At 65.0% G+C, this 56,203-nt stretch carries 54 protein-coding genes and 1 pseudogene (1 of these 55 cut by a window edge); 25 read left to right on the top strand and 30 right to left on the bottom strand.

The window, feature by feature from the left end; all coding sequences use genetic code 11:
* From cmk to ACP97_RS07160, 3 genes are all read right to left on the bottom strand, one after another.
* Window positions 1-261, bottom strand: partial view of a (d)CMP kinase gene (cmk, locus tag ACP97_RS07170; RefSeq protein ID WP_049997152.1) — the beginning only. Its footprint begins 315 nt before the window's first position; only the first 261 of its 576 coding nucleotides appear in the window; it begins with the start codon at window positions 259-261; its stop codon lies beyond the left edge, outside the window.
* Between the two features lie 117 nt (window positions 262-378).
* Window positions 379-1,305, bottom strand: a complete 927-nt coding sequence (locus ACP97_RS07165) for a DUF106 domain-containing protein (RefSeq protein WP_049997151.1) — start codon at window positions 1,303-1,305, stop codon at window positions 379-381.
* Between the two features lie 72 nt (window positions 1,306-1,377).
* A complete protein-coding gene (locus ACP97_RS07160; protein ID WP_049997150.1) occupies window positions 1,378-2,016 on the bottom strand; it encodes an adenylate kinase in 639 nt (212 codons plus the stop codon).
* 122 nt (window positions 2,017-2,138) lie between these two features.
* Here ACP97_RS07160 and ACP97_RS07155 point away from each other — a divergent pair, with 122 nt between their 5' ends.
* On the top strand, window positions 2,139-2,525 hold the full coding sequence (locus ACP97_RS07155) for a hypothetical protein (protein ID WP_049997149.1): 387 nt from the start codon (window positions 2,139-2,141) through the stop codon (window positions 2,523-2,525).
* Here ACP97_RS07155 and ACP97_RS07150 read toward each other — a convergent pair.
* Window positions 2,522-3,109: a DUF6149 family protein gene (locus ACP97_RS07150; protein WP_049997148.1), complete on the bottom strand. Its 588-nt coding sequence runs from the start codon at window positions 3,107-3,109 to the stop codon at window positions 2,522-2,524. The genes ACP97_RS07155 and ACP97_RS07150 overlap by 4 nt on opposite strands.
* Window positions 3,110-3,231: 122 nt before the next feature.
* Here ACP97_RS07150 and ACP97_RS07145 point away from each other — a divergent pair, with 122 nt between their 5' ends.
* The 6 genes from ACP97_RS07145 to ACP97_RS07120 all read left to right on the top strand — a co-directional run bounded on the left by ACP97_RS07145 (window position 3,232) and on the right by ACP97_RS07120 (window position 7,620).
* Window positions 3,232-3,984: an SDR family NAD(P)-dependent oxidoreductase gene (locus ACP97_RS07145; RefSeq protein ID WP_049997147.1), complete on the top strand. Its 753-nt coding sequence runs from the start codon at window positions 3,232-3,234 to the stop codon at window positions 3,982-3,984.
* 104 nt (window positions 3,985-4,088) lie between these two features.
* Window positions 4,089-5,330 carry an NAD(P)/FAD-dependent oxidoreductase gene (locus tag ACP97_RS07140; RefSeq protein WP_049997146.1) on the top strand — a complete coding sequence of 414 codons (1,242 nt, stop codon included), beginning with the start codon at window positions 4,089-4,091 and terminating at the stop codon, window positions 5,328-5,330.
* A 51-nt stretch (window positions 5,331-5,381) separates the two neighbouring features.
* The gene (locus ACP97_RS07135) at window positions 5,382-5,795 is read left to right on the top strand and encodes a DUF7124 domain-containing protein (RefSeq protein ID WP_049997145.1); all 414 of its coding nucleotides are present in this window, start codon (window positions 5,382-5,384) and stop codon (window positions 5,793-5,795) included.
* Window positions 5,796-5,841: 46 nt separating this feature from the next.
* Window positions 5,842-6,735 carry a hypothetical protein gene (locus ACP97_RS07130; protein ID WP_049997144.1) on the top strand — a complete coding sequence of 298 codons (894 nt, stop codon included), beginning with the start codon at window positions 5,842-5,844 and terminating at the stop codon, window positions 6,733-6,735.
* A 24-nt stretch (window positions 6,736-6,759) separates the two neighbouring features.
* Window positions 6,760-7,290 (top strand): DUF5815 family protein, encoded by a 531-nt coding sequence (locus ACP97_RS07125; RefSeq protein WP_049997143.1) that lies wholly within the window; start codon window positions 6,760-6,762, stop codon window positions 7,288-7,290.
* 102 nt (window positions 7,291-7,392) lie between these two features.
* Window positions 7,393-7,620, top strand: a complete 228-nt coding sequence (locus tag ACP97_RS07120) for a hypothetical protein (RefSeq protein ID WP_049997142.1) — start codon at window positions 7,393-7,395, stop codon at window positions 7,618-7,620.
* Window positions 7,621-7,705: 85 nt separating this feature from the next.
* On the opposite strand, the gene ACP97_RS07115 is transcribed toward ACP97_RS07120, so the two are convergent.
* From ACP97_RS07115 to ACP97_RS07100, 4 genes are all read right to left on the bottom strand, one after another.
* Entirely contained in the window at window positions 7,706-8,953 is a 1,248-nt protein-coding gene (locus tag ACP97_RS07115; RefSeq protein WP_049997141.1) for an Nramp family divalent metal transporter, read from the bottom strand.
* Window positions 8,954-9,007: 54 nt separating this feature from the next.
* On the bottom strand, window positions 9,008-9,490 hold the full coding sequence (locus ACP97_RS07110; protein WP_049997140.1) for an acyltransferase: 483 nt from the start codon (window positions 9,488-9,490) through the stop codon (window positions 9,008-9,010).
* Window positions 9,490-10,785 (bottom strand): phosphoribosylamine--glycine ligase, encoded by a 1,296-nt coding sequence (gene purD, locus ACP97_RS07105; protein WP_049997139.1) that lies wholly within the window; start codon window positions 10,783-10,785, stop codon window positions 9,490-9,492. Before purD ends, ACP97_RS07110 begins: the two co-directional genes overlap by 1 nt.
* A gap of 94 nt (window positions 10,786-10,879) precedes the next feature.
* The gene (locus tag ACP97_RS07100; RefSeq protein WP_049997138.1) at window positions 10,880-11,695 is read right to left on the bottom strand and encodes an aldo/keto reductase; all 816 of its coding nucleotides are present in this window, start codon (window positions 11,693-11,695) and stop codon (window positions 10,880-10,882) included.
* Between the two features lie 169 nt (window positions 11,696-11,864).
* Between ACP97_RS07100 and ACP97_RS07095 the strand changes: the two genes are divergently transcribed.
* Window positions 11,865-12,674 carry a manganese catalase family protein gene (locus ACP97_RS07095; protein WP_049997174.1) on the top strand — a complete coding sequence of 270 codons (810 nt, stop codon included), beginning with the start codon at window positions 11,865-11,867 and terminating at the stop codon, window positions 12,672-12,674.
* Window positions 12,675-12,718: 44 nt separating this feature from the next.
* The gene (locus tag ACP97_RS07090; protein ID WP_049997137.1) at window positions 12,719-13,006 is read left to right on the top strand and encodes a hypothetical protein; all 288 of its coding nucleotides are present in this window, start codon (window positions 12,719-12,721) and stop codon (window positions 13,004-13,006) included.
* 27 nt (window positions 13,007-13,033) lie between these two features.
* Here ACP97_RS07090 and ACP97_RS07085 read toward each other — a convergent pair whose 3' ends face one another.
* Complete coding sequence (locus ACP97_RS07085) at window positions 13,034-13,528, bottom strand: hypothetical protein (protein WP_049997136.1); 495 nt, start codon at window positions 13,526-13,528, stop codon at window positions 13,034-13,036.
* 91 nt (window positions 13,529-13,619) lie between these two features.
* Between ACP97_RS07085 and ACP97_RS07080 the strand changes: the two genes are divergently transcribed.
* Together ACP97_RS07080 and ACP97_RS07075 are read left to right on the top strand one after the other, a co-directional pair.
* Entirely contained in the window at window positions 13,620-15,749 is a 2,130-nt protein-coding gene (locus ACP97_RS07080) for a thioredoxin domain-containing protein (protein ID WP_049997135.1), read from the top strand.
* A 38-nt stretch (window positions 15,750-15,787) separates the two neighbouring features.
* Window positions 15,788-16,546 carry a Nif3-like dinuclear metal center hexameric protein gene (locus ACP97_RS07075; RefSeq protein ID WP_049997134.1) on the top strand — a complete coding sequence of 253 codons (759 nt, stop codon included), beginning with the start codon at window positions 15,788-15,790 and terminating at the stop codon, window positions 16,544-16,546.
* A 68-nt stretch (window positions 16,547-16,614) separates the two neighbouring features.
* On the opposite strand, the gene ACP97_RS07070 is transcribed toward ACP97_RS07075, so the two are convergent.
* Together ACP97_RS07070 and ACP97_RS07065 are read right to left on the bottom strand one after the other, a co-directional pair.
* Entirely contained in the window at window positions 16,615-18,201 is a 1,587-nt protein-coding gene (locus ACP97_RS07070; RefSeq protein ID WP_272913436.1) for a catalase, read from the bottom strand.
* A gap of 119 nt (window positions 18,202-18,320) precedes the next feature.
* Window positions 18,321-19,760: an MATE family efflux transporter gene (locus tag ACP97_RS07065; protein WP_079977584.1), complete on the bottom strand. Its 1,440-nt coding sequence runs from the start codon at window positions 19,758-19,760 to the stop codon at window positions 18,321-18,323.
* Window positions 19,761-19,946: 186 nt separating this feature from the next.
* Between ACP97_RS07065 and thiE the strand changes: the two genes are divergently transcribed.
* From thiE to tbsP, 3 genes are all read left to right on the top strand, one after another.
* A complete protein-coding gene (gene thiE / locus ACP97_RS07060) occupies window positions 19,947-20,582 on the top strand; it encodes a thiamine phosphate synthase (RefSeq protein ID WP_049997132.1) in 636 nt (211 codons plus the stop codon).
* Entirely contained in the window at window positions 20,579-21,415 is an 837-nt protein-coding gene (thiM, locus tag ACP97_RS07055; RefSeq protein WP_049997131.1) for a hydroxyethylthiazole kinase, read from the top strand. The genes thiE and thiM overlap by 4 nt, the downstream gene beginning before the upstream one ends.
* 97 nt (window positions 21,416-21,512) lie before the next feature.
* Window positions 21,513-22,343, top strand: coding sequence for a transcriptional regulator TbsP (gene tbsP / locus ACP97_RS07050; RefSeq protein WP_049997130.1), 831 nt, complete (start codon window positions 21,513-21,515; stop codon window positions 22,341-22,343).
* Window positions 22,344-22,682: 339 nt separating this feature from the next.
* On the opposite strand, the gene ACP97_RS07045 is transcribed toward tbsP, so the two are convergent.
* From ACP97_RS07045 to ACP97_RS07025, 6 genes are all read right to left on the bottom strand, one after another.
* Complete coding sequence (locus tag ACP97_RS07045; RefSeq protein WP_049997129.1) at window positions 22,683-23,459, bottom strand: TrmB family transcriptional regulator; 777 nt, start codon at window positions 23,457-23,459, stop codon at window positions 22,683-22,685.
* A gap of 42 nt (window positions 23,460-23,501) precedes the next feature.
* Window positions 23,502-23,717 carry a hypothetical protein gene (locus tag ACP97_RS07040; protein ID WP_049997128.1) on the bottom strand — a complete coding sequence of 72 codons (216 nt, stop codon included), beginning with the start codon at window positions 23,715-23,717 and terminating at the stop codon, window positions 23,502-23,504.
* 237 nt (window positions 23,718-23,954) lie between these two features.
* Window positions 23,955-24,128, bottom strand: a complete 174-nt coding sequence (locus tag ACP97_RS20380; protein ID WP_202593578.1) for a hypothetical protein — start codon at window positions 24,126-24,128, stop codon at window positions 23,955-23,957.
* A gap of 12 nt (window positions 24,129-24,140) precedes the next feature.
* On the bottom strand, window positions 24,141-25,214 hold the full coding sequence (locus ACP97_RS07035) for a hypothetical protein (protein WP_049997127.1): 1,074 nt from the start codon (window positions 25,212-25,214) through the stop codon (window positions 24,141-24,143).
* Window positions 25,215-26,747, bottom strand: a complete 1,533-nt coding sequence (gene glpK / locus ACP97_RS07030; protein WP_049997126.1) for a glycerol kinase GlpK — start codon at window positions 26,745-26,747, stop codon at window positions 25,215-25,217. It lies immediately after the preceding gene.
* A gap of 155 nt (window positions 26,748-26,902) precedes the next feature.
* Window positions 26,903-28,078: a Cdc6/Cdc18 family protein gene (locus tag ACP97_RS07025; protein ID WP_049997172.1), complete on the bottom strand. Its 1,176-nt coding sequence runs from the start codon at window positions 28,076-28,078 to the stop codon at window positions 26,903-26,905.
* Between the two features lie 318 nt (window positions 28,079-28,396).
* Between ACP97_RS07025 and glpA the strand changes: the two genes are divergently transcribed.
* From glpA to ACP97_RS07010, 3 genes are read left to right on the top strand one after another with little or no spacing between them, the layout of a single operon-like run.
* On the top strand, window positions 28,397-30,151 hold the full coding sequence (glpA, locus tag ACP97_RS07020) for an anaerobic glycerol-3-phosphate dehydrogenase subunit GlpA (protein ID WP_049997125.1): 1,755 nt from the start codon (window positions 28,397-28,399) through the stop codon (window positions 30,149-30,151).
* Entirely contained in the window at window positions 30,141-31,421 is a 1,281-nt protein-coding gene (gene glpB / locus ACP97_RS07015) for a glycerol-3-phosphate dehydrogenase subunit GlpB (RefSeq protein ID WP_049997171.1), read from the top strand. The genes glpA and glpB overlap by 11 nt, the downstream gene beginning before the upstream one ends.
* A gap of 9 nt (window positions 31,422-31,430) precedes the next feature.
* The gene (locus tag ACP97_RS07010; protein WP_049997124.1) at window positions 31,431-32,795 is read left to right on the top strand and encodes an anaerobic glycerol-3-phosphate dehydrogenase subunit C; all 1,365 of its coding nucleotides are present in this window, start codon (window positions 31,431-31,433) and stop codon (window positions 32,793-32,795) included.
* Between the two features lie 9 nt (window positions 32,796-32,804).
* On the opposite strand, the gene ACP97_RS07005 is transcribed toward ACP97_RS07010, so the two are convergent.
* The 10 genes from ACP97_RS07005 to ACP97_RS06960 form a co-directional block, all read right to left on the bottom strand.
* Window positions 32,805-33,662 carry an alpha/beta hydrolase gene (locus ACP97_RS07005; protein ID WP_049997123.1) on the bottom strand — a complete coding sequence of 286 codons (858 nt, stop codon included), beginning with the start codon at window positions 33,660-33,662 and terminating at the stop codon, window positions 32,805-32,807.
* Window positions 33,663-33,710: 48 nt separating this feature from the next.
* Complete coding sequence (gene kynU, locus ACP97_RS07000; RefSeq protein ID WP_049997122.1) at window positions 33,711-34,979, bottom strand: kynureninase; 1,269 nt, start codon at window positions 34,977-34,979, stop codon at window positions 33,711-33,713.
* Window positions 34,980-35,016: 37 nt separating this feature from the next.
* On the bottom strand, window positions 35,017-36,447 hold the full coding sequence (locus ACP97_RS06995) for an APC family permease (protein ID WP_049997170.1): 1,431 nt from the start codon (window positions 36,445-36,447) through the stop codon (window positions 35,017-35,019).
* A 459-nt stretch (window positions 36,448-36,906) separates the two neighbouring features.
* A complete protein-coding gene (locus ACP97_RS06990; RefSeq protein ID WP_237561121.1) occupies window positions 36,907-37,623 on the bottom strand; it encodes an ABC transporter ATP-binding protein in 717 nt (238 codons plus the stop codon).
* On the bottom strand, window positions 37,620-38,384 hold the full coding sequence (locus ACP97_RS06985; protein ID WP_049997121.1) for an ABC transporter ATP-binding protein: 765 nt from the start codon (window positions 38,382-38,384) through the stop codon (window positions 37,620-37,622). The genes ACP97_RS06990 and ACP97_RS06985 overlap by 4 nt, the downstream gene beginning before the upstream one ends.
* The gene (locus ACP97_RS06980) at window positions 38,377-40,359 is read right to left on the bottom strand and encodes an ABC transporter permease (protein WP_049997120.1); all 1,983 of its coding nucleotides are present in this window, start codon (window positions 40,357-40,359) and stop codon (window positions 38,377-38,379) included. The genes ACP97_RS06985 and ACP97_RS06980 overlap by 8 nt, the downstream gene beginning before the upstream one ends.
* A 7-nt stretch (window positions 40,360-40,366) precedes the next feature.
* Window positions 40,367-41,728, bottom strand: coding sequence for an ABC transporter substrate-binding protein (locus ACP97_RS06975; RefSeq protein WP_049997119.1), 1,362 nt, complete (start codon window positions 41,726-41,728; stop codon window positions 40,367-40,369).
* A 113-nt stretch (window positions 41,729-41,841) separates the two neighbouring features.
* Complete coding sequence (paaK, locus tag ACP97_RS06970; RefSeq protein WP_049997118.1) at window positions 41,842-43,122, bottom strand: phenylacetate--CoA ligase PaaK; 1,281 nt, start codon at window positions 43,120-43,122, stop codon at window positions 41,842-41,844.
* Between the two features lie 127 nt (window positions 43,123-43,249).
* Window positions 43,250-44,254, bottom strand: coding sequence for an LLM class flavin-dependent oxidoreductase (locus tag ACP97_RS06965; RefSeq protein ID WP_049997117.1), 1,005 nt, complete (start codon window positions 44,252-44,254; stop codon window positions 43,250-43,252).
* Window positions 44,255-44,345: 91 nt separating this feature from the next.
* Complete coding sequence (locus tag ACP97_RS06960) at window positions 44,346-45,614, bottom strand: M24 family metallopeptidase (RefSeq protein ID WP_049997116.1); 1,269 nt, start codon at window positions 45,612-45,614, stop codon at window positions 44,346-44,348.
* A 111-nt stretch (window positions 45,615-45,725) separates the two neighbouring features.
* Between ACP97_RS06960 and ACP97_RS06955 the strand changes: the two genes are divergently transcribed.
* Together ACP97_RS06955 and ACP97_RS06950 are read left to right on the top strand one after the other, a co-directional pair.
* Complete coding sequence (locus tag ACP97_RS06955) at window positions 45,726-46,457, top strand: EthD domain-containing protein (protein WP_049997115.1); 732 nt, start codon at window positions 45,726-45,728, stop codon at window positions 46,455-46,457.
* A gap of 2 nt (window positions 46,458-46,459) precedes the next feature.
* Entirely contained in the window at window positions 46,460-47,059 is a 600-nt protein-coding gene (locus ACP97_RS06950) for an HD domain-containing protein (RefSeq protein ID WP_049997114.1), read from the top strand.
* Between the two features lie 16 nt (window positions 47,060-47,075).
* Here the strand turns inward: ACP97_RS06950 and ACP97_RS06945 are convergent, their stop codons facing one another.
* The gene (locus tag ACP97_RS06945; RefSeq protein WP_049997113.1) at window positions 47,076-48,047 is read right to left on the bottom strand and encodes an NAD-dependent epimerase/dehydratase family protein; all 972 of its coding nucleotides are present in this window, start codon (window positions 48,045-48,047) and stop codon (window positions 47,076-47,078) included.
* A 45-nt stretch (window positions 48,048-48,092) separates the two neighbouring features.
* Window positions 48,093-49,793, bottom strand: coding sequence for a thiamine pyrophosphate-binding protein (locus ACP97_RS06940; RefSeq protein WP_049997112.1), 1,701 nt, complete (start codon window positions 49,791-49,793; stop codon window positions 48,093-48,095).
* Window positions 49,794-50,083: 290 nt separating this feature from the next.
* Between ACP97_RS06940 and ACP97_RS06930 the strand changes: the two genes are divergently transcribed.
* The 6 genes from ACP97_RS06930 to ACP97_RS06905 all read left to right on the top strand — a co-directional run bounded on the left by ACP97_RS06930 (window position 50,084) and on the right by ACP97_RS06905 (window position 55,549).
* The gene (locus ACP97_RS06930) at window positions 50,084-50,845 is read left to right on the top strand and encodes an IclR family transcriptional regulator (protein ID WP_049997110.1); all 762 of its coding nucleotides are present in this window, start codon (window positions 50,084-50,086) and stop codon (window positions 50,843-50,845) included.
* 631 nt (window positions 50,846-51,476) lie between these two features.
* Window positions 51,477-51,980, top strand: a complete 504-nt coding sequence (uraD, locus tag ACP97_RS06925) for a 2-oxo-4-hydroxy-4-carboxy-5-ureidoimidazoline decarboxylase (protein ID WP_049997109.1) — start codon at window positions 51,477-51,479, stop codon at window positions 51,978-51,980.
* Between the two features lie 114 nt (window positions 51,981-52,094).
* Window positions 52,095-53,075, top strand: a complete 981-nt coding sequence (gene pucL / locus ACP97_RS06920) for a factor-independent urate hydroxylase (protein ID WP_049997108.1) — start codon at window positions 52,095-52,097, stop codon at window positions 53,073-53,075.
* 4 nt (window positions 53,076-53,079) lie between these two features.
* The gene (gene uraH / locus ACP97_RS06915; protein ID WP_049997107.1) at window positions 53,080-53,430 is read left to right on the top strand and encodes a hydroxyisourate hydrolase; all 351 of its coding nucleotides are present in this window, start codon (window positions 53,080-53,082) and stop codon (window positions 53,428-53,430) included.
* Between the two features lie 227 nt (window positions 53,431-53,657).
* Window positions 53,658-55,028, top strand: coding sequence for a uracil-xanthine permease family protein (locus ACP97_RS06910; protein WP_049997106.1), 1,371 nt, complete (start codon window positions 53,658-53,660; stop codon window positions 55,026-55,028).
* Window positions 55,029-55,102: 74 nt separating this feature from the next.
* Complete coding sequence (locus tag ACP97_RS06905; RefSeq protein ID WP_049997105.1) at window positions 55,103-55,549, top strand: universal stress protein; 447 nt, start codon at window positions 55,103-55,105, stop codon at window positions 55,547-55,549.
* 84 nt (window positions 55,550-55,633) lie between these two features.
* Here ACP97_RS06905 and ACP97_RS06900 read toward each other — a convergent pair.
* A pseudogene (locus ACP97_RS06900) lies at window positions 55,634-56,203 on the bottom strand (malate synthase); the annotation flags it as partial.

The following is a 56,203-nucleotide window of genomic DNA, read 5'->3' as shown; positions in this document are numbered from 1 at the left end:
CATCCAGCCAGCCAAGCGTGATTCGAGCACCACGTCGTCGCGCTCGTCGGCGATCGTCCGCTGGCGGCGGTCGAGCGCCCGATCGATACTTTCCTCTTCCTCGGCGAGCCGATTGAGTTCGAGCGCCGTCAGCCCGCGCTCGTCGGCGACCGTCCGGAAGATGTCCCCGCCGCTGATGTGTTCGTAGGAGAGTTCGTCGGCGAGCGCCGACGCCGTCGTACTCTTGCCGACGCCGGCCGGCCCGGATACGGTGACAAACATGCCGTGTCTCGGTTCGGGGCGGTACAAAGGGGTTGTGACTGCGCTCAACGGAGCGAGCAGTTCGTGAGAGCCGGAGCCATCAGCAGTCCGGTCGAAAAGCGCTCACGACGGTCCCTCTCAGGTCGGCGTCGTCGTGAGGTTGAGCGATTTCTGGATGATCTGGCGGAAGGCGATGGAGATGAGGAAGTACCAGAGCAGCCAGACCCAGATGAACCCGCCGATCTGGTCGGTCCACTCCATGCGCCCGAGCATCGGCAACACGATGGAGGATTCGGCACTGCCGATGTGGCCCGCTCCGCCACGGATGCCGATCTTCCAGTACATCCAGACGAACACCGGGATGGTGAGCAGCATGATCCAGACCATCGGGCGGAACTGCTCTTTGAACATCCCCAACTGGTCGCCCATCGCGTCCATCTGCTCGTCCTGAATCCGATCGAGAGCCGCGTCGTCGCCGCGCTCTTTGGCCTCCTTGCGGCGCTCCTGAATCTCGTTCATCTGCTCCTGTATCGCACCCATCTTCTCGGTGTCCATCAGGTTCGACTGAAGCAGGGTCGAATACAGTCCTGTGAGCACCGAGAGAACGATGACCACCGCATAGAAGGGCAGTATGGCGTCGAACGGACCGATGAGAACGTTCGCCGCGCTGCCGACGACGTTGCGGATCTCGGGAAACCAGTACGCCGGGAAGAACGCGAGCGCTCCGAGTCCGGCGAGTTTGTCGTAGGTCGACCAGCCCGAGCCCTCGTCCTCGGTCGTGGTCTCGACGGAGTCGTCGCCGAGCGCCGCGCGGATTTCGTCCGGATCGGAGACCGCAAAGCCGTCGCCGTCGGCGTCGTAGAGGATGCCGGTCTCGATGAGTCGGCCCCACTGCCCGCTCGTGAGGTCGTCGCTGACGTCCGCCCACCGGATGGTGTGCGTGCCGCCGTCGGCCGTGGGTTCGTCGGCGGCGTGGCCAGCCCGGTCGAGCACCACCGTGAGCGCCTCGGCGAAGGCGGGGTCCTCGGCGACCAGCGAGCGCGCTTTCTCGCCTGTTCGTCCCATTTCCACCCTCTACAGCGTGCGTGCTAATCAACCTTTTACTTCGCTGGCCGATTCGGGCCGATCCCGACGGCCTCAGATCGCCGCGTCGATGGTCTCGCGCAACTCCCCCCAGACCTCTTCGGGGGTTCCCTCGCCGTCGATTTCCTCAAGGACGCCTGCCTCGCGGTAGTATTCGACTACTGGCTCGGTGCTCTCGTGATAGACCCTGATTCGCTCCCGTACTGTGTCCTCGGTGTCGTCCTCGCGCTGGATCAGTTCGCCGCCGCACTCGTCACAGACGCCCTCCTCTTCCGGCGGATTGAACTCGACGTGATAGTTCGCGCCGCACTCGTCACAGACGCGCCGCCCCGTGAGTCGCTCGACGAGTTCGGATTCACTCACCGAGAGCAGGCAGACGACGTCGAGGGCGGTGATGTCCGCGAGGTACTCGGCCTGTTCGGTGTTTCGGGGATAGCCGTCGAGCACGTAGCCGTCGCCCGCCGAGAGCGCTTCGGCGACGATCTCGTTCACGACGGGGTCGGGGACGAGTTCGCCCGCTTCCATGAACTCGCGCGGTGTGCCGTACTCGGTTTCCATGTCCTTGTTCGCCCGGAGCGCGTCGCCCGTCGTGACGTGGGGGACGTCGTATTCGTCGGCGACGTTCGCGCTCTGAGTGCCCTTGCCCGCGCCCGGTGGACCGAGCAGCAGGACGTTGGGTTGGCTTTCGCTCATACCCCCGCTTCGGAAGGGAGGATAAAAGGTTTGTAGATACCGTCTTCGTTTGCACGGGATGGACGAACGGAGCCACGGATCGACAGCGTCCCGTTTTTCACTACGAGCAGCGAGTCTGGTTCATGACCCGCTTCGACGCCACCACCGAAGAGGATAGAAGGAGCCTGTTCGCCGACGCCATCCGTGCCCACGAGAAGCGCCAAAGCCCGTTTCTCACCATCGAGACAGATTCGGAGGCCGACGACGAGCAACCGCCGTGGGTGCAGTTCGCCGACGGTCTCGTGAACCTCGACTGCACGGACGCGGAACTCGATCGGCTGAAAACACTACTGGGCGACTATCCCGAATTTCGTATCGAGGGACTCGAACGCCCAGACGAGGCCGAGGGGACCAACGTGCGTATCGCGGTGCGAGCCGATCCCGAGCGCGTCGCCGGATTTATCGATAGGATATTCACTGAAATCTACGAGCGCCCCGCCGACTACCGGGCGTGGGTCGCGGCCGTCTAAACGTCGTCGTCGCTGACGCCGGGGGCGTCAGTCACGGCCACGTCGTCGGGTTCGTCCTGCCCGCCGACGAGGAGTTCGCCGTCCGGTCCCTCCACGTACACGTCGTCGGCGAAACCACCCTTGGCGTAGCGGTGGGTCTCGTCGTCCAGCTTTGCGGGCGTCGACGGCGCTTCGGGGATTCCACCAGGAGGCGCGAACGTGCCGAGTGGGTCGGCGATGGTGACGTCGAACGTTTCGAAGAACTCCCGGTAGCGGTCGTAGTGGGTGTCGAGTTCGTCGGGTGGAATCTCCATCATCTCGACCCAGCCGTGATTGTAGAAGTCGAAGTTCGCCTGGACGTGGGTGATCTCGCGTGCACCGGCCTCGGTGTAGCCCGCTTCGAGGGCCGCCACATACGAATCCATCGTCGCCTCGAAGAAGCCATCGAGGTGCTCGCGGCGCTCGTCGGCGTGGTCCGGGTCGGCCTTGTCGGTGAAGATTCGGGTGTGGAGATCGACGAGCTTGCCGGCCGCGAGGTCGCCGACGACCGGCATCGTGAGCGCCTGTTTGGCCGCGAAGTGACGGACCGACTGCTTGAGTTTCATGGAGACGAATCGGGGCGCGAGCCTCATCAACGCACCGCCTCGCACAACCGAACCCGCCCCACACCTCCGCCGGCCACGAACCGAAACGGATTTGAATGAATAGTCAGTATATTGTAGTACCAATGAACGGAATCGACGACGGCGTGGCGCTGGTGACCGGAGCGGGAGCAGGAATCGGCAGGGCGACGGCCGAGCGGTTCGCCCGCGAGGGAGCGTCGGTGGTCGTCTCGGACATCGACGTCGACGCGGGCGCGGAGACGGTCGAACGCATCGAGAACGATGGTGGAACTGCGGCGTTCGTCGAGGCGGACGTCAGCGATGCGGACGCGGTCGCGGCGATGGTCGAATTCACCGTCGAGGAGTTCGGCGGGCTGGATTTCGCGGTGAACAACGTCGCCGCCGGGGTACCGGCGGCGCGCACCGCCGACATCGACGAGGACGACTGGGATCGCGTCATCGAAATCGCCCAGAAAGGGACGTGGCTCGGGATGAAACACGAGATTCCGGCGATCCTCGACGGCAAGGACGACGGGGCGGTCGTCAACGTCGCCTCGGTGGCCGGTATCGAGGCCAGCCCCGGGCGGACGCCCTACGCGGCGAGCAAGCACGGCGTCGTCGGACTGACCCGTTCGGCCGGCGTCGAGTACGCGACCGAGGGGGTGCGGGTCAACGCCGTCTGCCCGGCCGTCGTCGAGACGGCGGCGATCGCGTCGCTCTCGCCCGAAGAGCGCGACGCGGTCACCGCCGACGTGCCGATGGACCGGCCGGCACAGCCCGACGAGATCGCGAGCGCCATCGTCTGGCTCTGCTCTGCCGACGCCTCGTTCGTGACCGCCCACGCGCTGCCCGTCGACGGCGGCGAGACACAGGGATAGCGCCGACCCCGGAGGACGAGCGACCGGCGGGCGTCGGCCGTGCCGACCGCCGAACCGACTGCGGAGATAGCAATTCACATTACCCCGGGCGTCGAAGCCTCCCCATGACCGATTCGTACGTGATCATCGGCGACGGCATCGCGGGCAGTTCTGCGGCCGAGACCATCCGCGAGGACGCACCCGACGCCGACGTCGTCGTCATCACCGACGAGGGCGAGGCGCTCTACAACCGCATCCTCATCAAGGAGTTCGCCAAGGGCAAACTGCCCGAAGCACCGATGTCAATCCACCAGCCCGACTGGTACGACGAGCGCGACATCGACCTCCGACTCGACACGCTCGTCACAAACATCGACACCGACGCCCACACCGTCGACACCCACGAGGGCGACCAGTTGGAATACGACAAACTCCTGCTCGCCACCGGCGGCACGCCCGTCCAACTCCCGGTCCCGAACTCCGACGCCGAGGGCATCCACCACTTCTGGACGTTCGAGGACGCCCGCGGTATCGCCGAGCGCGCCGAGGCGGCCGACACGGGCGTCGTCGTCGGTGCCGGCTTGTTGGGTATCGACTTCGCGGCCATCTGCGGTGCTCAGGACGTCGAGGCCCACTACCTGATGCGCGGCGAGAACTGGTGGCGGTACGCCCTCTCCGAGGACGGTGCGGACATCATCCACGGCGCGCTGGAGGACAACAACGTTACTCCCGTCTTCAACAGCGGCGTCGACAAGTTCGAAGTCGACGATTCGGGTCACGTCAGCGCGGCCGTGACGCCCGACGGCGACACCTACGACTGTGAGTTCGCCGGCGTCGCCATCGGCCTCGATTTCAACCTCGAAATCCTCCAGCACACCGACATCGAACTCGACGACGGCGTCGTCGTCGACGAGTACATGCAGACCTCAGTCGACGACGTCTACGCCGCGGGCGACCTCACGCGGTTTTACGACACGATCCTCGACGACTACGCCCAAAACGGCTCGTGGGGCAGCGCCAGAGAGCAGGGGTCGATTGCCGGTACGAACATGGTCGCCGATGGCGAGGAGGCCGAGTTCCGCTGGGTATCCTCCTATTCGATCACACACTTCGATTTCCCCTTTCTCTCCTTCGGCCATCCGACGATCGGCGACGACCACGCGGAGGCGAAGTTTTCCGACACCGAGTGGCGCAGACTCGCGTTCAAAGATGGAAAAATCGTCGGCGGCGTGCTCATCGGCGACCTCGCGCCCCAGTCGAAGTACAAGAAACTCATCCGCGACGAGCGCGTCGTCGCCGACCAGAAGGACGTGTTGATGCGAGAGGAAGTCGACCTCGACGACCTCGCACCGGCCGCCGAGCAGTAGTTTTCGACCAGCCATCGAAGGCGTTTTCCTCGCCGCTGTCGGAGTCGTGCCATGGAAGGCGGGAGCGGCGACATGACGCTGGCGTTCGAACTCAGCGCGCTCGAAGCGCTTGCCGAACCCACCGAGGTGTTCTCCGGCGCGCGCCGGTGGACCGAGTACGTGGGAGTGATCTCCGAAAAACCGACCTACGTCGTGACGAACTTCACCCGGAAGAACCGTATCCGACAGGACTTCTTCTCGGGACCACGCGGGCGACGCGAGAGTTTGGAGAACGTCAAAAAGCAGTTCGACACCGAACGCCACGTCTTCGTCGGCACGGACGACGAGGACGAGAAACTCGCCGAGGAGCTGGAGTGGGAGTATCTCCCGGTCGACGAGGCGGCCGCGGCCGCCGGCTGGACGCTCGGCGAGTCCGAAACCGATGAGCAGGCGACGGACCCCGAGTCGCGCGACGACTGGCCGTAACCCACCGAAGGGAACCACTTAATATCCGGTCGTCCGGGGTCGAAACATGACGCTCGATATCGACGTTGCGATCAGGAACGGCTTCTCGCGGACGTTCAAGCGCAACGGCCTGCTGTTGGTGGGCGCGTTCGCCGTCTTCGGTCTCGTGAGTGCGGTGCTCACCCAGACGGCGGCGGTACAACTGCTCGAACGGCTCGGCAACCTTCCGACGCAGACACCACCGCCCGGTCCGGGCGGTCCTGGCGGAGCGGGCACGCCCCCGACGGAGATGGACGATTTTACCGGCTCACAGCCGCTCGCGCTCCCGATTCCGCTGCTACTCGCCGTCCCACTGGCGGCGCTCACCCCCTTCGTCGCCGAAGCGCTCCGTATCGTCGCCGTCCGCACGCTCGTGAGCGAGCACACAGAGTCGATTCCCGGCGCGTTCGTGCGTGAGAACATCGTCTGGGCCACGCTGAACGGATTCGTTGGCGGGATCGTCGTCTGGTTCATCGTGGTCATCGGCGGCGTCATCGGGCTGATCGGGCTGCTCATCGGCGGGCCGCTCGTCGCGGCGTTTTTCGCCACCTCGTTTTTCTTCGTGCGCCAGGAGATCGCCGTCGAGAACAAGAATTTCGTCGACGCGCTGACCGATAGCTGGCAGTTGACGAGCGGCCACCGCATCGGACTGTTCGCCCTCGCCGTGGCCATCTGGCTCATCGGTCTCCTCGTCTCGATTCCCGGAACCATCATCGGCTTCGCGGCCGCGGCGGGGTCGCCGGGGCTGGCGACGATCGCCGTCACGGTCGTGAGTGTCGTACTGAGCGCGCTCACCACCGTCTTCGGCATCGCCGTCGCCGCCCGCGCCTACGACCAGTTGCGCGCCGAGCGCGGAGGCGAGACGGGTGACGACGGATCGACAGCGACGGGCGGGGACACGACCGCCCACCACGGCCTTTAACCGCACGCCACGCCAACCACGACCATGTCCGAGCCACGTGTCCCCGGCGCTCGCGGGGGCGACATCTCGTTGCCGTGTGGCGAGTCGGTCGCCGTCTCGGACCTCGACATGGGGGTGCGCGAGTTCGACTGCCCGTGTGGCGCACGCCACGCCGTCGTGATGGACGTCCACCCGCCGAGTCGGTTCGTCCCCGAGTCGCTCGTCGGCGTTCTCCGTGAGACCATCGAACCCAGCGATGGCGACGAGTTCGATACGATACATCTGATGGGCGTCGTCCTCGAAGAGTTCCCCGAGAAGATCGTCGCCGAGGACGTTTCCGAGGACAGCAGCGTCGGCTACGCGCTCGTCTGGATCGCCGACTTCGATGCGCGACGCCTCCACGAAGTCGTCGTCGAACTCGTCGTCGAGCTGATGGAGCACGCGGTGAGCCACGCCGACAGCGCCGAGGCGACCGGCGAGTTCGAGGAGCAGATGCACGCCTTCGACGTCACGGAGTTCGTCGAGCGCTACCGCCGCGAGCGCGATTTCGAAGACGAGATGGACGGACCCGTCTGACGGCGCGTTCGTCGTCGCCCACCCGCCGTCCGGTGATACACCGAAACCCCGTCAGACGGTCGTCTGACGGGACGTTATGTGTCTCCGTCACATGGTGTGGGTATGCAGCTCCGCCGTGACGGATTCGAGCGGATTCGGACGGTGCTCGCGGAGGCGGGAGTCGAGAGACCGCTGACTGCCCGCGAGATTCACGACCTTCTCGACGCACGCGGCGCGGCGCTCGACAGTCCCCACCGCGTGGCCACCGTGTTGGGGCGGCGAGCGGAGACGGGAGCCGTCGAGGTCATCGAACGCCAGCCGTACCGCTATCGACTCGTCGAGTCGCCGTAGAACTCCCTGCGGGCCGTTTCCGTCGACGACGTCTCGCGTCGCGGAGAACGATCGTCGGTCGCCGACTCGTCGAGTCGGCAGTTCCTCACGTGACGAGCGTGCTGAGTTCGTTCGCCAGCAGGACGACGAACAGGATCGCGCTGATGGTCAACAGCGCGTTGAACACCACGCCGTTCCTGTACGCGGCGGCCACGCGGTCCGAGTTGAGCAACAACAGAAGTGTGATGGCCAGAAACGGCATGAAGACCGCACCGAGCACGCCGTAGATGATGATTATGAACACCGGCTCGCCGAGGAAGTGCAGCAGTAGCGGCGGGAACGTCAGCCACAGTACGTAGAACGTGTACGCGTTGGTGTCACGAAGCTGATCAGCTTCGACCGGGTTCGAGGAGAACTCGCCCACGAAGTCGGCGAACAGGTACGAGACGCCGTGCCACGTGCCGAGCAGCGACGTGAACGAGGCCGACCAGAAACCGATCAGGAACGCATACCGGAGCGCGGGGTGGAGTTGGTTACCGAGGTTGTCGGCCAGTGCGACCAGTCCGTCCTCGCCGGAGACGCTCGCGCCGGTGCCGTAGAGCAGCGCCGCGCTCATGACGATCAGCGCGATGACGAACAGCCCGGTGATGAGGTATGCCGAGGAGGCGTCGCGGCGCATGACCGGGATGTACTTTGGACTGTCCCAGTCCTTCTCGGCGAGCCAGTAGCCGTAGGATGCCATCGTGATCGTTCCACCGGTGCCGCCGATGAGTCCCAGCGCATAGATGATCGATCCCTCCGGCAGCGAGGGGACGCCGGTCCCGATGATTTCCGGGAGTTGGGGCAACACGGCGATCGCGGAGCCGACGACGGTGACGACCATCAACGTGATGAAGACGGTGATGACGCTCTCGAAGGTCTCGTAGCGGTTGGCCAGCACCAGCACGGCTCCGAGGATGGGATGCGCTACCAGATAGACCCAGAAGGGGATGGCCGGAAAGAGCGCGTTCGCCGCCAGTGACGCCGACGAACTGACCGCAGCGCCGTAGACGAATCCCCACAGGAGCGAGTAGCCGCCGAAGAAGCCGCTCGCCCACCGCCCCAGCGAGTGGATCCCTTCGAGGATGGTCTCGTCGGTCGCCAGATGGTAGCGCCCGACGCCCTCGTTCAGCGCGAACTTGATGACGATGCCGACGAGCACGGCCCAGACGAAGTTCAGTCCATACCTGTTGCCCGCGACGAGGCCGGCGGCGAGGTCACCGGCACCGACGCCGGTCGCGGCGACCAGCAGACCGGGACCGACCAGCGACCATTCCGGGTCGTCGGACGAATCACCCGTGTGGCTACTACTCATTGAGACGTTCGCAGCGAACGATGGCTGTCGTATAAAACTGCCTGTACTCGACTCCTACTGTTCGGTTGCCGGCACGCCCGCGACCGTCGCGCCGGGCGAAACGTCGTCTGCGACCAGCGAGTTCGCGGCCACGCGCGCATCAGTCCCGATCTCCACCCCCGGGAGCACGATGGTCCCCGCGCCGATCATCGCGCGCTCGCCGACGACCACCTCTCCCGTGCGATATTCCTCTTGGAGAAATTCGTGACAGAGAATGGTTGCGTCGTAGCCCACGATGGCATCCTCTCGAAGGGTGATCAGTTCCGGCCAGAAAACATCAGGGGTGGCTTCGAGCCCCCACGAGACACCCTGTTCGACCGTGACGCCGATGCGCCCGAGTGCCCAGTTCTTGACGCGCAGCGAGGGTGCGATGCGCGCGACGAGCACGAAGACGTAGTTATAGATGATGCGCCACACGGTCTTCGCCTCGGGCCAGTGCCACAGCGAGTTTCGTCGGCCGGGCGTCGGATGGACAGTGAGGCGGTCGTGGCGACCCATCAGCCTTCGTCTTCGCGGAGGTCGGCCATGTGCTCGATTCGCGACTCGACGAGGTCGGCCGTGCCGATGTCGTGGCGCATCCGCAGGCCCGCCGTGTCCGCCGAAGCGAGCGCGTCGGCAGCGATTTCCTCGGCCTCTTCGATGGTTTCGGCGACCCCGACGACCGCGAACGCCCGCGAGGTGGTCGTGTAGATGCCGTCGTCGCGCTCATCGACGCTCGCGTAGAACAGCAGCGCGTCGCCCGCGCTCTCGGGATCGATGTCGACCTTCGCACCGGCACCGGGGTTCTCTGGATAGCCAGCCGGGACGGCGTACTTGCAGACCGTGGCTCGGTCGGCGAAGGCGAGTTCGAGGAGGTCGCCGTCACGGGCCGCCGTGAGGACGTCGAGGAAATCCGTTTCGAGCACCGGAAGGGTGTTCATCGCCTCGGGATCGCCGAAGCGCGCGTTGAACTCGACGACTTTCGGTCCGTCGGCCGTGAGCATGAACTGGCCGTAGAGCACGCCCGTGTAGTCGTCGAGCGCGTCGACGGTCTCTTCGATGATCGACACGGCCGCGTCGTAGTCCGCCTCGGTCATAAACGGGAGTTCGCGCGTGGCAGCGCTGTAACTTCCCATTCCACCAGTATTGGGTCCCTCGTCACCCTCGTAGGCACGCTTGTGATCCTGCACGGCCGGCGTCGCGCGCACCTCGCCATCGGCCACCAGAGCTTGAACGGTGAACTCCTCGCCGACGAGGCGCTCTTCGAGCACCACGCGGTCGTACTCCGATTCTCGGAGGTACTCCTTCGCCCCTTCGGAGGTGAGTTGCTCGCCGATGACGCGCACGCCCTTCCCGCCGGTGAGGCCGGCGGGCTTCACCACCAGATCACCGTCGTTCTCGTCGATGTGCTCACAGGCACGCTCCATATCGTCGAACGTCGCGAACTCGGGACAGCCGAGGATGTCGTGTTCGCGCATGAACCGCCGCTGGTAGGCCTTGTCGGTCTCGATGCGCGCCGCGTCGGCCCGCGGGCCGAACGGAAAGACTCCACTTTCGGCGAGCGCGTCGGCGACACCCGCCTGAAGGGGAGCTTCGGGACCGACGACCGCGAGCGTCGCGTCGACTTCTTCGGCGTAGGCGACGACGGCCTGCGGGGTCGTCGTGTCCAAAGTCTCGAACCCCGCCGCGAGGTCGGCGATGCCCGGATTGCGAGTTTCCGCACAGCCGTACAGCTCCGCGTCGCTCCCGGCGAGGCTGCGCGCGATGGCGTGTTCGCGCCCGCCGCCGCCGACGAGGAGCACGGTCTCGTGCATGGGAAGTGGGCCGGCGCGGGCGACCTAAGCGTTGTCTTTCGTGGACCGTGCCGGACCGCGGTACGGCCGAGAGCCGTTCGAACAGTACAGAGACTCAGAGACCGATTTTCGTGGCGAGGTCGTCGTTGATGCCGCCGCCGATTTCGAAGAGGCGTCTCATCTCCTCGTCGGAGAGCTCGAAGTCGAAGACAGCACTGTTCTGCTCGATGTGGTCGGGGTTCGACGACCGCGGGATCGTCGCAACCATCGGCTGCTGGAGCAGCCACTGGATCGCGACCTGTCGGACCGTCTTCCCGTGCGCCTCGGCGATGGCTGCGAGTTCCTCGTCTTCGAGGTCTGCGCCGAGTTTGAGCGGGCTGTAGGCGGTGAGCAGCACGTCTTCGTCGATGCAAAACGAGAGGAGGTCGGGCTGATGGGTGGTGAGACTGTACTCGACCTGATTGGTGAAAATCGGTGCCGTCGAGTGGTCGATGGCGTTTCGTGTCTCTTCGACCGAGAAGTTCGAGACGCCGATGTGCTCGACGAGCCCCTCGTCGACGAGTTCGTTCATCGCGTCGAGCGTCTCCTCGTGGGGGACGTTCTGGTCGGGCGAGTGGATGAGCAACAGATCGACGTACTCCATGCCGAGGCGGTCGAGACTGTCGTGCGTCGAATCGATGACTGCCTCGTATGCGCGGTTGTCTCGTGTTAACTTCGTCGTCACGAATAACTCCTCGCGCGCGACGTCGGACTCGTCGACCGCCGCTCCGACCGCGGACTCGCTGTCGTACATCTGTGCGGTGTCGATGTGTCGATAGCCGGCCCCGAGCGCCGCCTCGACGGCCCGTTGGCGCTCCTCGTCGGTGTCCATGCCGGCGGTGCCGAAGCCGAGCGCGGGGACGTCCACACCGTCGACCGTGACGTGTCTCATACATCAATATGACGGGCGACGCTCAAACGATTGTCGGGGCTGAATCGCTCGTGGCCGCACGAAATCGGTAGGTGTGACCGGCAAATCGACCCGCTCGTCGCGATCGGTTGCACTCGCAGGCACGGCCGCTATTCGGTTCTCGATCGTGTTCTCGGTGAGGTCAACACCGATGTTCTACCACGACGACGAACTCCAGTACGAGGTAGAGGTCGAGGAGCCGAACCCGCGCTTTGCGAAGATGCTCCAGCAGGCGATCGGCGGGGCCGAGGGCGAGATGCGCGTCGCGCTCCAGTACATGTTCCAGGCCTTCGCGGTGCCGGCCGAGAAACAGGAGTACCGCCAACTCCTGATGGAGACGGCGACCGAGGAACTCGGCCACATCGAGATGCTCTCGACCGCCGTGGCGAAGAACCTCCAGGGAGCCTCGAACGCACAGCGTGAGGAGGCCCGCGAGGACCCGGTCATCGCTGAGATGATGGACAGCGGCCAGCCCCGACAGGCACTTTCGGCGGGACTCCACGCGATGCCGGTCGATTCGAACGGCACACCCTTCTCGGGTGGGTACGTCGTCGCCAGCGGCAACCTCGCCGCTGACATGTACGCGAACGTGATGGCCGAGTCCACAGGTCGATTGCTCGCCACACGCCTCTACGAGATGACCGACGACGAGGGGATGCAGGACATGCTCTCGTATCTCGTCGCGCGCGATACGATGCACCAGAACCAGTGGCACGCCGCGCTCGAAACGATGGACGACCACGTCCCTATTCCAAATAGCTTCCCCCAGGAGAAGGAAAACCAGGAGCACAACTACGAGTTCATGTCCACGCACGTCGAGGACCGACCGGATCCCGGCAAGCGCTGGACACAGGGCGAATCCGTGGACGGGAACGGTGAGTTCTCCTACGGCGAACAGCCCGGCGGCGGCGAACCCGATCTGGACGAGGTCATCGACGCGATGCACAACGAGGTCAACTGAGGGCGTTCCCCGCCGTTTATCCCGTTCGGCCGAGTCGACCTTGTATGGCAGACGTGACCATCGACATGGACGACCGCTCGCTCGAAGACGCCGCCGACAGACTCGACGAGGTGAGCACCGACGACACCGGCCAGTCGCTATCGGTCGTGCTCGAAAACCTCGACCCCAGAGAGGCCATCGGATTCGTCGAGGGCGCGCTCGATGCGGGCTACGACGTTTCGGTCACCGCCATCGAGACCGACGTTTCGCAGCACGGCTCGGTCATCGAGATGGTCCAAAACGACGCCGAAGTCGTCCACATCGAGCGGCTCACCGTCGACCTCGGTGTCTGAGGCCGCGGTGGATGGGGATAAAAGGTACTACTCCGTCGCGTCGTCGCGTGTGCGCTGGCGTGACTGGTTTTGCAGCGCGGCGGCCGTGTTCTGAATCGAGCGCATCGTGCTCGCCGTCGCCATCACCGACGCCATCAGCGCTTGCTGGCTCGCGCCGTCGGGATAGAGGCGGTCTTCGAGCAGAATCGAGTGCACGTGCGGGAAGTCACACGGGTCGCCCTCGTCGTCGAGAAACGTATAGAACCCGGGTGCACCCACGAGCACCGGGTTCAGGCGCAGCAGTAGCTCTTGGCGACGTCCGGCGTCCTCGACGAGCGCCGCGACGCGGTCGGTGTCGAACGCACACTCGCCGACGACGCGCAGCGGTCCCCACGTCTCCTCCTTGATGACGTGCAGCGGGAGCCGTGACAGCTGGAGTTGGAGGTTGTACTCGGTCCCGTCGCCCGACTGGTGCTCGATGCCCTGCACCACGTTTTCGTCGAGCCACGCCTCGGTCTGCTCGCGGCTGAGATGCTCTCCCATCCTCGGTGCTCCACTCGCGCCGGCCAAGAACCTGCTGCCGGCAAACGGGGCGACGGACGAGATTTACCCGTCTGGGACGTCTATCGGACCCATGAGCACCAGCCGCAATCGGCTCGACGAGGAGGCGAGTCCCTATCTCCGCCAGCACGCCGACAACCCCGTCAACTGGCAGCCGTGGGACGACGACGCGCTCAACGCGGCCCGCGAACGCGACGCCCCCATCTTTCTCTCGATCGGCTATTCGGCGTGTCACTGGTGTCACGTTATGGCCGACGAGAGTTTCGAGAGTGGGGAAGTGGCCGAACGGCTTAACGACGACTTCGTTCCGATCAAAGTCGATCGCGAGGAGCGGCCCGATCTCGACAGACTCTATCAAACCGTGTGCGGGATGGTCACCGGGCGGGGTGGCTGGCCGCTGTCGGTCTGGCTCACGCCCGACGGCCGCCCCTTCTACGTGGGCACGTACTTCCCCCGTGAATCGAAACGCGGCCAGCCGGGCTTTCTCGACCTCATCGAGAACATCGCCGACTCGTGGGAGAACGAGCGCGAGGACATCGAGAGCCGGGCCGACCAGTGGGCCGACGCGATGGCCGGCGAGTTGGAGGACACACCCGAAACGCCGGGCGAGATAGAGGACGGAATACTCGAAACCGCTGCTCAGCGCGCGGTCAGCAACGCCGACCGCGAGTATGGGGGATTCGGCCGCGGTCAGAAGTTCCCTCAGACCGGGCGGCTTCATCTCCTCATGCAGGCCCACGAGCGCACCGGCAGGGAGGTCTTCGGTGAGGTCGCCCGCGAGGCGCTCGACGCGATGGGTGAGGGAGGGCTGCGCGACCACGCCGGCGGCGGCTTCCATCGGTATGTGACCGACCGCGAGTGGACGGTGCCCCACTTCGAGAAGATGCTCTACGACAACGCCGAACTCACTCGTGCCTACCTTGCGGGCTATCGTCTCACCGGCGAGCAGCGCTACGCGGAAATCGCCCGCGAGACGCTCGGCTTCGTCGAGCGCGAACTGCGCCATCCCGATGGCGGATTCTTCAGCACGCTCGACGCCCAAAGCGAGGACGCATCCGGCGAGCGCGAGGAGGGTGCCTTCTACGTCTGGACACCCGAGGGAATCCACGACACCGTGGACGACGAGTTCGCCGCCGAACTGTTCTGCGAACGGTACGGCGTGACCGAGACGGGCAACTTCGAGGGCGGAAAGACGGTGTTGACGCTCAGCGGCGACGTCGAGGAACTGGCCGACGAGCACGAAACGACCACGGAGGAAATCGAGGCCGAACTCGAACGCGCCCGCGAGGCGGTCTTCGCGGCGCGGGCCGAGCGCCCGCGTCCGCTCCGCGACGAGAAGATTCTGGCGGGCTGGAACGGATTGATGATTTCGGCGTTCGCCGAGGCCGGTCTCGCACTCGATACGACCTACGGCGAGACGGCCGTCGCGGCGCTCGGGTTCATCCGCGAGCAGCTCTGGAACGACGACGAAAAACGACTTGCACGACGATACAAGGATGGAGAGGTCAAAATCGACGGCTATCTCGAAGACTACGCCTTCCTCGCGCGCGGTGCGCTGAACTGCTACGAGACCACCGGCGAGGTCGCACATCTGGAATTCGCGCTCGACCTCGGGCGTGCTATCGTGACTGAATTTTTCGACAGCGAGGAGGGAACGCTGTATTTCACGCCACAGAGCGGGGAGTCGCTTGTCGCGCGCCCGCAGGAGCTCGACGACCAGTCGACGCCTTCCAGTACTGGCGTGGCCGTCGACACGCTGCTGGCGCTCTCACACTTCGCACCCGGCGAGGAGTTCGAAGCGGTCGCCGAGACGGTGCTCGAAACTCACGCCGAGTCGATCGAGGCGAGCCCGCTCCGGCGTGCGTCGCTCGCGCTCGCGGCCGACCGCCACACCGCTGGCTCGCTCGAATTCACGGTCGTCGCCGACGACCTCCCCACGGAATGGCGTGAGCGCATCGGACGTGCATACCTCCCCCACCGGCTGCTCGCCCATCGGCCACCTACCGAGGGGGACCTCAACGAGTGGCTCGACCGGCTCTCGCTCGACGAAACGCCGCCGATATGGGCCGACCGTACATGGCAGGACGACGAGCCGACGGCGTACGTCTGTCGGTCGTTCACCTGCTCGCCGCCCCAGACCGACGTCGAGGAGGCGCTGTCGTGGGTCGGGCGGCTCGCACCCGGAGATACCGAATCAGAATAGACACCAGCGTTCTTGGCCCCGGCGGGTGAACACCCGTTATGGACACCGAAACGTTCGTCAAGCGCCTCGACGACCGCCTCCGCACCGACGCCTACGCCGACCTCGACGCGAGCGCCAACGGCCTCCAGGTCGCCGGCCCGGACGAGATCGACCACGCCGCCTTCGCGGTCGATGCTGCGATCGAAACCGCCGAGCGCGCCGCCGAGGCGGGCGCGGACGCGCTCGTGGCCCACCACGGACTGTTCTGGGGCGAGTTCGAGCGTGCGACCGGCACCATCCACGATCGACTCGCGACCTTCTTCGAGCACGACATGGCGCTGTATGTCTCCCACATTCCGCTCGATGGCCACCAGGAACTCGGCAACGCCGCCGGCGTCGCCGACGCGCTCGCGCTCGACGATCGCGAGCCGTTCGGTACGCTCGGCGACGAACACATCGGTCAGTCGGGGCGAGCAGCGGGCTTTTCGCCCGACGAACTCCGCGAGCGCCTCGCGGATGAATGTACTCCTCAGAACGGCGTGACGGCGCTCGAATTCGGCCCCGACGAAATCGAGGACGTCGCCATCGCCACCGGGGCCGCCGCCGACTGGTTCGGTGAGGCCGTCGAGGAAGGTGCGGATGCGTTCGTCACCGGCGAGGGCAAACAGAAGCTCTACCACGAGGCGCGCGAGGCCGGCGTCCACGTCTTTCTGGCGGGGCACTACGCGACCGAGACCTACGGCGTGCGCTCGCTCCAGTCGCTCGTCGAGGAGTGGGGGGTCGAAACGACGTTCGTTGACTGTCCGACCGGGCTGTAGTCGCGGGAGCCGTCCGCTCGGATGTCGGTATTGAAAGCAGAGAAAACGAGAAGAACCGGGTCGCGGGACTAGTCGAGCAGTTCGGCGACGACCGGCGCGTGGGCGACCTCCTCGTCGTCGAGCGCGAGCAGTTCACCGTCGATGGCTTCCTCGATGTCGATGCCGAGGCGGTCGGCGACGCCGCGTCCCCAGCGCGGGTCGGCCTTGTAGAAGTGTTCGAGCTGGCGCTGCTGGATTTCCTCGTCGACGGGCTCCATGTCGTCGGCGAAGTTGTCCATCAGATGCTCTTTCTGTTCGTCGTCCATCACGTCGCGGAACATATCACCGGGCTGTTTGAAGTTGTCGATGCGCTCGGCGGCCTCGTACCGGTCGGCGTCGCCCTCGATGCGGAGCGGCGGCTGCTCGACTTCGGGCTTTTCGACGGGACCGCCGAAGCTGTTCGGTTCGTAGTTCGGCCCACCGTCGTTGTTGCCGTCCGAACGCAGCGTGCCGTTCTGGTGGTAGTTGTTCACCTCGGCGTTCTTCGGCCGGTTCACGGGAATGTTTTCGAAGTTCGTGCCGATGCGGTAACGGTGGGCGTCGTCGTAGGAGGGGATGCGTCCCTGGAGCATCTTGTCCGGGCTGTGAGCGATTCCCGGCACCGTGTGGGCCGGCGAGAACGCCGACTCCTCGATGTCCTGGAAGAAGTTGTCGGGGTTCTCGTTGAGTTCCATCTTGCCGACCTCGACCAACGGGTAGTCGTCGTGAGGCCAGACACGAGTGATGTCGAAGGGGTTGTAGTCGACCTCTTCGGCTTCCTCTTCGGGCATGATCTGGACCTTGAGCGTCCACGTCGGGTAGTTCCCCTCCTCGATGGCCTCCCAGAGGTCCTCGCGGTGGTAGTGGGGGTTCTCGCCGGCGAGTCGCGTCGCCTCGTCGGGATCGAGGTTCTCGATCCCCTGATCGGTCTTGAACTGGAAGTGCACCCAGTAGCGTTCGCCCTCGTCATTATAGAGCGAGAGCGTGTGGCTCGAATAGCCGTTCATCGTGCGCCACGAGGCGGGAATACCGCGCTCGCTGTACAGGGTGGTGATCTGGTGGAGTGACTCCGGCGAGAGCGACCAAAAGTCCCACTGTGGCGTCGGGTCGTTCAGCCCGTTCTTGGGGACTTCTTTCTGTGTGTGGATGAAATCGGAGAACTTCGAGGCGTCGCGGATGAAGAACACGGGAGTATTGTTGCCAACCATGTCCCAGTTGCCCTCCTCGGTGTAGAACTTCAGCGCGAACCCGCGCGGGTCGCGCACCGTGTCGGGCGCGCCGCGCGACCCGGCGACCGTCGAGAAGCGCGCGACCATGTCGGTCTCTTTGCCCTCCTCGGTGAGGAAGTCGGCCATCGTGTAGTCGCTGAGCACGTCGTTCGTAACGGTGAACGTCCCGAACGCGCCGCCGCCCTTCGCGTGGACGATCCGTTCGGGGATCTCCTCGCGGTTGAACTGGGCCATCTTCTCGAAGTAGTGATAATCCTCCATCAGGAGGGGTCCCTCTGGCCCGGCGCTGCGGCTGTTCTGGTTGTCGGGGACCGGTTCGCCCGAGTTCGTCGTCAGCGTCTCGCGGTCGGGGTCATCTTTCTCGTAGTCCGGTTCGCCCATGCCGTGTTTCGGGTCGTCTTCTGCCATCGCTATCTACGATTTGCTACAGGCTGGATGGATATAAAGCCATCCGAATCGGAGTTTGCGTCGGGTGAATATTTCTTTGGGTTGCAATAGTTTCCGTGGCCGAGGGGCCGCTGGACGGTTCAGGCGGGGGCGTCGGAGCGATAGCGCCGACTCACCTGCTTCCACTTCTCGCTGCTGAAGCGGTAGTAGTTGAGTACGGCCGGGATGGTCGTCTCGGCGAGGAAGGCCAGATAGAGGCCGTAGAGACCGAGCGAGGTCGTCGCCCCGACGTAGGCGATCGGGATGGCGACGCCGAACAGTCCCAGCAGCTGGCTGTAGAACGTCCAGTTGGTGTCGCCGCTCGCGTCGAGCGGACCGGCGGCCGCGCCGGAGACCCCACGGAGGACGATGGCGACACAGGCCGCCGAAACCAGCGAGACTGCTACTGGGACCACCGACGAGGTGGGGTCGCCGACGAACGCGGCGACGATCTCGTCGACGAAGACGAAGACCAGCCCCGCCGAGACCAGATAGACCGCGACCGCGAACCGGACGATCTCGCGGCCGTAGGCTTCGGCGGTCTCCTCGTGACCACTACCGAGTTCCTGACCGACGAGGCTGGAGGCTGCGAGCCCGAAGCCCCAGCCGGGCGTGTTCATCAGCCCCCAGACCCGCCGCGCGATGACGTAGGCGGCGACGACGTCGCTGCCGAACAGCGCGACGATGACGAGCATTGGGAACTCCGCCACGGTGAAGACGAGTTCGCGGCCGATGACGGGCGTGCCGATGGAGACGACGTGGCGGACGTCGCTGCCGAGGTAGTCCCCCCACGGGTTGATCTGGATGGGGAGCGTGCGCAGACCGGGCAGACGACCCCTGACGAGGCCGACGGTGAACGCGCCGGTCACGGCTGCACTCGATATCACGGTTCCAAGCGCCGCGCCGACGACGCCGAGGTCGAGACCGAATATCAAGACTGCGTTGAGAGCGGCGTTCGCGACCGCGCCGGCGGTGCGCAGGACCATTGGCGTGCGGGCGTCGTCGACGCCGATGAACACGCGGCTCCCGATGAGGTTCAGCGCCGCGAAGGGGATGCCGAGCGAGACGACCTTGAGGTAGTCCGCGCCGAAGGCGATGGCTGCGGGGTCGTCACCGAGCAGTGAGACCAGCGGAGTGGCGAAGAGCCAGCAGACCGCGACGACCGGCAGCGTGAGCGCGATCACGACGGCGACGCTCGACCGCACGGCCCGGTTAATCTCGCCGAAGCGCTCGGCCCCGTGGCGCTGTGAGACCAGCGCGATGGTGCCGGCGGCGATGCCGCCGCCGATGGCGAAGGCAAAGCCCCAGTAGGGACTGGCGAAGCCGACGCCGGCGATGGCGATCGGGCCGAGCGCGACGCCGATCATGGCGATGTCGACGGCGTTTTTCGACATCCGGGCGATACCGGTGATGATGCGTGGCCACGCGAGGTCGGTGGTGCGGCGCGCTCGCTCGGGTTCGAGCAGACCGGCACGGACGAGCACGCGGCCAATGTACAGGACGACTAATCGAACGGGGTTTGACGCACGAAACTTCAACATCGAGACGTTCGCGCTGGTCGATTATATACGTTGCTATTGTCGATGAATGAAATACGATCATTGACCGTTGACAATTCCTGTGATCGCTCGTTCGTCCGTCTTCGATGACGCCCGAGAGGAGAGTGTGAGGAACTATCGACGACCGACATCCCTATCACTCCCCTGCACCACCCACACATACAACTCATGAATGTCTCCGGCGCGTATCTCGTGACGCAGGCGGACCGTTCGCGCGGCCGTTCGACCGAGGAGACGGTCGCGGCGGCCATCGAGGGCGGGGTGACGGCCGTCCAACTGCGCGAGAAACACGCGACCGTCCGCGAACGCTACGACCTCGCCAGGGCCCTCCGCGAGCGGACGCGGGCCGCCGGCGTCACCTTCATCGTCAACGACCGAGCCGACCTCGCGGTCGCCGTCGACGCCGATGGCGTCCATCTGGGCGACGACGATCTCCCGATCCCCGCCGCCCGCGACGTGCTCGGGCCGGAGCGCTGTATCGGCCGCTCGGTCTCGACGGTCGAAGCCGCAAAGGCCGCCGAGCGCGCGGGTGCGGACTATCTGGGCGTCGGCGCGGTCTACGCGACGACCTCGAAGGACGTCTCGGAGTCGGAGACGGAGATCGGCACCGAGACCGTCGCCGAAATCGCCGACGCCGTCGACATCCCCATCGTCGGTATCGGTGGCGTCACGGCCGACAACGCCAGCGAGGTCGTCGCCGCCGGCGCGGACGGCGTGGCGGTCATCTCCGCGATCACCGCCGCCGACGATCCGACAGCCGCGACGCGACGGCTCGCCGACACAGTCGAGGGGGTGACTCGATGAGCGCGCTCGACGGACTTGACCTCGCCGATACTATGGATGCGGTCGCCGAGACCCAACCCCTCGTGAACGCGCTCACCAACGAGGTGACGGTCAATGACGTGGCGAACGTCGCCCTCCACTGGGGCGGCTTGCCCGTGATGTCCGACGACGAGCGCGAGGTCGGCGAGATGGTCGCGGGTGCGGACGCTTGCTTGCTCAACATGGGGACGGTGAGCGAGCGCGGCGAGCGCGCGATGATGACCGCCGGCGAGGCCGCGAACGAGGCCGGCACGCCGGTCGTGATCGACCCGGTCGGCGTCGGGTCGACTGCGGTCCGAGACCGCGTGGCCGAACGCCTGACGACCGATCTCGACGTGAGCATCGTCAGCGGCAACTACGGCGAGGTGTCGGCGCTGGCGGGCGAAGACGCGACCGTCCGCGGCGTCGAATCAGTCGGTGAATATGGGGAGATCGCCGAGACGGCCATCACCTGCGCACGCGAGACCGACAGCGTCGTGGTCGCCTCCGGCGCGGTCGACGTCGTCGCGACCGCCGATGCGGCGTTCGAGGTCCATAGCGGCGACGAACTACTGGGAGCGGTCGTCGGCACCGGCTGCATGCTCGGGATGACGCTCGCGGTGTTCGCGGCCGCGCTCGACGACGAACGGGCGGCGCTCGCCGGCACGCTCGCGTTCGGGTTGGCCGGCGAGGCGGCCGCCGACGGCGCGTTCGGCGAACACGCCGGTCCCGCGAGCTACCGGACCTGTTTTCTCGATGCCGTCGCCGGCCTTCGGGACATCCCGCTCGCCACGCCGGCCGACCGTATCGAACTGGCCGTGCGGAACGACCAGTAAGGACGGTCGGATGTGGTTCTCGAATACCTCGTATCCGAGACGAATTGATAAGATAATCACTCAATAGGCATATAGATTCACTGTCTCCTCTTGATACATGACCACAGCATCACTCCGTGTGGGAACGTCCGTCACCGAGAGCCTGCGGGTGATCGTCGACGAGACGAGTGGGGAGCTACTCGCGGTCAACCTCGACGAACGAGCGACGAGCCGACTCGTCGAGGTACTCGCCGAGAGCGAGGAGCCACCGACGGTACGCTTGCTCGTTCGTGAGGACGTCCTGAAGTGGCTCCGGGAGGATTTCGTGCTGGCGAGCGCGACGGCGGAGTTGGTCGATGCGGATGTACTGAAACTGCGGGCGGCGAGCGAGCGCTTGGCGAACACGCTGTTGGTGACCGACGAGACGGTACTGTCGCTTCTCACACCGGACGGTCTCGTCGGGACGCTCGGAACCGACGACGGGGAGTTCGTCGGAGCGGCACGCGAGCGCTGGAGCCGCGCGTGGGAGAGCAGCGAGGAGTTCGGTCTGCGGACGCCGGCGCGCTCGCGTGTGCTGGAATCGCTCGGCGAGGAGTTCGGTTCGGCCGTCGAATCGGACTACCGGACAGTGCTGGACACGCTCGGGAGCACGCGCGATGCGACCGTTCTGAACGAAGTGGGGGTGAGCCTGCTGGTGGCGGCCAGACACGAGAAACTGCTGTACGACATTTCGCACTGGGGCGAGGACACGGGCGTGGCGAGCAAGGCGACGTTCTCGCGGACGAAGACCCGCCTCGAAGAGCAGGGGCTGATCGAGACCGAGAAGGTGCCGATCGACGTCGGACGTCCGCGATTGCGCTTGCTGGTGGGTGACGAGCGCCTACGGGAGACGGACATCGAGAAACTACCGAGCGTGGTCGGCGAGTTGCTCTCGGCGGTTCCGGCGTGACCGCCGGGCAGTTCTGCGGCGATCGTCGGCTCGCAACTGGGTCGGCGGTCGGCGAATCCCGGGAACGGTACCGATTATCGACTGATTGTTTATGAATACCCCTCGACCGGGCGAGTCGGCCCACGGCCCGTCGTCCCGACTCACGGACACGCGATGTCGCCCGCCCTGTGCGAGCGCCGTTCCGACCGATTGAACGACTCAATAGTTGAGTGATGGAAGGGAGTGAAATGGGTATGAAGACGAGCGGCCAGTACCCGGCAAGCCACGACGTGTGGCGTTTTCAGAGCTGGATCCCTATCGAAGGATCGCCTTCCTCGGTGAGCGGTATTCCCACGATGTTCACTCGTCGTCTTCGTGCTGGAAGCGCCAGGTGAAGATGGCCCGGAGGACGACCACGAGACTGTTGTACTCGCCCGTTCCCCAGATGGCCGTCTCCTCGGTGCCGTCGTTCGATTTGGGCAACAACACGCTCACGAGTGCGGTCTGCTCGTCGGTGACGAGGAGGCTGCCGGCCGAGGCCTCCTCCCAGTCCCAGAGCGTCTCGAACAGCGTCGCTTCGGGGACGCGCTCTTCGAGGCGGTGTTGTACCGGTTCGGAGATGCCCGTGAGGTGGATCTCGACGCCCCTCTCGGCGGCGGTCGCCAACTGATCGAGGTGGGTCTCGGTAAGCAGGTCGTCGACGGTCATGAAGACGAGTTCGTCGTCGGTGTCGTCGATGAATTCTACGACTCGGCTGGCGATCGCCTCCCGGCCGATGGTGGTCCAGACGCCGAGTTCCTCGCGGTGTGGCTCGGCGGGATCGAGTTGGGCGAGCGCCGTGTCGAGACGATTGATGAGGTTCTCGTGGTCGAGGCGGAGTTTGCGGAGGGCGGTCTCGTGGGAGACGGTAGTAAACGTCTGTGGCGTCGAGTGCTGGACGTCGACGAGACCGCGGTCGTGGAGCGATTCGACGGCGTCGTAGACGCGCGTCCGCGGAACGTGGTCGATGTCGGCGATGTCCTTGGCAGTGCCCGTTCCGAGTCGGACGAGCGCGACGAACGTACTCGCCTCGTACTCGGTGAGTCCCAACTGTTCGAGTTGGGTGACGGCTATCTCTCGTGGGTGTGTTTCGACCATCGAATCATCCCCGGTGTTTCGACCGGACGGGTGAGTAGCGACTCACGGGTTCACCGGCGAGAGGCTGCTGAACAGCGCCTCCCAACACGACGGACAGAGGCGGCTCTCGATGCGCCGGTTTCGCGTGGTGTCGCTCTCGTCCTGGAGAACGAGCGTGTGGCGTGGGTAGACACCATCGGAGACGTGATCTCGACAGAGCGGACACTCCGTCGTCGTGGATTCGATCCCCCGTGTTCGGTTTCGTCGAGCGTCACTCATTATCGGCCATTCTCCGAGCGAGTCTCGTAACTCGTCGAGTGTGGGCTATGCTCTCGATCGGCATCAGTCTTTTGTGACGATTCGAGTTACAGTACTTCGTCCACGAAGCGTGGTCTGGAGGGCCAATCCTGGGATGTTCGACGGTTTCGCCGACGCTGATGGATGAGTGGTGATCGATGACGAGTTCGAGATCGTGATGAGAATGCGATGCGGTGGCCGCTCGTCTCGCAGTGCCGTTCAGCCGAAGTGGGGGTAGTCCTCCATCCGGATGAAATCGGTGCTTCCGCAGGCCGCACAGTCGTCCGGCGCGTCGTACTGGTGGTCCTCCGGACCGCCCGAGACGGTCCCAGCGTGAATGCTCTGACAGTTCGTACAGACGTACAGTTCCGGTCGCTCTGGTGTGTGTGACATGGATTGGTGGTTTTAGAGACCGAGGTAGCCCGAGGTCGGGATAAGTCCAATGAGGTAGAGCACGCCCACGACGAACATGGCGGCCGCGATGGCCATCGCCGGCGGGTCGACGTGCGTGCCCGAGTGCGAGTAGAAGACCCGCTGGGTCGCCTCGCCGAGGAGTCCGGTGAGACCGCCGAAGAGGGCGGCCCCGAGGATGGCGACGACCGGCCCGCCGACCATCTCCGTGGCGACGACGGCCCCGACCGCACCCAACAGCGTCATGTGGTGGGTGACGGGGATCTTCTCGACGCCGAGATTGAGAAAGAGCAGGCTCATCGCCGAGAAGGCGTAGCCGAGGAAGATGCTGCCAGTCTCGATCCAGATGTAACCGCCGAGAGCCCCGCCGACGACGCCGATGACCGCGACACCGGGCCACTTGTACTGGTGGGGCAGCCACGGTTCGGTCGCCAGTCGCATGTCGCCGGTCCCGCCGTCGGCCACCGAGCGCGCCTCCTCGCGCTCGAACGGCGACATGTCGAACAGCGAGGAGCCGGCCGGCGAGCCGATCAGCGGGTAGTCGAAGACGACGCGTGCGAGCATCGCCGTTAGGAACACCGACAGCGCGATGCCGTCGGTCGGAAAGCCGATGCCGCTCGCGATCTGGTTGAGGAGCATGCCCACGAGACCGAAGACCGCACCGACCGCGAGGATGTCGGGTTTCGTCCCGAAGGCGTACAGGATGTTCTTCCCGAAGTGAAAGTCCCACCCGGCGGGCGACATCTCGGGATACTTCTTGCCGGCGTACGCCGAGGCGGCCACCCCGCCGGCGAAGGCGATGTGTGGGCCGAAGACCATCCCAAAGCCGATCGTACCGGTCAGGTCGACACCGAGCGATCCCGCGTCGAGGGCGCCGACGTTCGAGGTGATCGCCCCCTGGAGGATATTGAGACCCTCGCCGAGGAAGACCGCGAACCCGGTGAAGATGAACGCCGGGAGCGCGCCGAGGGCCGCCCCGAACGCGCCGCCGGCGAGAGCGGCGATGGCCAGTAGGGCGAACTCCTCGACGCCGAGACCGATGACTGGAATCTGGAGTAGGGCCTGCATTCAGGCCTCCCGTGCCCAGTCGAGCGAGCGCTCGACGGCCTCGCTCCAGCGCTCGTAGCGGCCGTCGACGTCGGCACTCCCGTCGGGCGTGAACTCGCGGTCGACCTGCCAGTTCTCGCGCAGTTCGTCGGGGTCGTTCCAGTAGCCGACGGCGAGACCGGCGGCGTAGGCCGATCCGAGCGCCGTGGTCTCGTCGACCTCCGGACGCACGATGTCGGTGCCGACGATGTTCGCCTGGAGCTGACAGAGGAAGTTGTTCTTCACCGCACCGCCATCGACTTTCAAACTACTGATCTCGATGTCGGCGTCGGCCTCCATCGCCTCGGCGACGTCCCGGGTCTGAAAGGCGATGGATTCGAGCGCCGCGCGGACGATGTGCTCCCTTCTGGTGCCGCGGGTCATCCCGACGATGGTGCCTCTCGCACGGCCGTCCCAGTGGGGTGCACCGAGTCCCGTGAACGCGGGCACGAGATAGACACCGTCCGTGGAATCGACGCTGCGGGCGACCGATTCGGACTCCATCGCGTTCTCAAGGAGTTCGACGTCTTCGAGCCACTCGATGGCCGCGCCCGTCACGAAGATCGAGCCTTCGAGGGCGTATTGGACTGGCTCACCCGAGCGCTGGAAGCCGACCGTGGTCAGCAGTCCGTGCTCGCTCTCGACGGCCTCTTCACCTGTGTTGAGCAGGAAGAACGACCCCGTTCCGTAGGTGTTCTTCGCGTCGCCGGGGTCGAAACACGTCTGGCCGAACAGCGCGGCCTGCTGGTCGCCGAGCGCACCGGCGACCGGCACCTCGGCACCGAGGAATCCATCCCCGTCGGTCGTCCCGTAGAGGTTTTCGTCGCTCGACGGGCGGACCTCCGGCAGCGACGCGCGCGGCACCCGAAACTCCTCCAGGAGATCGTCGTCCCAGTCCATCTCGTGGATATTGAACAGCATCGTCCGGGAGGCGTTCGTCACGTCGGTGATGTGGTTCCCGGTGAGGTTGTCGATGAGCCACGAGTCGATGGTACCGAAGCGGATCTCGCCGTCGTCGGCGCGCTCGCGGACGTCCTGTGGGCGCGAACGCTGGAGCTTGATGGGGTCGGCGTTGTCGAGGATCCACTCGGCCTTCGTCGCCGAGAAGTACGCATCGGGTTCGAGACCCGTCTTCGACTGGATCATCTCCGCCTTGCCCTCGGCTTCGAGTTCCTCGATGCGGTCGGTGGTCCGGCGGTCCTGCCAGACGACCGCGCGCATCAGCGGCCGGCCGGAGTCGCCGTCCCAGAACAGCGTCGTCTCGCGCTGGTTGGTGACGCCGATGGCGTCGAGTTGGCTCGCGTCGATGTCGGCAGCCGCGAGCGCGTCGGCGATGACCGACTTGGTGTTCTCCCAGATCTCCGTCGGGTCGTGTTCGACCCAGCCCGGTTCGGGATAGAACTGTTCGTGTTTCTCGTAGGCGCTGGCGACGACCCCACCACCGTGGTCGAACACCATGAAGCGCGTCCCGGTGGTACCCTGGTCGATGGCACCGACGTACGTCTCGGCGCTCATCGCGCGCTCTCCGTCCGTCGCTTGCGTCGGCCGGTTTTTACTACTGACATGGTTCCGACCGTAAACAGCATCGTCTATCCACATAAATCTTGCGTAGGTCGCGGTACCAGTCGTTCAGACGTTCCCTCGACCCGGACGACGCCGAGCCGCGGGTGCTACCGGTCCGAGAGGGCGTGGAGCCGACGGAAAACGTGGATCGGAAATCGTGGTTCGAGGCGGCTCGGCGAGCGCCCGGCACCGTTCGACGAGCGCTCGTCGGTCACCCGCTCGACGATACCGATCTCGGCGAGTTCGTAGAGCAGTCGCTTCACCGTCCCCACCGAGAGGTCGACGGCCGGTGCGGCGGCGACGGCGGTGGCTGCGGCGTCGACTGACGCGCGCTGGTCGTCGTCGATGTCGATGAGGCGTGCCAGTACCCGCTGGCGGTTCGCCGAGAGCGCGAACACACGCCCGAGCGAGACCGACGGCTGCGGGAGGGCGTCCATGCCGGCGTGAAGGTCGCGCTCGCGGACCGTCGAGACGTCCGCGAGCGCCGCCTCGTCGGCCGCGGCGAACAGCACACAGAGCGCGTCGTGGGCGTTGCCGTCGCTCCAGACGGCGATACGGCGGAGCTGTTCGTGCTCGATGGCGCGCCGGGCCATCCCCGCCGACGCGCGGGCGGTCAGGACGTCCACCAGCGCGAGGTCGCGGTAGGCCGGCACCTCGATGCGCTCGGGCGGCCCGTCGACCGAAAGCGCCGATGGCGGTCGACGGCCGATGGCGAGCCACGAGAGCGACCTCCCCATCCCCTCGAACGCCTCCACCGTCGCCGCGAACGACCGCGTGCCGGGTTCGTCGACGTGGTCGAGCGCGACGAGCACCCGATGGTCGTCCGAGAGGGTGTCCGCCAGCCGCGAGCGGAGCGCCGCCGTCCCGACGCCGTGTTTGGGCACCGATTCGTCGAGCATCCCGTCGAGAACCGCCTGATAGAGACCGAACTCGCTGTTCGCGTGACGCGCGTCCACGTAGACGAGCGACGGCGTCGCGTTCGTCCCGCCGCGGGTCGTCGTGTGGATCACCGAATCCGAGAGTGGCCCCACGCGACGGAGTTGGCTGAACAGCGCGGTGACGACGGCCGACTTCCCGCTCCCGGGCGGTCCCCAGACGTAGGCGTTCGGCGGGAGTCGCCCGTCGAACACCGGGTCGGCGTGGTCCAACAGGCGTTCGAGCACCGTACCCCGGTTGGTCGGTTCGTCGACGTGAGCGACGGGGCTGATGGCGTGGTAGTCGAGCACGACCCGCGTCTCGGCGACCGATTCCCGACGCCGTCGGATGCGGGCGGCGAGATCCATCGTGTTACCCGTCGTACCGACCCGTTCGTCGGCCATCGAGCGCGCGGGACCGGTATCGACGAGGCGGCCTGCCGTCGCCCGTTTCGACGATGAACCATCGTCCGCCGTCTGTTACTACTGACACGTGTTCGGGCGTAAATCACCGTATGTAGTGATAAGCCTTCTGCGGACGACGGGTGGCGCGGAGCCAACGTTGCGACGAACCCATCAGTTCGGTGACTGGCGGCCGTTCGAGTCCTCTTGGACGGCTGTTAGCTACGACTGGCAACGACCCACCGATAAAATAAAGCGCGTGGAGTGCGATGACTCCACGAACCGATGGCAACCGAAACCGAGGTGCTCGTGATCGGCGGCGGCTCGACGGGCTGTGGCATCGTCCGCGACCTCGCGCTGCGCGGGGTCGACGCCACGCTGGTCGAGCGCGGCAACCTCACCCACGGCACCACCGGCCGGATGCACGGCCTACTCCACAGCGGCGGACGGTACGCGGTCTCCGATCAGGAGAGCGCCGCCGAGTGCATCGCCGAAAACCGAATTCTTCGGGAGGTTGCGGGCCACACGATCGAGATGACCGGCGGGCTGTTCGTCCAGCTCGCCGACGACGCGGACGACTACTTCGAAGAAAAGCTCGCCGGCTGTCGGGCCTGTGGCATTCCGGCCGAGGTACTCACCGGCGAAGAAGCGCGAGCGATGGAGCCGTATCTCACCCGCGACGTCGAGCGCGCGATCCGAGTACCCGACGGGGCCATCGACCCCTTCCGACTCTGTGTGGCGAACGCCGCCGACGCCGAGGAACACGGCGCACGCATCGAGACCCACGCCGAGGTCACGGACGTGCTCGTCGAGGATAGTAGGGTAACAGGTGTGGAGGTGCGCCACGAGAGCGGGCCGGGCAAGCGCTCACACTACGAACCGGGCACGACCGAGCGCATCGAGGCCAACCACGTGGTGAACGCGACGGGCGCGTGGGCCGGCCAGTTGGGCGCGATGGCGGGCGTCGAGGTCGAGGTCCGCCCCTCGAAGGGTGTGATGACCGTGATGAACACCCGGCAAGTGGATACCGTCGTCAACCGCTGCCGGCCGAAGGGCGACGCCGACATCATCGTACCCCACGAAACCGCCTGCATCCTTGGGACAACTGATGTAGAAGTCGAGGACCCCGACGACTATCCCGAAGAGCAGTGGGAGGTCGACGCGATGATCGACACCCTCTCGGAACTCGTCCCCATCCTCAAGGAGGCTCGCACCCTGCGCTCGTTTTGGGGCGTGCGTCCGCTCTACGAACCACCAGACACCGGCACGACCGACCCGACGGACATCACGCGGCAGTTCTTCCTGCTCGACCACGCAGAGCGCGACGGTCTGGAGGGAATGACGAGTATCGTGGGCGGCAAGCTCACGACCTACCGGCTGATGGCCGAGCAAATCACGAATCACGTCTGCGAGAAACTCGGCGTCGAGGCGACCTGTCACACTGCCGACGAACCACTGCCGGGCAGCGATGACTTTTCGGTGCTTCGTGACTACATGGAGGAATTTGGCCTTCGGTCGCCGGTCGGCCGCCGGAGCACCGAACGCCTCGGGAGCATGGCCGACGAGGTGCTGAAGACCGATGGTCCCAATCCCGTCATCTGTACGTGCGAGGCAGTCACGCGTGCGGAACTCGACCATGCTATCAGCGATGCGGGCACCGATCTGAACGCGACACGCATCCGCACCCGCGCCTCGATGGGCAACTGTCAGGGCGGATTCTGTGCCCACCGGATGGCCGCGCTGCTCCATCCCGCATACGACGAGGCGACCACACGAACTGCGCTCGACGAACTGTACGAGGAGCGCTGGAAGGGCCAGCGCCACGCGCTCTGGGGCGAACAGCTCTCCCAGGCAATGTTGAACCACGCGCTCCACGCGACCACGATGAACCGTGACGGCGATCCGGCGGCCACGGAGGACGAGATCGAGTACGCGCGCTTCGACGCCGGTCCCACGCCGGAAGCGGCAGCCGATGGCGGTCGTCGTGACGGTGGTGCGCGCGAAGAGACCGACGACGAGGAGGGCAGGCGTGGCGATTGAGGACGACGTCTGCGTGATCGGCGGCGGACTCGCCGGTATGACGGCCGCGCTCCGGGCGGCCCGCGAGGGTGCGCGGGTGCGACTGCTCTCGCACAAGAAGAGCACGCTCCGGCACGCGAGCGGGCTTATCGACATCCTCGGCTACGCCGACGGCGAACTCGTCGCCGAGCCGTTCGACGCGCTCGCCTCTCTCCCCGAAAGCCATCCCTATCGACGAGTCGGCAGCGACGCCGTGCGAGCGGGGCTGTCCTTGTTCGACGACGTGACCGGCGACGCCTACCGGGGAAGCCACACCGACGCGAACGCGCTCGTGGCGACCCACGGCGGCACCGTGAAACCGACCGCGCGCTACCCGACGCGCGTGGCCCCGGGACTGGCGAGCCAAAGTCGGAGAACGCTGCTCGTGGGGTTCGATTCGCTGACCGCCTTCGACGCGCCGCTCGCGGCCGATCACCTCGCTGCCGCCGGCGTTCCAGGAACGACGCGAGGCGTCACCGTCGCGTTCCCGGGCGATTTCAGGGCCGACTCGCGCGTGACGCGCTTCGCCCGCGCGCTCGATGACGACGAACCCGTCGAAACCGCGAGCGGACCGACGCCGGTACGGCGCGCGCTCGCGCGAGCGGTCGAGCCTCATCTCGGGGACGTAGAGCGGGTCGGGTTTCCGGCGATACTCGGCGAGGAGGAGTCCCAGGAAGTCCGGAAGGCGCTCGAATCGTCCCTCGGGGTCGACGTCTTCGAGGTGCCGATGGGACCGCCGAGCCTGCTCGGATTGGGGCTCGAAGCGCTATTTCAGGAAGCGCTCGATTCGGCGGGCGTCCGTCGGACGACCGGCAACCCGGTCGTGGACTTCGACGCGGACGGTGAGCGAGTCCGAAGCGTATCCACCGACCGCAACGGCCGGCAGGTCCCCTTCCACGCCGACGAGTTCGTGCTCGCCACTGGTGGATTGGTCGGCAAAGGGATCGACTCGAATCGCGAGAGAGTCGTCGAGCCGATCTTCGACTGTCACGTTCCCCATCCCGACGACCGATACGAGTGGTTCACCGACGAGGCGTTCGGCGACCACCCGTTCGCGCGCTTCGGGGTCAATGTCGACGACGACTTGCGACCACTCGATGCGGATGGGAAAGTGGAGTACGACAACCTCCGCGCCGTCGGGGGTGTCCTCGGCGGGGCGGATTTCGCGGCGGAGAAATCGGGCAGCGGCATCTCGCTCGCGACCGGCCACGCGGCCGGCCGTGCAGCGGGCGCGGCGGCGAATCAGCGATGAGTTTCAATCATGAGCGACGCACCAACCCACGACGCCGACGAGTTCGAGCCGGTAGACGTCTTCGAGACGACCGAAATGGATCTCCGTCCGGGCGCGGACGACTGCTACAAGTGTTCGACATGTGATACTTCTTGCCCGGTCGCCGAAGTCGACGACGAGTTCCCCGGCCCGAAGTTCCAGGGGCCTGAGCAATGGCGGCTCAAGCGCAAGGAGGGCCACGGGATCGACGATTCGATCACGTCGTGTTCGAACTGCATGCGCTGTGACGACGCCTGCCCTTCCTCGGTGCCGCTGAGCCAGATGCACAACACCGCCCGTGGCGAGTACGTCGAAGATCAACGGTTCGGCCGGGAGGCGCTGTCGGCGCTCGCCGACGGCAGTCCACGAGAGGCGCTCTCGATCGTTCGGGAGGGCCAGGACGGACTGGTCGAGCGTCTCAGAAATCGAATTCTCGCGAACTACCACACGTCGGCGTGGCTCGCCTCCTACGCGCCGGGCGTGGCGAACTTCGTCATGAACTTCGGGCCGGCGCGCTGGGCGATGGAGAAAACGATGGGCGTGACGAGCGAGCGCGAGTTCCCCGAATTCGCCGACCACACCTTCCGCGAGTGGTGGACCGCCCGCGGCGGGGCACGGGTCGAAAATCCCGACAAGCGGATCGCGTACTTCCACGGCTGTTACTCGAATTTCAACACGCCCGAAGTCGGCAAGGCGATGGTCAGGGTCTACGAGAACTTCGGCTACGAGATCCTCGTCCCGCCACAGAAGTGTTCGGGCACGCCGATGTTCGCCAACGGGATGCTCGGCGACGCGCGCCGCCACGCCGAGACCAACGTGAAAAATCTCGCCGCAGCGATCGAGAACGGAGCCGACGTCGTCGCCTCTTGTACTTCCTGTTCGATGGCGCTCGGCCAGGAGTACCCCGAACTGTTCGATCTCGATGGCATCGAGGACGTCGCTGCCCACACCTACGAGGGTGTCGAGTACCTCCGCCTGCACGAGGACTTGGAGGATGCGCTCGACGAGGCGTCGGTCGAAGGGAGCGAGTTCGCCTACCACGCACCGTGTCATGCCCGCAATCAGGGACTCGACACGCAGGCCGTCGAACTGTTCTCGGACCTCGACGGCGTGGACATCGAGGACGTCGGTGACTCCTGTTCGGGGATTTCGGGCACCTACGGCTGGAAGGAGGAGAAGTACGACTACTCGATGGAGATCGGCGCGGAGATGTTCGAGCACATGGAGGGTGCCGACGGCGAGACTGGGATGACCGAATGTCCGACCTGCGCGATGCAGATGGAACACGGCACCGGCTACGAGATACGTCACCCGCTCGAACTGCTCGACGAAGCGCTGGTCGACCGGTCGCAGTAACGAAAAATCTCAACCTTCGATCCGATCGAGGACGGCCGAACAGAGACGACTCTCTGCGTCGAGGAACCCTTCGATGGCCGTGTAGTGGTTCGTCGCCGGCTGTGAGAGTCCAGTTCCGTCCAGACCGGCCTGCTGCCACGCGGCGAGGAAGTCCTCGGACTGGCGGCACAGTTCCGATGGCTCGTCGGCACCGTAGCTGACCAGCAGCGGCGGCGCGTCGTCGGGCAGGTGGCGGATCGGGCTGTTGCGCCGGACCTCGTCCCACGTCAGTTGGAGTTTCGGCTGGAGCCACGTGTACGGGAACGGTTCGAGGTCGAACAGGCCGCTGATGGTACAGGCGCTCTCGATGATGTCGGCCGACTTCTCATACTTCGCCTTCCAGTCGGTCGTCAGCAGCATGCCCGTCAGGTGGCCGCCCGCCGAGTGACCGGCGACGTGGATGCGGTCGCCGTCGGCACCGAACTCGTCGGCGTGGTCGGCGAGCCAGACGACGGCGGCACGGGTCTGGCGAACGATCTCGTCGATCGATACTGCAGGACAGAGCGCGTAGTTCATCACGACGGTCGTCACGCCCGCCGAGACGGGGCCGCGGGCGACGAAGTCGAACTCTCTACTGGTGCGGCTGTGCCAGTACCCACCGTGAACGAACAGAAGGACAGGAGCGTTCGGCCGGTCGGCGGGGAAGACATCGAGCCGTTCGGCCACCGTCGGGCCGAAGGAAACATCCAGATGGCAGTCGAGGTCCGCACGAACCTCGCGGCTCTGCTCGGCGTAGAACTCCGCGTATTCCGTCGAATCCGCGACGCTCTCGCTCACGTTGTACTGTGCGTCCAGTTCCTCTTGGGTCTCGAATTCCCGATAGAGCATTGGACTGGATTCCGGCGGTCGGTATTTAGCCGTTGGGCAGCGCGAACGCTACGTGACTTCGCCACTCGGGTCGAAGCGTTCGTGATCTCCAGATTCGGCGATGGTGGAAAGCGTCGTCACGAACTCCCAGACGTCGAGATGGCTAGTGTAGAGCGGTGCCGGACAGACGCGGACGACGTTCGGCGGGCGGAAGTCGACCACGACGTCACGGGCGGCGAGCGCCGCGACGATTCGCTCGGCTGCTGGATGTTCGACGGCGACGTGGCCGCCCCGCTGGGACCGCTCGCGTGGTGTGCCGACGGTGAACTCGTCGTCGAGTCGGTCGTCCACGAGCGCCATCAGGTACTCCGAGAGGGTGAGTGATTTCTCGCGGATGGCGTCGATACCAGCCTCGGTGGTGATGTCGAGCGCCCCCTCCAGCGGTGCGGCGCTCAACATTGGTACTGTTCCGATCTGCCACGCGCCCGCGGTCTCCGCTGGCGTGTATGTCGACCGCATCTCGAACTGGGTCGCCTTCTCGTGGCCCCACCAGCCGGCGAGTGCGGGCTGAGTCCCGAAGTGGCGCTCGTTGACGTAGCAGCCGGCGATGGCTCCGGGACCGGCGTTCAGGTACTTGTAGCTACACCAGACGGCGAAATCCACGTCCGAGAGATCGTGCGGGACGACGCCGATGGAGTGCGCGAGGTCGAACCCACAGAGCACTCCGTGGTCGGCTGCGGCCGTTGCGATGCACTCGATGTCGAGCAGCTGGCCGCTGCGATAGAGCACCGACGGGAGCAAGAGGAGGTCGACGTCGTTCTCTTCGAGCGCCGCGACGACGTCGCCTTCGTCGATGGTCCGTCCATCGCTGCTTTCCACCACTACGAGCCGGTCGTCGGGATCGAACCCGCGTTGGCGGAGCTGGGCACGGACGGCGTAGCCGTCGGTCGGGAAGTTGAGTCCGTCGATCAGGACTGTCGGCCGACCGTCGATCGTATCGAGGAAGGTCCCGACGAGCGTGTGGATGTTCACGGTCGTGGAGTTCGCGGCGACGACTTCCGTCTCGTCGGCCCCCACGAGCGGCGCGAGACGGTCGCCGAGATGTTCCCCATACCGGAACCACGGCGGCTCGCCGTCGGTCCAGCCGTGAATCCCCTCCTCGCGCCATTCCTCGATGACTCGCTGGAGTGTCCGTTCCGCGTCGGTCGAGAGCGGTCCGAGCGAATTGCCGTCGAGATATAGCCCGTCGGCGGTGTGAAATCGCTCGGCGAACCCGTCGAGTGGGTCCCGTTCGTCGCGCGCGATGGCTTCCTCGCGCGTCGCGTCGAGAGTGGTCATACCGATGGGATTCGCCGGGCGTACAGTATTCTTTCGCTCACTCGCCTTCGAGGAACGCGAACGGCAGCCGCGCCGGGAGTTCGCCGTCGGCCGCGAGCCGGTAGCCCGCGTAGACCGCGAGACCGACGACGAGCCAGATGCCCAGGAGAAGGATGCTACTCGAAAGCAGCGCCGCGCCGACGTTGCCGGCGAGCAGCTGTCGGAGGGCCGGCACGAACGTGTCGGGCGAGAGCGTCTGGGTGAGGAAGACGAGCATCGAGCCGGCGCTCACCAGCCCGACGACGGCGAGCGTCGCCGGCGAAAATTGCAGGTCGCTCTCCTCGTAGAGCGCGGGATTCACGTGGGGCAGGGCGACGAGCGAGAGCGCGTGGGCGACGTACATGCACAGTAGTGCGGCCAGCGAGATGCTCAGTGCATAGGAGAACGTCGAGGTGAGCACGAACGCGACGGCGATTCCCCACGTGAGGACGAGACCGACGTCGGGCGTGCCGAAGCGGTCGTTGACGTGCGTGAGCGTGTCGGGGAGCAGTCGGTCGCGCCCGAGTGCGTAGAGGATGCGACTCGGGGCCACGTAGCCGGCGTTGGCGGTCGTCGCGTACGCGAGCAGGCTGCCGACCGCGACGATGCCCGCCGTGCCGACTGGGAAGTACGTCGCGGCGGCGTCGGTGAGGGGCGTCTCGCTTCCCGCGACCTGCTCCCAGGGGAGAATACCGATGACGACGACGCTCACGAGCAAGTAGAGCAGTCCGATGAAGAGGACGCTGCCCGCGAACACGCGCGGTAGCGTCTTCCGGGGGTTTTCCGTCTCGCCGGCGGTCTGGGCGAGCGACTCGAAGCCGATGTACGAGAAAAAGAGCGCGCTCGTGCCGGCGACGAACGGACCGACGATCCCGTCGGCGTACAACTGGCCAGGAAACAGCGGCGAGAAGTTTCCGGGGTTGACCTGAAGCAGACCGGGCAGGCCGAGCAGGAGGAGGACGGCGACGAGCAGCCCGGTCATGAGCGCCTGTACTCGCCCGAAGACGTCGACGCCGACGAGATGCAGGACGAAGAGGACTGTGAGGAAGGCGATCGCCCACCACTCGGCCGAGAGGAATCGGAAGACGGGCCAGTAGCGGATCGCGTTGCCGAAGCCGATGGCGAAGACCGCCTGTGCACCGATGAACGCGACGACCTTCAGCCAGATGAAGGCGTAGCCTGCAAGCGTCGAGTTCCACGTCCGCGAGATGTGCATGTAGGCCCCGCCGGGATGCTCGCCGAGCGGCCCGCTCATGAAGACCGCGTAGACGAGCGCAGTCGAGAACACCACGGGAAGTCCCGCGAGAAAGCCGAGCGGGACTGCCGGCCCCATGAGTTCGGCGGCCGTGCCGGTGACGACGAAGATTCCCGCACCGACCATCGTCCCGACGATGACCGCGACGCTATGTATCCACGAGAGGTTCCGACTGAGACGCCCTGCTGTACCCATCGATGCGTGAGCAACGCGGAGGCCCACCATTGGCCTTTGCTTTCGATGGCGTCGTTGGCGATATACTATAAAATTGTTAAGAGTGGCTTTTAGTACTATTTCAGTCATTGATTCACACTTCCGTATTGTAGCTTGACAATTTTTTCAAATCAAAGAATCGATATTCTGGATATTCAAGCCATAAATTGGCGGTTGCAATAATTCATTCATAACAATCGAGCATCTCAGTAAGATAGCAACAAAGTACAATCTGGAATTCTAATTTTTTGTTTCATATAATTTGTACCGTCATGTTCCGACATCATACGTTATCAAAAGCAGTCCGGATGCTGGTGTTCTCCCGGGCGACCTCGGGCCGAAAAGCCGCGAACTGAACAGAGTACTCGAAACGGAGTGCAGTGGATGATCGGTCCGACCTCTTTCGATAGTTCGCCGCATCGTACTGCCCTCGAACGTCGGTCAGTCCATCGTCCCGACACCGAGATGGCGGTCGAGCAGTTCCTCGTCGTCGCGGACGTCGGCAGCGGAGCCGCTGTGGATGATCTCACCCTTTGCAAGGATGTGAGCGCGGTCGGCGACGTCGAGCGCCACGGGGATGTTCTGCTCGACCAACAGGACGGTGATGCCGTCGGCGTTGAGTTCGCGGATGACGTCCTCGATCTGGCGCACCACGAACGGGGCCAGCCCCTCGGTCGGTTCGTCGAGGAGGAGGAGGTCCGGGTCGGCGATGAGCGCCCGCGCGATGGCGAGCATCTGCTGTTCGCCGCCCGAGAGCACCGAGCCATAGCTGTTCTCGCGCTCGCGCAGGTTCTCGAAGCGGTCGAGCACCGCATCGACCGACGACCCATCGGCGGCAACGCCGAGTCGCCCCATCTCGACGTTTTCTCTCACTGTGAGTCCGGGAAACACCCGCCGGTCCTCGGGAACGAACGTGATGCCCTTCCCGATGGTCTTCTCGGTCGGGAGTTTCGTAATGTCATCGCCATCGAAATCGATGCGACCGGCGCTCGGCGTGAGGTTGCCGACGATGGTCCGCAGCGTCGTGGTCTTGCCGACGCCGTTGCGCCCGACCAGCGCGGCCACCGAGCCGCGCTCGACGTCGAAGGAGACCCCTTGAAGCACCTCGGTCAGGCCGTAGCCGGCGTGGATGTCCTCGACGGAAAGCAGCGCGCTCACTGGCGCACACCCCCGAGATACGCATCGCGCACGTCGTCGTTTTCGGTGATGGCTTCGGGCACACCCTCCGCGAGCACTGCGCCGCGCGTGAGCACGGTGATGCGGTCGGAAACGCGCATCACGAGGTCGATGTCGTGTTCGATGAGCAGCAAACTCCGGTCGCTGAGCACCTCCTCGATGAGGTCCATCGTCGCTCGCGTCTCCTCGCTGCTCATTCCGGCGGTCGGCTCGTCGAGCAGAACGAGCTTCGGGTCGGTCGCCAGCACGATGCCGATTTCGAGCCGGCGCTGGTCGCCGTAGGCGAGCGTCTCGGCGCGCTCGTCGGCATGGTTGGCGAGTCCAATGCGGTCGAGCACTTGCTCGGTATGCTCGGCGATATTCGCGAAGGACTCCTTGTCCCGGAACATCGCCTCGCGCCCGGATATCGACTCGGCGACGACCGACTGTGCGGCCAGCCGCACGTTCTCCCGGACCGCGAGACCGCCGAAGACGTTTGTAATCTGGAACGAGCGCCCGAGACCACGTCGGACGCGCTCGTGAGGCGGGAGGCTCGTGATGTCCTCGCCGTCGAAGCGAACGACGCCCCCGGATGGCGCGAGCGCACCGGTGATGCAGTTGAACAGGGTGGTCTTGCCGGCCCCGTTCGGGCCGATGACGCTGCGAAACTCGCCGGCATCGACCGTGAGATCGACGCTATCGACGGCGGTCAGTTCGCCGAAACGTTTGGTTAGGTCCTCGGTTTCGAGCACGGTCTCAGTCATCGGTCCGCACCTCCGAATCGTCGATACCGGTGGGTGAACCGTTCCGTTCGCCCCAGCGCCGTGCCAGCAGCGACGGCACCGAGACCAGCCCCCGGGGAACGAACAGCACGAACAGCACGAACACCGCGCCGATGACCATCCGCCACTGTTCGGTGTAGGTGGCGAGGACGTCCTCGGCACCGATGAACACCCCCGCGCCGAGCATCGGCCCGAACAGCGTGCCCATCCCGCCGAGCAGCGTCATCACGATGACCTCGCCGGAGTTGATCCAGTAGAGCGTCTGGTCGGGCGAGACGACGAACGTCTCGGGGTTCGCCGCGAGCAGGCCGCCGGCCAGTCCAGCGAGCGCGCCACTGATGACGAACGCGCGGCGCTTGTACTGAGTGACGTCGTAGCCGATGAACTCGGCGCGCTCCTCGCTCTCGCTGAGCGAGCGCAGCACGCTGCCAAAGGGCGCGTTCATGAACCGCCGGGCGAACAGCAGCGCGGCGACCGCCAGCACGAGTGCGAGGTAGTAGAAGACCATCGTCGGGGTAATCGTGAGACCGGCCAGCGTGAGTTCGGCCTCCGAGAGCGCGACGCCGACGCCGCCGAGTCCCAACACGGCCTCGAAACCGAGCAGGCCGTCGCTGCCGCCGGTCCACGAGAACTTGAAGACGGCGTTGTAGAACAGTTGGGCGAACGCGAGCGTTATCATCGCGAAGTAGACGCCGGAGACGCGGATCGAGAGGCTACCGACGACCCACGCGACCAGTGCACAGAGCACCATCGCCCCGGCGAGCGCGACCACGAGCGAGGAGGTCAGATGGAGCATCACGAGCGCCGCGGCGTACGCACCGATGCCGTAGAACATGGTGTGGCCGAGCGAGACGAGTCCAGCGTAGCCCATCACGAAATCGAGGCTCAGCGCGAAGATGGCCCATATCAACATCTCGTTCAGCAGCGAGACGTAGTAGTCGTTGCCGGTCGCCACCAGTATAACTGGGGCGACCGCGAGCACGAGAACGGCGACCGCGCCGAGTTTCACGCGCGTCTCGCGGGTGAACACACCCCCGTGAGCGCCGAGCAGGAGTTCGCCCTCCTCGGGCGCGGTCGTCTGCCACTCCGGATTGCCGAACAGTCCGCGCGGCTTGACGAGCAACACGGCGATCATCAACAGAAAGATAGTGAGACCTTCGAGGAAGGGGACGTACGTCCGCGTCAGGGTCTGAACGACGCCGACGAGCAGGCCACCGAAGACCGCGCCCCGAAAGCTCCCGAGACCGCCGAGCACGACGATGATGAACGCGGGGATGATGACGCTGTTGCCCATGCCGGGATTGACGTTCTGATACCCGCCGAGCACGATGCCGCCGACCGCGGCGAGGGCGGCCCCGAACCCGAACACCAGCGTATAGTAGCTGTCGATGTCGATACCGAGGTTGCGGACCATCTCGCGGTCCTGCGAGCCGGCCCGGACGATCATGCCGTAGGTCGTCCGGTTCAACACGAGCCACGTTCCGACGGCGAGCACAGCCCCGACGAAGATCATGAAATAGCTGTACAGCGACAGCCGGACGCCGAGGACGGCGACCGACTGGTTGAGGACGTCGGGCACGGCGAGCTGGTGCTGTGAGCGCCCCCAGACCAACTGGATGAGGTCGCTGATGATGAGCACCAGCCCGAACGTGAGCAGGATGTGGTAGAGGGGGTCGCGGCCGTACAGCGGACGGACGGTGAGGCGCTCGATGAGCACGCCGATGACGCCCACGACGAGCGGCGCGACGACGAGCGCGATCCAGAAGCCGGTCTCGCCGAGCGGGTTGACGATGGAGAGCGCGAAGTACGCGCCGAGCGCGAACAACTCGCCGTGCGAGAAGTTGATGACATCCATCACGCCGAAGATGATCGACAACCCCGCCGCCAGCAGCACGTAGACCATCCCGAGCGTGAGACCGTTGAAGAGCTGCTCGACGAAGCTTGATACGGTAGCCATAGTGGGGTCAGTTCATCTCGCAGCCGAGCTCCGAGGCGGGTGGCAGGGCCTCCTTTCCCCCAACCTTGTTGATGCGCTTCACGTCGGCGACATCACTATCGCCCTCGACGAGTTCCCCCATCCAAACGGGGTTGGTCGCCTGATGGTCGGATTTCCGGAGCGTAACGTCGCCGAGAACGGTGGTGAACGTCCCGCCCGAGAGGGCGTCCCTGACGTCGGCCGGCTCGGTGCTCCCGGCCTTGGTCATCCCGCGGGCGAGCAGCCGGGTGGAGCCATAGCCGACGCGGGCGAAGTTGCCCGGTGGACCGTCGTTTTTCTTCCGGAACGCCTCGACGAACTGCTGGTTGTCGCCGAGTTTCACCGACGGGTCGTATCGGACGCCGCCGTAGGTGCCGACGGCGTTGCTGCCGGTCGCGCCGCGGACACTCTGAAAACTCATCGTCGGTCCCACGAGGTCCACTTGGTCGGTGAGACCCTGGTCTGCGGCCTGATTGACGAAGTTCACGAGGTCGCCGCCGGTCATGCCGAGCACCGCGACCTCGGCGTTCGAGTTGCTGATCTGACTGATGAATGAACCGTAGTTCGAGGAGCCGAGCTGTGATTTGGTGAGACCAACCTCCTGATAGCTGTCGTTCGCCTGCTTCATCCGTTCGCTGACGCGGTTGTACACCGATTCGCCGTAGGCGTAGTCGGCGATGTGAAACCAGACGTTCGTGCCGAGGTTGTTGACCGAGTACGCCGAGATCGCTTCGGCGATCTGGGCCGTGTTGGTCTCGAAGCGGAACACCCACTCGTTGCAGCTCTCGCCGGTGACGTTCACCGCGGCCGCCCCCGGAAAGTAGACGAGTTCCTCGCTCGCGGCGTACTCGTTGAGCGAGAGCGCGACCGAACTCGATATCGCCCCCACGAGGAACTCCGCACCCTCCTCCTGAACGAGTTTCTGGGCGCTTCCCTGGGCGGCGCTGGTGCTGGTCTCGGTGTCCCCATACACCGGATCGATCTCGACGTCGTACTCGTCGCTGGCGTTGATCTGCTCGACGGCCAGTTTCGCGCCGTTTCGCTGGCCCGGCCCGAGCGAGCTGTACGCCCCGCTCATCGGGTTCAGGATGCCGACGGTGACGCTGCCGAGGTTCGACGAGCCACCTCCGCCGCCACCGCCGGAACCGTTGCCACCGCCACCGCCGCTCCCGTTTCCTGAACCGGCCCCACCGCTTCCGTTGCCCGAGCCGCCTTCGTTGCCCGAACCACCCCCGCCGGTGCAGCCGGCCAGTCCCGCGGCGGCCGCCGTCCCGGCCAGCGCGAGGAACCGTCGTCTGGAGTTGGCCGCACCCGCGCGTCGTGATTCCGGTTCCGTGTCTACGTTTCGCATAGTCACACCATGAATGTCCGCTGTCCTATAATAAAACCTTCGGTCGTTCTGACGAGCTGAATCCGCTGGTAGAATCCGGTCGGTTTCGGAGCGCCAGCAGGACGTTTTTACTGTCATCGGTGGTCGTAGACGCGCTGGACCTTGCCGACGACCGTCCGCTCGATGCTGCCGGGTTCGACCAGCCGCAGTTCGTCCGGCGTGAACGAGAGCACGCTTTGCAGTCGGTCGGCGAGACGCTCTTCGAGGTCGCCCGTCGAGCCGTCGAAGCCCTCGGCGAGTTCGACGGTGAGTTCCAGCCGGTCGAGGCTCCCCTCGCGGTCGAGATCGATGCGGTAGTGGGGTGCCACCGCGTCGAACTCGAGGACGACGCTCTCGATTTCGCTCGGGTAGAGATTCACCCCGCGGACGATGAGCAGGTCGTCGGTACGGCCGGTGACGCCATTCATGCGAACGGCCGTCCGTCCACACCCACAGGTGTCGTAGTCGAGCGTCGTCATGTCGCCGGTCCGGTAGCGGACCATCGGGAGTGCTTCCTTCGTGAGCGTCGTGAGCACGAGTTCGCCCTCCTCGCCCTCGTCGAGTGACTCGCCCGTCGCCGGGTCGATGACCTCGGGATAGAAGTGGTCCTCCCAGATGTGCAGTCCGTCCTGTTGGGGACACTCAGCCGCGACGCCCGGCCCGATGATCTCCGAAAGCCCGTAGTTCTCGACCGCCATCGCACCGAGGCGCTTCTCGATTTCGTCGCGCATCGGCTCCGTGCACGGCTCCGCCCCGTACAGCACCACCGACAGCGGGAGGTTCGCGGGGTCGTGGCCCAACTCTGCGGCCCGTTCGGCGAGATAGAGTGCATACGAGGGCGTGAGACAGATGGCGTCGCTCTCCAGATCGTTCATCAGCTCGATGTGTTTTTCGGTCTGGCCGCTCCCGATGGGGAGGACGGTCATGCCGAGTTCGGTCGCGCCGTCGTGGAACCCGAATCCACCGGTGAACAGTCCCATGCCGTAGGCGTTCTGGAGAACGTCGTCGCGGCCGAGACCGACCGCGCCGAGCGAGCGCGCGATGACGGTCGCCCACACGTCGAGGTCACCCTCGGTGTAGCCGACGAGTTTCGGTTTGCTGGTCGTCCCCGAGGAGGCGTGCAGGCGCACGACCTCGGCGAGGTCCTCGGCGAACAGTCCCGTGGGGTACTCGTCGTCGAAGGCTTCCTTCGCCGTCAGCGGAAGCGTTTCGATGTTCTCGATACTCTCGACATCGGCCGGCGAGACGCCCGCCTCGTCGAACCGCCGGCGAAAGAACTCGACGTTCTCGTACGCGTGCGCCACCGTCTCGGCCAGCCGTTCGTCCTGCAACTCGCGTAGTTCGTCCCGGGGAAGTCGCGTGACGTCCTGTCCCATGCCACCACCATCCCCAGCCGCGTTGATAAATGTGTGGTCCAGTTCGCACACGCCGCTCGACAGGCTCAAAAGCCGATGATTCGGGTCCCGCAGCGGCATCCGTCGAAGCGGGCGCTCCAGTCTAGTCTCACCGAACCATCGGTGCGACCTCGTTGCCGAGCCGGTCGATACACTCGACCATCGCGTCGGTGCCGACGCCGGGATGGTAGGTCCGGAATATCATGTGAACGTCGTCGCCGGCGGCCGCACGGTAGCGCTCCAGCTCCTCGGCGACCTGTTCGGGCGTCCCGAATACTGCCTGTTCTTTCAGTTCCCGTTTGCGCTCCTCGTCGAGTTCGTCGACCGACTCGCCGGAGAAGATCTCGGCGTAGCGGCGCTGGAGGTAGAAGTAGCCGGGTTTCATTGCCTCCCACGCTTCCTCGCGCGAGTCGCCGACCCAGCCGTGGACGAGCACATAGATGGTGAAATCGCCGTCGATGTCCTCCTTTTCGCGGACGGTCCGGATGTCCTCGACACGCTTGTCGATGCCGGTCAGCGAGAGCTTCGAGGGCGCACACCACGCGTCGGCGGTTCGCGCTGCGCGGCGGACGGCAGGTTTGGCCGCCCCGCCGAGCATCACGGGCACCTCCCCGTCGGGTTTCGGCGTCACGCTCACATCAGGCGCGACGTCGTGGAAGGTCGCATCGTACTCCAAGGGGCCTTCGGACCACGCCGCTCGGAGGAGGTTCACTTGGTCTTCGAGGCGCTCGACGCGTTCGTCCTGTGGCACACCGAAGGCATCGAACTCGTCGGGGTTCGACCCGATGGCCAGTCCGAGCGTGGTGCGCCCGCCCGAGAGCAGGTCGACGGTCGCGGTATCCTCGGCCAGTCGCACACCATCGTAGAGCGGCGCGAGCGCGATGCACGTCCCGATTTCGATGTTCGAGGTGCTGGCCGCGAGCGCACCGAGCGTGGGCATCGTCCCCGAGAGATAGCCGTCCTCGGCGAAGTGGTGTTCGGAGACCCACGCGCTGTCGAGACCCGCCTCGTCGATGGCCGTTCCGAGCGTGAGAATCTCGTCGTATATCTCGCCCATCGAGCGGTCGTCGTCGGGTCGTCGCTGGCCGGTGAACAGTCCTGTGCCGAGCTTCATGCGATGGGCTGTGTTCCCGAGCCTCAAAGCACTATCCCTCCGAGCGAGCGCTCGAAAAACCGATGGCCGGTGGGGGCACAGTTATCCCGATTCAGTAGTCGATGCGGGTGATCTCCTCGACGGGCCACTGGGAGAGGATTTCGACGCCGTTCTCGCGGACGACGACCATCTCCTCGACGCGCACGCCCTGGCGGTCAGCCGGCTCCATCGTCTCGACGGCCATCGTCATCCCCTCCTCGATTTCGATGGGGTGGTCGGGCGAGAGACCGCGCCAGATGAGCGGCACCTCGTAGAGCTGGAGTCCCAGCCCGTGCGCCCAGTGGTTGGTCGTCATCTGCCAGTGTTCGTCGGCGTCGTACCAATCGGCGTGTTCGCCCGCCATATCGGGAAAGCCCTGGGTGATCTCGTCGGTGGTCGCGCCCGGCTCGATGCGTTCGAGCACGTCGTAGAGGTTGTCCCGGGCGATCTCGTAGGCGTCTTTCTGGGCCTGCGTGGGTTCGCCCATCGAGAAGGTGCGGTAGTAACACGACCGATAGCCCAGATAGCCGATGTTGTAGAAATCGGCGTAGACGATGTCGCCCGGCCGCATCATTCTGTCCGTGGTGTTGGCCTGATGTTTCGGCCACGTGTTCGGCCCGCTCGTGACGTAGCCACCCTGTGCCATCGCCCCGTGTCGCCAGAGTTCGCCCACTGCATCGCCCCAGACTTCGGATTCGCGCTTGCCGGGGCGGGCGGATTCGGTGATTCGCTGGAAACCCGCCTCGCAGATGGCCGCCACCATCCGCAGACACTCGATTTCGTCGCGGGTTTTGACCTTCCGCGCGTCGTGCATCAGGTCCACACACTCCTTCGTACGGACCTCGACGCCGTCCGACTCGAAGGCGTCGACCAACCCCGTGCTCCCGACGTCGAGACCCATCGGCTCCTTGGCAACGCCGTAGTCGGCCATCGCCTCCTCGACGAGTTCGGCCATCTTCTCGGTCAGAAAGTCGCGCGCGGAGTCGCGCCCCGACGCGCGCGGGACGTTGCCCAGTCCCGGTGCGGCGTAGCGGATGTCGTCGAGCCACGGGCAGTTGAACCGCTGGTTCGAGGCGTGATCGGCGGTGTCCCAGTGAACCACGTCGCCGTTCTCGGTGAGCAGCGTATAGTGGTCTGCACCCGACCCGCCGGTCATGGCGAGGCCAGTCACGTAGCGGATGTTCGGGTCCGAGACCAGCAGCATCGACCCCAGTCCCGAATCTTGCAAGCGCTCCAGTGCTCTCTCGTAACGCTCCTCGCGCATCCGCTTGACGTCGATGCGTTCCTCCCAGTCCACAGCCTGAGTCCCCCGCGTTCCCTCCATGAAATCGCGCTCGTACATCGTCTTCACCCTCTGCCAGACGAGACATAAATCCCGCCCTTTCGGCAAGACCGTCCCGGCCCTCTCACCCCGGTGATTTTATCACACGAGCCGTCGAACGCCCCAACGAGAATGTACAAGCACGTTGCGCTTCTCGTCTGCAAGGACGGAATGAGCCATGAGGAATTTCGAGATTACTGGGAGCAAAATCACTCGCCGCTAGCCAAGGACATCGAGGGCGTCGTCCGCTATCAGACCGTCTATCCAATCGACCCGGACAACGCCGAGTTCGACGGGCTTGCGGAGCTGTATTTCGAGACGTTGGACGACTTGCACGAGGCGCTCGGCAGCGAAGGCTCACGGGACTACGACCCCACCCGTAAGGTCGCTGCCGAAGCCCGTGAGGACGTGAACAACTTCCTCGACGTCGACGAACGGCCGCGGTTCATCGGCGAGGAGAGAGTCTGGAAGGACGACGTCGATGGCGAGACCGACGGTCTCTACAAGCACTCGGCGTTCCTCGTCCGTAAGGACGGAATGAGTCACGAGGAATTTCGAGACTACTGGGAGAACAACCATTCGCCGCTGGCCAAGAACATCGAGGGCGTCGTTCGCTATCAGACCGTCTATCCGACCGATTCGGAAAACGCCGAGTTCGACGGCGTCGCCGAGTTGTATTTCGAGACACTCGACGACTTGCACGAGGCGCTCGGCAGCGAAGGCTCACGGGACTACGACCCCACCCGTAAGGTCGCTGCCGAAGCCCGTGAGGACGTGAACAACTTCCTCGACGTCGACGAACGGCCGCGGTTCATCGGCGAGGAGAGAGTCTGGAAGAACGACGTCGACGCCGAGGGCTACTGAGAATGGCTGACGTGGACTACGAGGAACAGGTCCGGGAGGCCTACCCCGAACTCGACTGCATCGAGAGCGACGACTGCCGCGAGCGCGTAGTTGAGGCGTGGACGCTGGGTCTCGAACGCGGCGGCTGGCAGGACATCTACGATGTTCCGTACGCGTGGAACATCCACGAAACCACCAACGTCGAGCACGTCCGCGGCGTGACGAAGATCGCCCTCGAATCGGCACGGGTTCAGCGCGAGTTCCACGGCGCTGACCCCGATTTCGACGTTATCGTCGCGGCGTGTCTGCTCCACGACGTCGGGAAGTGCTACGAGTACGTCAGCCACGTGGATGCCGAACTGCTCGCGGGAACCGACCGCGAGCGCTACGCCACCGCGGAGATCCCGCATTCCATTTCGGGCTACGCGCTCGCCCACGAGGTCGGCTGTTCCATCCCTGTCCAGCGCGCCATCCCCCACTTTCTCGGCGAGGTACCGAAGCGCACACTGGAGGCCGAACTCGTCAAGAGCGCGAACTCGGCCTCCTCGAACGCCATCACCCAGTCCGCAATGGACATCACCCTCAAGGAATGGGTCGACGAGTACAGTCAGACGAGCGACTGAGCCGCAGCATACCCCCTCAGAGCGGGTCGAGACCTGCTTCCTCGCGAAGCACGTCGATATACTTGCGAAAACCGGTTTCGAGGTCGTATTCGACCTCGTAGCCTGTATCTTCCTGGAACGCGCTCATATCGAGGCGCTGGGTCCAGGGCAATTCGCCCTCGTCGCTCACCTCGATGTCGGCCTCGGGCATGATCTCTCGCACGGTGTCGGCGGCTTCCTGGATGGACGCGAGTTCACCTCGGACGTTGTAGATTCGTTGAGAGAGGTCCGATTCGGGCGTGAACGCCGCCAGCCGAAAGGCTTGGGCGATGTCCTCGACGTGCTGCCAGTCGATCTCTTGATCGCCGTACTCCACGGAGAAGGACTCGCCGACGGCGGGTTTTTCGATGATGTTCGCGAGAAAGGCCGAGCCGCCCGTCTCGCGGTAGGGACCGTACGCGACCGTGGGTCGAATCGCCAGGTGGTCGACGCCGTACTCCTCGTGATAGACGCGCGCTTGGTGTTCGTTGTAGCCCTTCGTCGCGCCGTAGAGCGTGTCCGGGTACACGAGGTCGTCTTCGGTGACCCACCAGTCGCCGCCATCGTCGTAGTTGCCCGGCGGGGCGTAGATGGCCGCCGAGGAGGCCCACGCGACGCGTTCGACGTGGTCGAGGGTGCGCGCCGCCTCGAAGACGTTACTCGTGCCCTGGACGTTCACGTCGAGAGCGGCCCGTGGGTTCGATTCGGCGGTGTTCGTCAGCAGCGCGGCGAGGTGGACGATGTGCGTCGCGCCGGTCTCCGCGACCGCGTTCATCACGTCCGTGGGTTCGCTCACGTCGCCACGACGGATTTCGACGTCGTCGGCGACGCCGAGCTTTTCGAGAATGTGCGGGTCCGTCGAGCGGTCGTAGGCCACCACGCTATGGCCGTGTTCGACGAACGATTTCGCCACGTAGGAGCCGATGAACCCCGTACCACCGGTGACGAGGACGGTTTCGCTGGATGCCATCGACTCGACACTCACGCGAGTTCGCAAAAAGCCTTGCGCTGACCGTTACTCGTGGAGACCGCCGACTTCCTCGTAAAAGGACGACTGGAGATGCTCGACCATCTCCTCGTCGGGGTCGATGCGCACGTCCACGACGGTGGGGACATCAGCCGCCTTCGCTGCGGCGAGTTTCTCGTCGAGGTTCTCCGGTTCGCGCACGCGCACACCGTCGGCCCCGAACCCCTCGGCGACTTTGCGGAAGTCCGTATCGTGGAAGTCGACGCCCGGAATCGACTCGTCCATCTGGCGGACCATACCCAGACTCGTATCGTTGAGCACCACGAAGGTCGGCGCGACGCCGTACTCCACCGCGGTCTCGACGCAGGTCATCGTCATCGTGAAGCCGCCGTCGCCCGCGACCGCAACGACGTCCCTGTCGGTCGTGATGGCCGCCGCAACGGCCGCGGGACCGGCCCACCCCATCCCGCCGACGCCGCCGCTGCCGAAGTACGTCCGTCGAGCAGGCGTCTGGAGGTAGTTCAACAGCCAAAACCGGTTGTTGCCCGAGTCGGCGGTCACGAGCGTGTCCTCGTCGACGATTCCGTCGATCCCCGCGACCGCGCGCTGTGGTTTGATCGGTTCGGCGTCCGACTCGCATTTGGGGACGCGAAACGACTCGCGGGCCTCCCGTGCGCGTTCGCGCGCCCAGTCGTTGCCCGGTGTGAACGCCGCGGCGGCGTCGTCGAGCGCGCGCAAACTCTCCTTCGCGTCGCCGATGAGTCCGACGTCGGCGGGATAGACCCAGCCCGCGTTCCGAGTGTCGACGTCGGCGTGGAGGATGGTCTGCTCGTCCGGCCGGATGAACGATTCGGCTCCCCAGTTGGTGTCCATCGGGTTCAGTCGACAGCCCACGACGAGAAGCGTGTCGGCCTCGCTCACGGCCCGATTCGCGCCCTCGTGACCGAACGAGCCGATGACGCCCGCCGCGAGGTCGTGCGTTTCGGCGATGGTCGACTTTCCGAGATAGGAGGTCGTCACCACAGTTCCATAAGTTTCGGCGACCGCTTCGAGTTCGTCGTAGGCACCCGCGGCGTGGACGCCGTTGCCCGCGATAATCACTGGGCACTCGGCCGCAGCGAGCTGCTCGGCAGCCTGCTCGACATCGCTTTCGGTCGGGCGCGATTCCCAGTTTTCGGTCTGTGCTTCGGGCGACCAGAGCGTGGGCGGGTCGTCGTCTTCGGGGACGTCGGCGGTGACGGCGTCGCCGTCGAGGATCACGGCCGTCGGTCCGGGCCGGCCGGCGGTCGCGTGTTTGAAGGCGAGCTGGGTGCTTCTGAGAGTTTCGTTGGCCGTCCGGGGGAACCACCACTCTTTGGTGATACCGTCCAGAATCTTCGGCAGCGCGAATCCTCCATAATCGCCGCGGGCCTGCTGATAGGGCGCGAGCGTCGAGTAGTCACCGCGTTCGGAGGCTTCGGTGAGCACGACCATCGGCGAGGAACCCAGTCTGGCTTCCATCTGGCCGATTGCGCCGATGGAACCTATCCACGGTCCCTGGCCGGTGAGCACGCCCGGCGTGCGGTGGAATCTCCCATACATCTCGGCCATCACGCTCGCCTCGCGTTCGTCGCGCGGGCGGACGACTTCGATGTCCGAATCGGCGAGCGCTTCGAGCAGTTCGATGGCTCGCCCGCCGGGATAGCCGAAGAGGTACTCGACGTCGAGTCGTTCTAGCGTCCTGACGAGTTCCGTACTGACTTGTGTCATGGGTGGGGGTGGCTGCACTCGACGGACGAGTCGGCGAACGGTCCGTGCGCTCGAAACCGAACCGTCGATGTGCGTGCGACAGTATCCCGAATTCCGCGCGGAAGAACTTCGTTCTATCGGTCGTTCGGACCCGAATACCCCCGCCCACGCCGTTCGAACTGGCGAGTCCGAGCGAACCGTTCGAGAACGGTCCACAGTAACGTCGATTCCGGTACACTGCGTACGATTCACCCGAATAGCCGTTCGATTCGTGGGAACAGAACTAAGTGGAGCAGCGGACAGATACGACCATGCACGACGTCACGAATCCGGTAACGACGGTCGAGACGGCGTTCGAGATCATCGAATACGTCGCCGAACACGACGACGTCGGTGTGAGTCAGATGGCGACCGACCTCGACCGGGCGAAGAGCACCGTCCATCGTCACCTCGGGACGCTGGTTCGTCGTGGGTACGTCGTCGAGGACGACGGCAATTACGGTCTCGGGCTTCGATTTCTCGATCTCGGCCTCACCGCACGGAACGAGCGACCGCTGTATCACGAGGCCCACACGAAAGTCGACGAGTTGGCCGACCGGACCGGCGAGCGGGTGTGGTGTATGACCGCCGAGAACGGGCGCAGCATCCATCTCTACGGGGCGAGCGGGAGTCAGTCCGTTCGAACCGACAGCCGCGAAGGGGACGTCGGATATCTCCACCAGCACGCCGCCGGCAAGGCGATTCTCGCGTACCTCCCGGCGGAGTACGTCGGCGACATCGTCGCGCAGTACGGGCTATCGGCCCGCACCGACGACACGATAACGGAGACCGACGAACTGTTCGAGCGGCTCGAACGGATACGCGAACGAGGCTACGCGTTCAATCGAGGGGAGTCCATCCCCGGTCTCAACGCGGTCGGTGTGCCGATCACCGACGCACACGGTATCGCCATCGGCGCTCTCAGCATCTCCGGCCCGGCGAACCGTCTGCAGGGGGCGAAGCTGAACGCGGAGTTGCCCGAGTTACTCCTCGGCGCGGTCAACGAGATCGAGATAAACCTCTCGTACGGTTGAGGGGGTCGGGTGAGCGCCCGCGGGCCACCACGCTTTCGCGCTGGTCGAACCGAGCCGACTTCCATGACAGCAGTCACGCTGTCATGGTGGACCTCACAACGAGGAACCGTTGATGACCGAATCGTGAATCGCTCTGTGGAACGAACGTTTCGCTTTCTGAAACGGAATGTCGCGAGAACGTCACTCGTGAAGCGCTGCCACCGAAGGGAAGATGGTCAAGTCAGCAGTGATCCGACGCACGCAGCGTCGATTCGTTTCGGTGAGAGGGTCGATTCGAGCCGATGTCGCGTTCGTGATAGCGTGGTAACGGGGAACGGTGGACGTTCGACGCCAAGCCATACGTACCGTGTCACGACCTCCAATGAGCTACGGTAGAAACACCTGTTTCGAATCGTGATATACCGTTAGTGAGTGAAAGTGAACGGCACAAAACATAATCGGGACGAGAGTGTTCCGAGCCGATTCTGCGAGCGTTCGACCGCACAGCGGCGTTGCGGTCGCCGACCCGCCGCCGCTGGCGGGCCGCTTTCGCTTTTCGAGTTATATCGTGATTCACATGCGCGCGAACGGGACTGGCATCCGCCGGACGAAACGGGGAGGTTTTAACTGGCGGGCAGGTCGATGGATGAGCATGTCCGAACTCACGCTGGAGGAGGCAAACCAACTCGACGAGGACGCGTTCGTGAATCGTTTCGGCAGCATCTACGAGACGTCGCCGTGGGTGGCCGAGCGGAGCTGGTCGGAACAGCCGTTTTCGTCGGTGGCCGACCTCAAAGGAACCTTCGAGGGGACCGTCGAGGACGCCTCGAAGGAGCGCAAGCGAGAGTTGCTCGATGCCCATCCCGACCTCGGCGACCGAACCGAGATGACCGACGCCTCCGAGAGGGAGCAAGCCTCGGCCGGTCTCGACCAGCTCTCGCCCGAGCAGTACGAGGCGTTTCAACGGCTCAACGAGCGATACCAGGAAAAATTCGGGTTCCCGTTCATCATGTCGGTGAACGACGAATCGCCCGAGGCGATACGCAGCGCGATGGAGGCACGCGTCGAACACTCCCGGGACGAGGAGTTCCGCACCGCGCTGAACGAGGTACACGAGATCGCACGGTTGCGACTCGACGAGATGCTGACGTCGTAGCGACGGACGGCCCTCGTTTAGGGTGCGTTCGCGTACGTGAAGGCCACGACGGAACACCATGATAGACGATGAATAAAGGCTTTTGTAGTGGGTGGCAGAAACGGGAAACTGTCGATGACGACAAACAAATACCGCTCGCCGGAACCCGAGGAGGGTGAACGGCTGATGAATTACGGCAAGGAGAAGATCGCCGTCTATCGAACGTACGCGGAGCCGCTAGAGGATGTGCGCACCATTCCGGAGTCGTCGTTCGACGGCCGAGAGAACACGCTGTTCGGCCTCGACATCCGTGTTCGACTGGAGGGCGAGGAGTTCCTGCCGTCGTTCAGCGAGGCGGACAACAGCATGGTGGTCGCGACGGACACGATGAAGAACTTCGTCCATCACGAACTGGGCGAGTACGACGGCTCCACCGTCGAGGGGTTCCTCGACTTCGTGGGCCGGCAGTTCCTCGACCAGTATTCCCAGATCGACGCCGTACAGCTGTCGGCCGACGAGATCCCCTTCGACGAACTGGGGGTTCCCACCGACGACGGTGACTTCGAGGCCAGCGAACTCGTCTTCCGCGTCTCCGAGGACGAGTCCGGCTTCGGTGAGGTCTACATCACGCGCGGCGACGACGGACACGCCCTCGAAGAGCAGACAAGCGGCATCACCGACCTACAGCTGGTAAAGGTGAAGGGCAGTTCGTTCACCGACTACGTCCAGGACGAACACACGACCCTGCCCGAGCGCGAGGACCGCACGCTATACATCTCGCTCGACATCTTTTGGGACTACGAGAACCCTGAAGACGCCCTCGGCGAGGAGCCAGAGCGCTACGTCGCGCCCGAACAGGTGCGCGACATCGCCCACGTCATGTTCGACGAGGTCTACTCGAACTCGATCCAGGACCTCATCTATCAGATCGGCCTGCGCGTGCTCGAACGGTTCCCACAGCTCGAATCGGTCAGTTTCGAGGCTAATAATCGCACGTGGATCGCCGTCCGCGAGGAGATCGGCGGCGACGAGGACGTCAGGGTGCTGCGCGAGCCGGATCGACCGACCGGCTACCAGCAGTTCTCGATGGACCGCGACGACCTCGACGACCAGTGAACCGATGAGCGCAGAACTCACCACCCACGTGCTCGACACGAGCCGAGAGGGTCCCGCCGCGGGCGTCACGGTGACGCTCCAGCGGCTGGATTCGGCTGGCGACGCCGTGACGATAACCGAAGGGACGACCAACGCCGACGGACGGCTCGACGAGCCGCTGCTGACCGACGATGAGATGGAGGCCGGAACCTACCAACTGCTGTTCGACGTCGGAGACTACTACCGCCAGCAGTCGGCCGATTCGACGTTTCTGGAGACGGTCCCGGTGCGGTTCGTCATCGTGGACGCCGACGAACCGTATCACGTGCCGCTGCTGCTCTCGCCCGGCGGCTACACGACCTACCGTGGGAGCTAAACGAGCACCATCGCAACTCGCAGGACGGACACGTTTTCCGATGAGATCCTCACCCGACAGCGACCGCATCAGCTGGTGTGCTCGCCGTGCGAACCCGTCGTGACACGCCGAACCGAGTTCGAGTGGGCAAGCCGCCGTGTTGTCATCGTACCGATGACCGGCGTCCTCCGGGCCAATGAACCAGTATTATTAAGTGAGTGTGAACGTGACTCGTGGTCGGGCATCGCATGACAGAGTCAGACGAAGCCGGTCGATCGAGCGTCGTGTACGACATCGAGGAGAAGCCACCGCTCGGCGAATCGGTTCCGCTGGCGTTCCAACACGTGCTGGCGATGGTCCTCGGCAACATCGCCGTTCCGCTGATCATCGCCTCCTCGCTGGGGCTTGCGACCGGCCAGACGACGTTCCTCGTTCAGATGGCGCTCATCGTGGCCGGCGTCGCGAGCCTCGTGCAGGCGTATCCCGTCGGTCCCGTCGGCGCTCGACTGCCGATAATGATGGGGACGAGCTTCGCGTTCCTCGGCACGTTGCTGCTCGTCGGCGAGGACGCGGGGCTGCCGGCGATATTCGGCGCGGCGCTGGTCGGGTCGCTCGTCCAGATATTCATCGGGGCGAACTACGAGCGGTTCAAGCCGCTCTTCCCGCCGCTGGTCAACGGCATCGTCGTGATGCTCATCGGACTGACGCTCATCCCGACCGGCATCGACTACGCCGCCGGGGCGTCGGCCGGCCCGGGTGCGGAGGGGTACGCCTCGCTGGCCAACCTCGGCGTGGCGGCGCTCGTGTTCTTCCTGACGCTCGTGTTGAACCAGTTCTTCCGGGGCATCCTCCGCATCGCAAGCGTCTTTTTCGGCATCCTCGTCGGCTACCTCGTCGCGGTGTTCCTCGGGATGGTCGAGTTCGCGCCGGTCGCGCAGGCTGGCTGGTTCGCCGTCCCCGTGCCGCTGAAGTACGGCATCGCGTTCGAACCCGGGGCGATCCTCGCCGTCGCGGCCGTCTATCTTATCGTCGCCATGGAAACCATTGGCAACATCTCGGCGATCGTCTCCGAGACGGGGCGCACTGCGTCGAATCAGCAGGTCCGCGGCGGGTTGCTCGGCGACGGCGTCATGAGCGGCATCGCGGCCGTCTTCAACGCATTCCCGAACACCTCTTTCGCACAGAACGTCGGCCTGATCAGTTTCACCGGCGTCGCCAGCCGGTACATCGTCGGCATCGGGGGTGTCATCCTGCTGGTCTCCGGGTTCGTCCCGAAGGTCGGTGCGGTCATCACGACGGTCCCGGATCCCGTCCTCGGCGGCGGCACGCTCATCCTCTTCGCACAGATCTTCACCAGCGGCCTCAACATCGTCCACCGCGAGGTCGTGCTCACCCAGCGCAACACGACCATCATCGCCGCCGCGGTCTCGCTCGGACTCGGCGTCACGTTCCGCCCCGAACTGGTCCAGAACCTCCCCGAGATGGTCCAGACGCTGTTCGGCTCCGGCGTCGTCATGGGCGGGCTCGCCGCGCTCGTACTCAACCTCGTGGTCCCCCGGCAGAGTCCGGTCGATAGCCCTGCAGAAGGTGAGGCTACCGCCAAGGAAGCCGACGACTGACCGATCGACCGCGCGACTCCGTCGAAGGTCACTTCACCGATAGCTTTACCATCCTTTCTCACGGAGCACGTAGCATGAAGCGGGCACTCGTGGTCGTCGAGGGGACCGAGGCGACGAAGGAACTCATCCGGGAAGCCGGCGAACTCGCCGCCGGGGTCGGGGCCGAGCTGTTCTTGGTGCACGTGACGACCAAGGAGGCGTTCAGCGAGTACGCCACCTCGATGGCTGACATCCCCGAGCGCGACGTCGGCTACAGCACCGAGCGAGCGCGTGAGGGGGCACGCCAGTTCGCCACGGACGTCGGCGACGAGGTGTTCGCGGGTCTCGACGTCGAGTACGAGGCCATCGGCGCGCTCGGCGACAAGGAAGAGCAAATCTTGGACATCGCCTACGAGCGGGACTGCGACCACATCTTCATCAACGGGCGAAAGCGCTCGCCGACGGGCAAGGCGATCTTCGGCGACCTCGCCCAGTCGGTCCTCCTCAAGTTCGACGGTACGGTGACCATCACCACCCACTGAGTCACTACTGTTATTTTCTTGGTTGCCACGAACAGTCGAAAATTTCTCCACGGCGAACCACACGGCGACCGGGAACGTCTCGTTTCAGTTCCCGACGTCAGTGGCCCGCTCGACGACATCGGTACCGTACAACTCTTCGAGGTCGTCGTGTTGGTCCGGACGATGTTCGTAGACGTCCTGGAACAGGGTAATGGGCGTCATGGCGGCCTGATAGGTCGCCTCGTCCCACATCCGGTCGTTCGACACACTGATTTCGACGCCGTCAATCGAAACGGTCGCGGCGCGCTCCATCGCTATCGCGCCCGTTCCCGCATCGCGCGCTTGCTCGAAGCGCTCCATCGAGTCGACGATGTCGTCCATACTGGGAACGTATTCGACCATGTTCAACAGTTCCTCACGCAACTCGTCTTCGTCGAGGTGCTGCTCGTCGCTACCCACCTGAAGGGTGTAGCCGTCGCCACTCTCGTCGAGTGAGACACGGTCGCCCTCGTACACCTGTCTCTCGCCATCGCTTTCGAGGGCCACTTGTTGAGTGCCGTCATCCATGAGCCACCGTCCGGATTCGGGTGGCAGCGGCGATTTGTTCGCCTCCACCACTTGTCCAGGCGTCAGCGACCAGATGCCGAGCATGCCCTTGCCCTGGTTTTCGGTCAT

Origin of the sequence: Halococcus sediminicola (genome assembly GCF_000755245.1) — an archaeon.
Classification (GTDB): Archaea; Halobacteriota; Halobacteria; order Halobacteriales; family Halococcaceae; genus Halococcus; species Halococcus sediminicola.
Note: the sequence above shows the minus strand (reverse complement) of the source record. Positions and strands in the feature narration are given on the sequence as shown.

Excerpts from the sequence above, each read along its gene's own strand:
- ACP97_RS07165 (WP_049997151.1), bottom strand. The coding sequence starts at position 1,305 with ATGGGACGAACAGGCGAGAAAGCGCGCTCGCTGGTCGCCGAGGACCCC.
- ACP97_RS07160 (WP_049997150.1), bottom strand. The coding sequence starts at position 2,016 with ATGAGCGAAAGCCAACCCAACGTCCTGCTGCTCGGTCCACCGGGCGCG.
- ACP97_RS07155 (WP_049997149.1), top strand. The coding sequence starts at position 2,139 with ATGACCCGCTTCGACGCCACCACCGAAGAGGATAGAAGGAGCCTGTTC.
- ACP97_RS07150 (WP_049997148.1), bottom strand. The coding sequence starts at position 3,109 with ATGAAACTCAAGCAGTCGGTCCGTCACTTCGCGGCCAAACAGGCGCTC.
- ACP97_RS07145 (WP_049997147.1), top strand. The coding sequence starts at position 3,232 with ATGAACGGAATCGACGACGGCGTGGCGCTGGTGACCGGAGCGGGAGCA.
- ACP97_RS07140 (WP_049997146.1), top strand. The coding sequence starts at position 4,089 with ATGACCGATTCGTACGTGATCATCGGCGACGGCATCGCGGGCAGTTCT.
- ACP97_RS07135 (WP_049997145.1), top strand. The coding sequence starts at position 5,382 with ATGGAAGGCGGGAGCGGCGACATGACGCTGGCGTTCGAACTCAGCGCG.
- ACP97_RS07130 (WP_049997144.1), top strand. The coding sequence starts at position 5,842 with ATGACGCTCGATATCGACGTTGCGATCAGGAACGGCTTCTCGCGGACG.
- ACP97_RS07125 (WP_049997143.1), top strand. The coding sequence starts at position 6,760 with ATGTCCGAGCCACGTGTCCCCGGCGCTCGCGGGGGCGACATCTCGTTG.
- ACP97_RS07120 (WP_049997142.1), top strand. The coding sequence starts at position 7,393 with ATGCAGCTCCGCCGTGACGGATTCGAGCGGATTCGGACGGTGCTCGCG.
- ACP97_RS07115 (WP_049997141.1), bottom strand. The coding sequence starts at position 8,953 with ATGAGTAGTAGCCACACGGGTGATTCGTCCGACGACCCGGAATGGTCG.
- ACP97_RS07110 (WP_049997140.1), bottom strand. The coding sequence starts at position 9,490 with ATGGGTCGCCACGACCGCCTCACTGTCCATCCGACGCCCGGCCGACGA.
- purD (WP_049997139.1), bottom strand. The coding sequence starts at position 10,785 with ATGCACGAGACCGTGCTCCTCGTCGGCGGCGGCGGGCGCGAACACGCC.
- ACP97_RS07100 (WP_049997138.1), bottom strand. The coding sequence starts at position 11,695 with ATGAGACACGTCACGGTCGACGGTGTGGACGTCCCCGCGCTCGGCTTC.
- ACP97_RS07095 (WP_049997174.1), top strand. The coding sequence starts at position 11,865 with ATGTTCTACCACGACGACGAACTCCAGTACGAGGTAGAGGTCGAGGAG.
- ACP97_RS07090 (WP_049997137.1), top strand. The coding sequence starts at position 12,719 with ATGGCAGACGTGACCATCGACATGGACGACCGCTCGCTCGAAGACGCC.
- ACP97_RS07085 (WP_049997136.1), bottom strand. The coding sequence starts at position 13,528 with ATGGGAGAGCATCTCAGCCGCGAGCAGACCGAGGCGTGGCTCGACGAA.
- ACP97_RS07080 (WP_049997135.1), top strand. The coding sequence starts at position 13,620 with ATGAGCACCAGCCGCAATCGGCTCGACGAGGAGGCGAGTCCCTATCTC.
- ACP97_RS07075 (WP_049997134.1), top strand. The coding sequence starts at position 15,788 with ATGGACACCGAAACGTTCGTCAAGCGCCTCGACGACCGCCTCCGCACC.
- ACP97_RS07070 (WP_272913436.1), bottom strand. The coding sequence starts at position 18,201 with ATGGCAGAAGACGACCCGAAACACGGCATGGGCGAACCGGACTACGAG.
- ACP97_RS07065 (WP_079977584.1), bottom strand. The coding sequence starts at position 19,760 with ATGTTGAAGTTTCGTGCGTCAAACCCCGTTCGATTAGTCGTCCTGTAC.
- thiE (WP_049997132.1), top strand. The coding sequence starts at position 19,947 with ATGAATGTCTCCGGCGCGTATCTCGTGACGCAGGCGGACCGTTCGCGC.
- thiM (WP_049997131.1), top strand. The coding sequence starts at position 20,579 with ATGAGCGCGCTCGACGGACTTGACCTCGCCGATACTATGGATGCGGTC.
- tbsP (WP_049997130.1), top strand. The coding sequence starts at position 21,513 with ATGACCACAGCATCACTCCGTGTGGGAACGTCCGTCACCGAGAGCCTG.
- ACP97_RS07045 (WP_049997129.1), bottom strand. The coding sequence starts at position 23,459 with ATGGTCGAAACACACCCACGAGAGATAGCCGTCACCCAACTCGAACAG.
- ACP97_RS07040 (WP_049997128.1), bottom strand. The coding sequence starts at position 23,717 with ATGAGTGACGCTCGACGAAACCGAACACGGGGGATCGAATCCACGACG.
- ACP97_RS20380 (WP_202593578.1), bottom strand. The coding sequence starts at position 24,128 with ATGTCACACACACCAGAGCGACCGGAACTGTACGTCTGTACGAACTGT.
- ACP97_RS07035 (WP_049997127.1), bottom strand. The coding sequence starts at position 25,214 with ATGCAGGCCCTACTCCAGATTCCAGTCATCGGTCTCGGCGTCGAGGAG.
- glpK (WP_049997126.1), bottom strand. The coding sequence starts at position 26,747 with ATGAGCGCCGAGACGTACGTCGGTGCCATCGACCAGGGTACCACCGGG.
- ACP97_RS07025 (WP_049997172.1), bottom strand. The coding sequence starts at position 28,078 with ATGGATCTCGCCGCCCGCATCCGACGGCGTCGGGAATCGGTCGCCGAG.
- glpA (WP_049997125.1), top strand. The coding sequence starts at position 28,397 with ATGGCAACCGAAACCGAGGTGCTCGTGATCGGCGGCGGCTCGACGGGC.
- ACP97_RS07010 (WP_049997124.1), top strand. The coding sequence starts at position 31,431 with ATGAGCGACGCACCAACCCACGACGCCGACGAGTTCGAGCCGGTAGAC.
- ACP97_RS07005 (WP_049997123.1), bottom strand. The coding sequence starts at position 33,662 with ATGCTCTATCGGGAATTCGAGACCCAAGAGGAACTGGACGCACAGTAC.
- kynU (WP_049997122.1), bottom strand. The coding sequence starts at position 34,979 with ATGACCACTCTCGACGCGACGCGCGAGGAAGCCATCGCGCGCGACGAA.
- ACP97_RS06995 (WP_049997170.1), bottom strand. The coding sequence starts at position 36,447 with ATGGGTACAGCAGGGCGTCTCAGTCGGAACCTCTCGTGGATACATAGC.
- ACP97_RS06985 (WP_049997121.1), bottom strand. The coding sequence starts at position 38,384 with ATGACTGAGACCGTGCTCGAAACCGAGGACCTAACCAAACGTTTCGGC.
- ACP97_RS06980 (WP_049997120.1), bottom strand. The coding sequence starts at position 40,359 with ATGGCTACCGTATCAAGCTTCGTCGAGCAGCTCTTCAACGGTCTCACG.
- ACP97_RS06975 (WP_049997119.1), bottom strand. The coding sequence starts at position 41,728 with ATGCGAAACGTAGACACGGAACCGGAATCACGACGCGCGGGTGCGGCC.
- paaK (WP_049997118.1), bottom strand. The coding sequence starts at position 43,122 with ATGGGACAGGACGTCACGCGACTTCCCCGGGACGAACTACGCGAGTTG.
- ACP97_RS06965 (WP_049997117.1), bottom strand. The coding sequence starts at position 44,254 with ATGAAGCTCGGCACAGGACTGTTCACCGGCCAGCGACGACCCGACGAC.
- ACP97_RS06960 (WP_049997116.1), bottom strand. The coding sequence starts at position 45,614 with ATGTACGAGCGCGATTTCATGGAGGGAACGCGGGGGACTCAGGCTGTG.
- ACP97_RS06955 (WP_049997115.1), top strand. The coding sequence starts at position 45,726 with ATGTACAAGCACGTTGCGCTTCTCGTCTGCAAGGACGGAATGAGCCAT.
- ACP97_RS06950 (WP_049997114.1), top strand. The coding sequence starts at position 46,460 with ATGGCTGACGTGGACTACGAGGAACAGGTCCGGGAGGCCTACCCCGAA.
- ACP97_RS06945 (WP_049997113.1), bottom strand. The coding sequence starts at position 48,047 with ATGGCATCCAGCGAAACCGTCCTCGTCACCGGTGGTACGGGGTTCATC.
- ACP97_RS06940 (WP_049997112.1), bottom strand. The coding sequence starts at position 49,793 with ATGACACAAGTCAGTACGGAACTCGTCAGGACGCTAGAACGACTCGAC.
- ACP97_RS06930 (WP_049997110.1), top strand. The coding sequence starts at position 50,084 with ATGCACGACGTCACGAATCCGGTAACGACGGTCGAGACGGCGTTCGAG.
- uraD (WP_049997109.1), top strand. The coding sequence starts at position 51,477 with ATGTCCGAACTCACGCTGGAGGAGGCAAACCAACTCGACGAGGACGCG.
- pucL (WP_049997108.1), top strand. The coding sequence starts at position 52,095 with ATGACGACAAACAAATACCGCTCGCCGGAACCCGAGGAGGGTGAACGG.
- uraH (WP_049997107.1), top strand. The coding sequence starts at position 53,080 with ATGAGCGCAGAACTCACCACCCACGTGCTCGACACGAGCCGAGAGGGT.
- ACP97_RS06910 (WP_049997106.1), top strand. The coding sequence starts at position 53,658 with ATGACAGAGTCAGACGAAGCCGGTCGATCGAGCGTCGTGTACGACATC.
- ACP97_RS06905 (WP_049997105.1), top strand. The coding sequence starts at position 55,103 with ATGAAGCGGGCACTCGTGGTCGTCGAGGGGACCGAGGCGACGAAGGAA.